Source organism: Streptomyces sp. NPDC048481, from assembly GCF_043200075.1.
In the GTDB taxonomy this organism is placed as follows: domain Bacteria; phylum Actinomycetota; class Actinomycetes; order Streptomycetales; family Streptomycetaceae; genus Streptomyces.
Genome location: NZ_JBICXC010000007.1, coordinates 285,558 through 341,666, shown reverse-complemented (window position 1 = coordinate 341,666; position 56,109 = coordinate 285,558). Strand labels below are relative to the sequence as shown.

Sequence of the window (56,109 nt, the reverse complement as noted above, 5' to 3'; positions counted from 1 at the left end):
CCGAACCATGTGCGCCCGCGCTAGGGCAGCTGCTCGAACTGCCGGGCGAGTCCGTCGAGCAGGGCGGTCAGGCCGGTCTCGAAGGCCCGCTCGTCGATCTTCTCCTGCCGGTCGGCGAGCAGGTGGGCCTGACCGAGGTGGGGATAGTCGGCGGGGTCGTACGCGCTCACGTCGTCGACGAAGCCGCCCGCGAACGAGCCCAGCGCGGAGCCCATGACGAAGTACCGCATCAGCGCGCCGATGGAGGTGGCCTGCGCGGGGGGCCAGCCGGCGCGGACCATCGCGCCGTAGACCGCGTCGGCCAGCCGCAGGCCGGCGGGGCGCCGGCCGGGGCCACGGGCGAGCACGGGGACGATGTTCGGATGGTCGCGCAGGGCGGCGCGGTAGGAGGCGGCCCAGTCGTGCAGCGCGGTGCGCCAGTCGCGGTCGTCCTCGAACATCGACAGGTCGACCTGGGCGCTCACCGAGTCGGCGACGGCCTCCAGGATCTCGTCCTTCGTGCGGAAGTGGTTGTAGAGCGAGGGGCCGCTCACGCCCAGTTCGGCGGCGAGCCGGCGCGTGGAGACGGCCGCGAGCCCCTCGGCGTCCACGAGCGCCCGTGCGGCCTGGACGATCCGGTCGGTGCTGAGAAGGGGCTTGCGCGGTCGGGCCATGGCGCACATAGTAGGGCTGCATCATGGAAACTAGCAGTGCTAATTTAAAGTCGGACGTCGTCGGTGGGGTGATCTCGTGGTGAATCTGGGGCTCAGCGAGGAGCAGGTGGCCGTCCAGCGGCTCGCCAGGGACTTCGTCGACCGCGAGATCGCCCCCCATGTCGTGGCCTGGGACCGGGCCGAGGAGGTCGACCGGTCGATCGTGGCGAAACTCGGCGAGGTCGGCTTCCTCGGCCTGACCGTCGACGAGGAGTACGGCGGCTCCGGCGGCGACCATCTCGCCTACTGCCTGGTCACGGAGGAGCTGGGCCGCGGTGACTCCTCCGTGCGCGGCATCGTCTCCGTCTCCCTGGGCCTGGTCGCCAAGTCCGTCGCGGCCTGGGGGAGCGAGGAACAGAAGCGCCGCTGGCTGCCCGGACTGACCTCCGGCGAGTACGTCGGCTGCTTCGGCCTGACCGAACCCGGCACCGGCTCGGACGCCGGCAGCCTCGTCACCCGCGCGGTCCGCGACGGCGACGATTTCGTCATCAGCGGCGCCAAGACGTTCATCACCAACGGCACCTGGGCCGACGTCGCCCTGCTCTTCGCCCGCTCCACGGACGCGCCGGGCCACAAGGGCGTCTCCGCGTTCCTGGTCCCCACCGACACCCCCGGCCTGACCCGCCGCGCCATCCACGGCAAGCTCGGACTGCGCGGCCAGGCGACCGCCGAACTGGTCCTGGAGGACGTGCGGGTCCCCGCCTCCGCGATGCTGGCGCCCGAGGGCAAGGGGTTCTCGGTCGCGATGTCCGCGCTGGCCAAGGGGCGGATGTCGGTCGCGGCGGGCTGCGTCGGCATCGCGCAGGCCGCCCTGGACGCGGCGGTGCGCTACGCGGCCGAGCGCGAGCAGTTCGGCAAGACGATCGCCCACCACCAGCTGGTCCAGGAGCTGATCAGCGACATCGCGGTCGACGTGGACGCGGCCCGGCTGCTGACCTGGCGCGTCGCCGACCTGATCGACCGCGGCCTGCCCTTCGCCACCGAGTCCTCCCAGGCCAAGCTGTTCGCCTCGGAGGCCGCCGTGCGCGCCGCCAACAACGCCCTCCAGGTCTTCGGCGGCTACGGCTACATCGACGAGTACCCGGCGGGCAAACTCCTGCGCGACGCCCGGGTGATGACCCTCTACGAGGGCACGAGCCAGATCCAGAAGCTGCTCATCGGACGGGCGCTGACAGGGGTCTCGGCGTTCTGAGTACCTCCTGAGTAGCCGGACGGATGCGGCGGCGGCCCTGCCCGGCGAGTCTTCTCCCATGAGCGACACACCGGTCAAGCAGCAGAGCACGGCGGCGTTCTACGGACAGGCCGTCGCCTCCTTCGGCATCGCCATCGCGGCCACCGCGATCGGCATCTACAACCTCCACACCGACGCCTGGGTGCGCGGCTTCCTGGCGATCGCCGTCCTCTACCTCGTCACGTCCGCCTTCACGCTGGCGAAGGTGATCCGCGATCGCCAGGAGGCCGGTCAGATCGTCAGCCGGGTGGACCAGGCCCGCCTGGAGAAGCTCCTGGCCGACCACGACCCCTTCGAGAAGATCTGAGCAGGCACGCTAAGCGACCGCTCACCTTCGGCGGTATGGTGTAGCTCCTGTACCGAGAGGGGCGAACGAGCGATGAGTACCGCGGAGGAGACGGCCGGCGGCGAGATCGAGCCGTGGGACGAGGTCACCCCTGACGCGGCCCGGCGGCTGCTGGTCGCCGCCGTGGAGGCCTTCGCCGAGCGCGGCTACCACGCCACGACGACCCGGGACATCGCAGGCCGTGCGGGCATGAGCCCGGCGGCCCTCTACATCCACTACAAGACCAAGGAAGAGCTGCTCCACCGCATCAGCCGGATCGGCCACGACCGCGCCCTGGACATCCTGCGCACCGCGGCAGCCGGCGAGGGGGACGCCACCCGGCGCCTCGCCGACGCGGTCGGCTCCTTCGTCCGCTGGCACGCCGGGCGGCGCACCACGGCACGGGTCGTCCAGTACGAACTGGACGCGCTCGGCCCCGAGGCCCGCGCCGAGATCCTCGGCCTGCGCCGCCAGGTCGACGCCGAGGTGCGCGGCATCATCGAGGACGGCGTCGCCGCGGGCGAGTTCGACGTGCCGGACGTGCACGGCACGACCCTCGCCGTGCTGTCCCTGTGCATCGACGTGGCCCGCTGGTTCAACGTGGACGGCCCCCGTACGCCCGACGAGGTCGGCGCGCTGTACGCCGACCTCGTGCTGCGGATGGTGGGCGCGGCGAAGTAGCCGCGCAGGCAGCCGCCCCGGTGTCAGAGGTAGTACCGCGACACCGACTCGGCCACGCACACCGGCTTGTCCCCGCCCTCGCGCTCCACCGAGAAGGCGACGGCGACCTGCACGCCGCCCGCGACGTCCTCGACGCCGGTGATCGTCGCCGTCGCGCGCAGGCGCGAGCCGACCGGGACGGGGGCCGGGAAACGGACCTTGTTCGTCCCGTAGTTGACGCCCATCTTCACGTTCTCGACCGTGATCAGCTGCGGTCCGAAGAGCGGCAGCAGGGACAGGGTCAGATAGCCGTGCGCGATGGTCGTGCCGAAGGGGCCGGCGGCGGCCTTCTCCGGGTCGACGTGGATCCACTGGTGATCGCCGGTGGCCTCCGCGAACAGGTCGATCCGCTTCTGGTCGACCTCGACCCAGTCGGTGTACCCCAGCTGCTCTCCCACCGCCGCCTTCAGGTCGTCGGCGGACGTGAAGATCCTCGGCTCTGCCATGTCTGCGGCCCTCTCGCGTCACCAGTCGCCCATGTCACCGTGCCATAGGCCTAAGCGACTGCTTAGCATGGTCCGTCGCCGGGTCGATGTCAACGGACCCGGCGACGGGGCGGTGAGTAGGGTTCGACGGGTGCCGCAGATTCCCGAGAAGATCCACGAGCTCACGGTCGGCCAGCTCGCCGCGCGCAGCGGCGCCGCCGTCTCCGCCCTGCACTTCTACGAGTCCAAGGGCCTCATCAGCAGTCGCCGCACGGCGGGCAACCAGCGCCGGTACCACCGTGACGCGCTGCGCCGGGTGGCCTTCGTCCGCGCGGCGCAGCGGGTCGGCATCCCGCTGGCCACGATCCGCGACGCGCTGGCCGAGCTTCCCGAGGAGCGGACCCCGACCCGGGAGGACTGGGCCCGCCTCTCCCGGGCGTGGCGCGCCGAACTGGACGAGCGGATCCGGCAGCTCAACCGGCTGAGGGACCACCTCACCGACTGCATCGGCTGCGGCTGCCTGTCCCTGGCGACCTGCGTCCTGTCCAACCCCGACGACGCGTTCGGCCGCCGGGCCTCCGGCTCACGGCTGATGGTGGAACGAAAACGACCGGACGAGCGTGCGGGCGGGGACCACTGAGCAATCCGGCCCGCTCGCCCGCCCGTCGGCGGGCCGCCGACGGCTCACGGAGGGCGGTCGCGTACCGGGCCTCCCTGCGCCGGGGCTTCGCGCACGCACGTCGTGTCCCGCGCCGTGTCCCGACCGGGCCTCACTCGTACTCGGTGCCGCCCTTACGGGTCAGATACGCCCCGCTGACCGCCTTGGCGATCGCCCTGCCCCCGGTGACGGGGCTGTACCGCTCGACGGCCGGCCGGATCACCACGCCCTCGCGCAGATGCAGCCCGCGCCCCGACACCGTCTCGCGGCCGGTCGCGATCTCCAGGATCCGCGCGCTGTCGTAAGGCCCCTCGAACAGGCGGGGGACGAGCGGCAGTTCGCCTTCCAGCAGCCGCGCCGCGTCCAGCCAGCGGACCGTGCCGTCGATGTCGGCGCAGACGTCGAACACCGCGTATCCGAGGGTGTCGCGCCGGCCGTCCGCGCCGTACGTCAGGTCCTGCACGCCCGCTCCGTAGACCTCCCCGAAGACGCCCACCCGGCGGGCGCCGAGCCGGGCCGCGAGGCGGGCCGCCGCTTCCGGGACGCCGTGGCCGCGCACGGCCCGCCAGTACAGGTTGCGCGGATCCTCCCTCAGCGCGAGGGACTTCGCGCCGAAGCCCTTGGACGAGACGTACACGCGCTCCGGGTCCGCCACATACGTCAGCAGGCAGGCGGAGCCGTGCAGCTTCTCGGTCACGACGACGGGCTCGCCCGCCGCGAAGACGCCGGGGTAGCGCTGGATGTTCTCGACGTCGACCCAGGGCAGCAGATCCGGCGCGGCCTCGACCTCGCCGTCCATGGTCGGCGGGATCGGCGGCACCCATTTGACGATGCCCAGCCGCTCCGCGAAGTCGGTCCCCGCGGCCGCCGCCCGCGCGAGGTCGACGCCGGCGAGCGCCTCGGGCCGGCACACGATCCCCTGCGACAGCTCGCCCCGCAGCCGTACCGCCTTGACCCGGTCCGACCCGCTGCCCGCCAGCCGCCCGGTCAGCCCCAGCTCCTCGATCAGCGCGGCGGGCAGCACCGACTGCTCGGGGATGTACAGGGCGGCCTCGCCGGTCCTGTACGCGCCCTTGGCGACCACGGCGCGGTACAGCCCGACCTGGGCCAGTTCGAGGGCGTCGGCGTTGGGGTGTTCGTGGACGGTCAGCACTTCGGCGGTGACGCGCAGCGTCGACATCAGGGCTCCTCAGGGACTCGACGGACTTCGGTCGTGTGTCATCGGCCCTACTGTCCCCACGACAAACGGGTGGAGCGACCGGATTGACGGCTGCTAGCGTCGAAGGGGACCCAGACGCCCAAGTCCCCAAAGCCCAGGCCCACTTCACCTCCCGCCTGGCCGCCCGGCCTCACGTCACCTCCCCGCCCGGCAGCCCGGGTCCCTGCTCCCACCGGCCGGGACTGCCCGGCTGCTCGGGTAACCGGCGCTCGGGCAGCCCGGCGTCGACGTCGGCACCGGCACCGGGGCAGGTTCGAACCCGGCACGGATACCGCCGTCGCGCGGTCGACGGCGCGTGTCGCTCCCGCGGCCGGCCGCGTACTGACGACGTCGCACCGGCCGGCACCGTACCCACGGCGTCGAGTCGGCTCGCGCCGCGGTGTTCGGTGGGCGATCGCCCGGAAGTGCACGGGCGCCTGCGGGCTCAGTCGTGCCTGGTCGTCGCCCGGGCGATCAACTCGGCGTTGGACGAGGCCCGTCGTCCGTCCGGCAGGTGCAGCGTGTCCTCCAGGCCGATGCGGGTGGCCAGTCCCAGCCGTTGCGCCAGTCGCAGCACCGGCCAGGCGCCGCCGTTCTCGCCGTGCAGCAGCACGGGGCGGCCGAACGCGGGCCCCAGTTCGGCCAGGAGAGCCCGTGCGGCCGGCACGGCCGTGTCCTCTGCGCTGTCCGTCACCTCCGCGAGCACCCGCAGCACGCGCGGGCCGAGCGGGGAGGCCGCGAAGCGTGCCGCCCCGTCCGTCCCGGACCAGATTCCCGCCTCCACGCCGACGCCCCGCTCGATCAGGGCCGCCGCCAGCGCCTCCGCGCCCGGCTCGTGCCAGTTCACCGAGGCGTGGTCGGGCAGCGCCGTCCAGCCGCGCACCAGGGCGAGCCGCCGCGCGGGGTCCGGCTCGGCCCACGCGCCGGTGGTGACGCCGACCGGCACCGCCACCCGCGCCCGTATCGCGTCGAGGGCCGCCGCGACCACGCGGGGGGACAGCGAGTCCCGGCCGCACGGCGTTCTGGGGTGGACATGGATGTCGGTGGCCCCCGCGGCGACGGCCTCCGCCGCGGACTCGGCCAGCGCTTCGGGCGTCAGCGGCACGACCGCGCCGTCCGCCGCGCCCCGGGTTCCGTTCAGACAGACCTGCACCATGCCCCGATGGTGACACCCGCCACCGACAACGGGCCTAGAGCGGGTCTCGGCCCCCCCGCCGGCGGAAGGGGGAGGTGCGGCATCCCCGGCGCACCGCCCCGCCGTGCTCCCCGCCCGCGCCGTGCCTCGGGCCGCGCCGTGCTCTCAGGCCGACATCAGCAGTCGTCCACGCCTGGCGTACGCCAGGGCCTCGGGGGTGAGCACCGGGCGCGGCACGAGGATCCCGCAGTCCGCGCACACCGGGCCCGCCGAGGGCTCGTGGTCCAGTTCGTACTTCCAGGGCAGGTCCGCGCCGCCGCACACCGGGCAGTCGGCCCCCGGCTCGCGCTCCAGGGCGGCGATCAGCCTGCGCAGCACCTCGGCCAGCGGCTCACGGGGGTGGACCCGCGGGTCGTCGCACCATGCGACGCCGAAGCCGCCCCAGGTCATCCGGTGCCAGTCGTCCACGGTGCCGGGCCTGCGCAGCCCGTCGTGCTTCTCCTTCCTACGGCGCTCGGCGAACTCGGCCTCGTAGGCGAGCCAGACGGCCCGGGCCTCCTCCAGCTCGTCCAGCGCGGCCACGAGCCGCGCCGGGTCGGGGGAGCGGTCCTCGGGGCCGAACCCGGCCCGGGAGCACAGGTGGTCCCAGGTCGCCCTGTGTCCGTAGGGAGCGAACCGCTCGAGGCACTTGCGCAGCGAGTACCGCCGCAGCGCCAGATCGCAACGCGGGTCCCGCACCTGTCTCGCCAGACTCCGGAAACCGGCCATCGCCTTGCACCTCCGTCACAATTGCACCTGAACTTCGGTCACTTCGGCGTCGTCGTACGGACGTCGTCGAATAGACGTATCGACATGCGATTCGGCTCCCTCCCCTCTCCGATTGCCTCCACACGCCGAAAACTTGACGCATGTTCATCTTCAAAACTGGGGGCTACCGGCGGTAACCTTCCGGCCACCCCCATCGCTAGGAGCAGCCGATGCCACGGCGAACCCCACGCAACACACTCGACAGACTGAGAACTCCCGGCAGATTCCCCGGGTTCCTGAAGACGGCGTCCGTATGCGCGCTGATCGCAGGTCTTCTCTCGCCCCTCACCCAGGTCGCGGCCGCCGCCGACGCCACGGCCTCGAACGACTACTGCGGCGGCCAGTGTTCCGACATCCTGCCGCCGGGCGAGAACGGCAACGCGACGCTCGCCCAGATCCTGCTCAACCAGGCCTTCGGCACCCAGCCCGAGCACGCCGAGGACCAGCTCGGTCCCTACGCCAACCTCGCCAAGGGCTACCCCGCACTCACCAACGCGACGATCAACACCTTCTTCAACGACGCGTCCTTCGGCGTTCCCTCCGCTCAAGTCGCCTCCACGGTGAAGCCGGCGGGCCGCTCCGACGTGACGATCGTCCGCGACAAGAAGACGGGCGTCCCGCACATCACCGGCACCACCCGGTACGGCACCGAGTTCGGCGCCGGGTACGCCGCCGCCCAGGACCGGCTCTGGCTCATGGACGTCTTCCGCCATGTCGGCCGCGGCCGGCTCACCGCGTTCGCGGGCGGCGCGCCCTCCAACCAGGGCCTGGAACAGCAGTTCTGGCGCAACGCTCCGTACACCGAGGCAGACCTCCAGGCCCAGATCGACAACGCCGTCGCCGCCAACGGCGCCCGCGGTCAGCAGGCCCTCGCCGACGCGGACGCCTACCTGGCCGGCATCAACGCCTACATCGACGCCTCCGACAGCGGCCGCTACTTCCCCGGTGAATACGTCCTCACCGGCCACAAGGACTCAATCACCAACGCCGGGACCATCGACCACTTCAAGATCACCGACATGGTGGCGCTGGCCTCGGTCATCGGCGCGCTCTTCGGCTCCGGCGGCGGCGGCGAGGTCGGCAACGCCGTGTCGCTGCTCGCCGCGCAGGAGAAGTACGGCGTCGAGCAGGGCACCCAGGTCTGGGAGGCGTTCCGCGAACGCAACGACCCCGAGGCCGTCCTCACCGTCCATGACGGGGAGAGCTTCCCGTACGCCGGCAAGCCCGCGAACCCGCAGGGCGAGGCGCTGCCCGACGCCGGCTCGGTGACCACGCAGCCGCTGGTCTACGACGCCACGGGCACCGGCGGCGACCAGAACGCCTCCGCCGCCGCCCGGGCGGCCACCGCGTCCGCACTCGGCTCGGCCCGGCGCGGCATGTCCAACGCCCTGGTGGTGAGCGGCAGGTCGACCGCGAGCGGACACCCGATCGCCGTCTTCGGCCCGCAGACCGGCTACTTCGCCCCCCAGCTGCTCATGCTCCAGGAGATCCAGGGCCCGGGCATCAGCGCCCGCGGCGCCTCCTTCGCGGGCCTGAGCATGTACGTCGAACTCGGCCGCGGCCAGGACTACGCGTGGAGCGCCACGACCTCCGGCCAGGACATCATCGACTCCTACGCGGTCGAACTGTGCCAGGACGACTACCACTACCTGTACCACGGCGCCTGCACGGCCATGGACGTCGTCGAGCAGAAGAACTCCTGGAAGCCGACCACCGCCGACGGGACGGCGGCCGGCGCGTACACGATGCGCGTCTACCGCACCAAGTACGGGCCCGTGCAGTACCGGGCCACCGTGGGCGGCAAGAAGGTCGCTTACACCACCCTGCGCTCGTCGTACATGCACGAGGCCGACTCGATCATCGGCTTCCAGATGCTGAACGACCCGGACTACGTCAAGAGCCCGCAGACCTTCCAGAGCGCGGTCCAGCACATCAACTACACCTTCAACTGGTTCTACGCCGACTCCACGCACACCGCCTACTACAACAGCGGCGACAACCCGGTGCGGGCGAGCGGCGTGGACGCCGAGTTCCCGGTGTGGGCGCAGGCCGCGTACGAGTGGAAGGACTGGGTCCCGGCCACCAACTCGGCCGCGTACACGCCCCCTTCGGCGCACCCCAGCTCCGTCGACCAGGACTACTACATCTCCTGGAACAACAAGCAGGCCAAGGACTACGCCACCGCCTCCTGGGGCGACGGGTCCGTGCACCGCGGCAACCTGCTGGAGGACCGGGTGAAGAAGCTGGTCGCGGCCGGCGGCGTCACCCGCGCCTCCCTGACGGCCGCGATGGCCGAGGCGGCGCTCGTCGACCTGCGGGCCGAGGACGTGCTGCCCGACCTCCTGAAGGTGGTCACCAGCTCCCCGGTCACCGACTCCACGGCCGCGGCCGCGGTGACCGCACTCCAGACCTGGCTCACGGCGGGCGCCAAGCGCACCGAGACGACGGCCGGCTCCAAGACGTACGCCGACGCCGACGCGATCCGCATCCTGGACGCGTGGTGGCCGCTGCTGGTGAAGGCCGAGTTCGAACCCGGTCTCGGCGCCGACCTGTACAGCGCGTTCACCGCCAACCTGCCCGTGGACGAGGCCCCGTCCGCCGCCCACGGCCCGACCGGGGCGCACGCGGGCAGCTCCTTCCAGTACGGCTGGTGGAGCTATGTCGACAAGGACGTCCGGGCCGTGCTCGGCGAGCCGGTGCAGGGCGGGCTGGCGCGCAAGTACTGCGGCGGCGGCACCCTCAGCGGCTGCCGTGACGTCCTGATCGCCACCCTGAAGACGGCGGCCGGCAAGACCGCGGCCCAGGTCTACCCGGGCGACACCCTGTGCGCGGCGGGCAACCAGTGGTGCGCCGACTCGATCGTCCAGCGCACGCTGGGCGGCATCAAGCACGGCAACATCAGCTGGCAGAACCGCCCCACCTTCCAGCAGGTGGTGGAGTTCACCTCGCACCGGTAGTCCGGCGGGGTCAACCTCGACCGGAAGTCCCGCGACGGCGGCGGGCCGGGTCCTCAGGGACGCGGCCCGCCGTCGGCGTTCCGCGGCGCCCTGCGACCATGGGGCCGGCCCTGCCGGACTCGGCGGCGATCCGCGGGTAACCCTTCCGCCGCAACATACCGACTGGTTAGTCTGGCGGGACAGAGCCGATTCGTGCCGCAGTCGCGTCGAAGGAGACCGATGGTGGAAGCCGTGCAGGATGCCGCAGTGGTCGTGACCGGAGCGGGAGGCGGCATCGGGGCCGCGCTGGCCCGACGCTTCGCCGCCGAGGGCGCGCGGGTCGTCGTCAACGACCTGGACGCCGGGCGGGCCGAGGCGGTGGCCGCCGAGATCGGCGGCATCGCGGTGCCCGGCGACGCCTCCACGATCGTCGACGCGGCCCGCGAGGCGCTCGGCGGCGTCGTCGACGTGTACTGCGCCAACGCCGGGGTCGCCTCGGGCGGCGCCGAGTCGGCCGACGAGGCCGTGTGGGCGCTGGCCTGGGACGTCAACGTCATGGCCCATGTCCGCGCGGCCCACGCGCTGCTGCCGCACTGGCTGGAGCGCGGCCGCGGCCGGTTCGTCTCGACCGTCTCCGCCGCCGGGCTGCTCACCATGATCGGCGCGGCCCCCTACAGCGTCACCAAGCACGGCGCGTACGCCTTCGCCGAATGGCTGTCGCTGACCTACCGCCACCGCGGGATCCAGGTCCACGCGATCTGTCCCCAGGGCGTGCGCACCGACATGCTGGCCGCCACCGGCAGCGCGGGCGACCTGGTGCTCAAGCCCACCGCGATCGACCCCCGGGACGTCGCGGACGCCCTGTTCGACGGCATCGCCGAGGACCGCTTCCTGATCCTGCCGCACCCCGAGGTCGCCGGGTACTACCGCACGCGCGCCGCGGAGCCCGACCGCTGGCTGACCAACATGAACCACCTCCAGCAGAAGTGGGAGACCGCAGAATGACCCAGCCCGCCTCCCGGTACGCGGCCAAGCCCTGGCTGGCCCTCCTCGACGACGCCCAGCGCGCCCCGATCGAGCCCGCCGACTCACCGGTGCACGCCTTCCGCAGGTCCGCGGCCGAGGCCCCCGGCCGCGCCTTCCTCGCCTACTTCGACGGCCGGCTCAGCTACCGCGAGGCCGACGAGCTGAGCGACTCCGTCGCCGGTCACCTCGCCGCCCGCGGTCTGGCGCCCGGCGACCGGGTCGCCGTCGTGCTCCAGAACTCCCCGCTCTTCGTCCTCGCCCTGCTCGGCGCGTGGAAGGCCGGCGCGACGGTCGTCCCGGTGAACCCCATGTACAAGAGCGGGGAGGTCGCCCACGTCCTGCGGGACGGCGAGGTCGCGGCGCTGATCTGCTCCGACCGCGCGTGGGAGACGTATCTGCGCGACACCGCCGCCGACTCGCCCGTGCGCGTCGTCCTCACCGGCTGCGAGCTGGACTTCCAGACGCGGGGCGACGCGCGCGTGCTCGCCTTCGAACGCCTCCCGCAGGCCCCCGACGCCGACGACCTGACCACCGTCGCCCGCGCCGGCCACAAGGCGCCCGAGGGCCGCGAGGCCGCCCCCGACGACATCGCGCTGATCAGCTACACCTCCGGCACGAGCGGCGCCCCCAAGGGCGCCACCAACACGCACGGCAACATCATGCACAACGCCGAGCGCCAGCGCACGGGGCTGCACCTGCCCGACGCGCCCGTCTACTACGCGCTCGCGCCCCTGTTCCACATCACCGGCATGGTCTGCCAGCTCGTGGCCTGTCTCAACAGCGCGGGCACCCTCGTCCTCACCTACCGCTTCGAGGCGGGCGTGGTGCTTGAGGCGTTCGCCGAGCACCGGCCGCACTACACGGTGGGCCCGTCCACCGCCTTCATGGCGCTGGCCGCCCACCCCTCCTGCACCCGGGACCACTTCGCGTCCTTCGCGCACATCTCCTCAGGCGGCGCACCGCTCCCGCCGGCCCTGGTCGAGAAGTTCCGGGCCGGCTTCGGGCCCTACATCCGCAACGGCTACGGACTCACCGAGTGCACGGCGCCCTGCGCCTCCGTACCGCCCGGCCGGGAGGCGCCGGTCGACCCGGCCTCCGGGACCCTCGCCGTGGGAGTGCCCGGCCCCGACACCGTCGTACGCATCCTCGACGACCAGGGCGCGGAGGCGCCCTTCGGCGAACAGGGCGAGATCGTCGTCCGGGGCCCGCAGGTCGTGCCCGGGTACTGGCGGCGGCCCGACGCCACCGCCGAGACCTTCCCCGACGGCGAACTGCGCACCGGCGACATCGGCTTCATGGACGAACAGGGCTGGCTGTACGTCGTCGACCGCAAGAAGGACATGATCAACGCGTCCGGTTTCAAGGTGTGGCCGCGCGAGGTCGAGGACGTGCTGTACACGCATCCGGCGGTGCGAGAGGCCGCCGTCGTCGGCGTGCCGGACGGCTACCGTGGCGAGACCGTCAAGGCCTACATCAGCCTGCGTCCCGGCGCCGACGCGGATGCCGGTACGCTCGCGGCCTACTGCAAGGACAGGCTGGCGGCGTACAAGTATCCGCGTCAGGTGGAGATCCTGCCCGACCTGCCCAAGACGGCGAGTGGCAAGATCCTCCGTCGGGAACTGCGTTCCCGCGCACACGACGGCCGGTGACGCATCGAGATCGAGGAAGAAGGCAGGTGGCGGCAGTGCCCAGGACCACGGAGGGCGACGGGACGCCCGTGCCGCAGCGGCTGCTCGCCGCCGCCACCCGGCTCTTCGCCGAGCAGGGCTACGACCGCACCTCGGTGCAGGAGATCGTCGAGGCGGCGGGCGTCACCAAGGGGGCGCTGTACCACTACTTCGGCTCCAAGGACGACCTGCTGCACGAGGTCTACGCGCGCGTGCTGCGCGTCCAGCAGGAGCGCCTCGACGCGTTCGCGGACGCCGACGAGCCGATCGAGAAGCGACTGCGCGGCGCGGCCGCGGACGTCGTCGTCACGACGATCGAGAACCTCGACGACGCGATGATCTTCTTCCGCTCGATGCACCACCTCGGCCCCGAGAAGAACAAGCAGGTGCGCGCCGAGCGGCGGCGCTACCACGAACGCTTCCGCGCCCTGGTCGAGGAGGGCCAGCGCACCGGCGTGTTCTCCACGGCGACCCCGGCCGACCTGGTCGTGGACTACCACTTCGGCTCCGTCCACCACCTGTCGACCTGGTACCGCCCGGACGGCCCGATGGGCGCGCAGGAGGTCGCCGACCACCTCGCCGACCTGCTGCTGCGGGCACTGCGGCCGTAGCTTCAGGGGCCGTGCGAGGAGTGCACGCGGGAGGGGCGGTCGCCACGGCGACCGCCCCTCACCGGTTCCCGCCCCCGGTTCCCGTCCCCGGTTCCGGTGACCGGTTCCCTACAGGTACTTCTTCAGCTCCCGGCGCGCCAGCGAACGCTGGTGGACCTCGTCCGGGCCGTCCGCGATCATCAGCGTGCGCGCGCTCGCGTACAGCTCCGCCAGCGGGAAGTCCTGGCTGACGCCGCCCGCGCCGTGCAGCTGGATCGCCCGGTCGATGATGTCGACGACGGCGCGAGGCGTCGCGATCTTGATGGCCTGGATCTCCGTGTGGGCGCCCCGGTTGCCGACGGTGTCCATCATCCAGGCGGTCTTCAGCACCAGCAGCCGCAGCTGCTCGACCGTCACCCGGGCGTCCGCGATCCAGTTGTGGACCACGCCCTGCTGGGCCAGCGCCTTGCCGAAGGCGTCGCGGGCGACGGCCCGGCGGCACATCAGCTCGATCGCCCGCTCGGCCATGCCGATCAGCCGCATGCAGTGGTGGATGCGGCCGGGGCCGAGCCGGGCCTGGGCGATGGCGAAACCGCCGCCCTCCTCGCCGATCAGGTTGGTCACCGGCACGCGCGCGTGGTCGAAGACCACCTCGGCGTGGCCGCCGTGGGAGTGGTCCTCGTAACCGAACACCTTCATGGCCCGCCGCACCGTGACGCCCGGGGTGTCGCGCGGCACGAGCACCATGGACTGCTGGCGGCGGACGTCGGCGCCGCCGGGGTCCGTCTTGCCCATCACGATGAAGATCTTGCAGTCCGGGTTCATCGCCCCGGAGATGTACCACTTGCGCCCGGTGACGACGTACTCGTCGCCGTCCCGCTCGATGAGCGTGGTGATGTTGGTGGCGTCGGACGAGGCCACCTCCGGCTCGGTCATCGCGAACGCCGACCGGATCTCCCCGGCGAGCAGCGGCTCCAGCCACTGCTTCTTCTGCGCCTCGTCCGCGAACTGCGCGAGCACCTCCATGTTCCCGGTGTCGGGCGCGGCGCAGTTCAGGGCCGTCGGCGCCAGGTGCGGGGAACGGCCGGTGATCTCGGCCAGCGGCGCGTACTGGAGGTTGGTCAGCCCGGCCCCGTGCTCCGCGTCGGGCAGGAACAGGTTCCACAGGCCCTGCCGGCGCGCCTCGGCCTTGAGTTCCCCGACCACCGCCGGGGTGTCCCAGGGCGAGGCCAGCGCCGCCCGCTGCTCCTCCGCGACGGTCTCGGCCGGGTAGACGTACTCGTCCATGAAGGCGAGCAGCCGGGCGCGGAGTTCCTCGGTACGGGCGTCGAACGTGAAGTCCATGCCGGTCAGCCTTCCTGGAGAGTGGTCAGTCCGTGTTCGATGAAGACGGGGACGAGCTCGCCGATGCGGTCGAAGCCGCGTCCGACCGTCTGGCCCAGCGTGTACCGGTAGTGGATGCCCTCCAGGATCACGGCGAGCTTGAACCAGGCGAACGCCGTGTACCAGGAGACCGCCGAGACGTCCCGCCCGGAGCGGGCCGCGTACCGTTCGATCAGCTCGGCGGGCGACGGGTGGCCGGGCGCGGAGGCCGTCGTGGAGATCGGGGAGTCCGGCAGCGTGAGCGGCACGCTGTACATCACCAGCAGGCCGAGGTCGGTCAGCGGATCGCCGAGCGTGGACATCTCCCAGTCGAGGATGGCGCGGATGGTGTCGTCCGGGCCGATCAGCACGTTGTCGAGCCGGTAGTCGCCGTGCACGACGGCGGGCGCGGGGGAGTGCGGCAGCTCCCGGCCGAGGGCCGCGTGCAGCTCGTCGACCCCGGCCAGGTCGCGGCTGCGGGAGGCGTCCAGCTGCTTGCCCCAGCGGCGCAGCTGCCGGTCGAGGAAGCCCTCGGGGCGGCCGAAGTCGGCCAGGCCCACGGCGGCCGGGTCCACCGCGTGCAGCTCCACCAGGGTGTCCACCAGCGACAGGATCGCGTCCCGGGTGCGCCGCTCGCCCAGCGGGACGAGCTCGTCGGCCGTCCGGTACGGGGTGCCCTCGACGAACTCCATGACGTAGAAGGGCGCCCCGAGCACCTGCTCGTCCTCGCACAGCAGCACCGGCCGCGGCACCGGCACGCTCGTCGGGTGCAGCGCGCTGATCACCCGGTGCTCGCGCCGCATGTCGTGCGCGGTGGCCAGGACGTGCCCGAGCGGAGGCCGCCGGACGACCCAGTCGCCCTCGCCGTCGGAGACCGCGTAGGTGAGGTTCGACCGCCCGCCCTCGATCAGCCGGCCGGTCAGGGGGCCGTGGACCAGACCGGGACGTTCGCGCTCCAGCAGGGCGCGCAGCCGGTCGAGGTCGAGTCCGGGCGGATGGTCGGGGCTCATGCGTCGCTCCTGTGGGCGGGACGGGTGAACAGGACCCCTTCATGATGCCGACCGGTCGGTATGCCGTCCAGTGGTCACGCCCAACGTGATCGGGGCCACGATAGACGCCGACGTTCCCGGACGAGGCTCGTGCAGCCGTGCAGCCGTGCAGTCGTGCAGCCGTGCAGCCGTGCAGCCGTGCGGCCGTCGAGCCCTGGAGCCGCGGTCCCCGCCCGGCCGCCCGCCCGCTCCTGCTCGTCGCCCCGGTCACCGTCGGTCATTCCGCTTGCGTCGCGTTCGGGGGCCCCGGAGGGTCGGAACCATGAAGGCCATCAGCTACTCCCGCTACGGCGGCCCCGAGACCCTCGAGTACGGGGACGTCCGCGAGCCCAAGATCGGCCCCGACTCGGTGCTGGTGAAGGTCCGGGCGGCGGCCGTGAACCCCGTCGACTGGAAGTGCCGCGAGGGATACCTGGACCCGATGATCGACGCGGTCTTCCCGGTGGTCCCCGGGTGGGACGTCTCGGGGGTCGTCGTCCGGCTGGGCGTGTCCGTCGCGGAGTACGCCGTCGGCGACGAGGTCATCGGCTACGTCCGCGAGGACTTCCTCTCACGCGGCACCTTCGCCGAGTACGTGGCCGCGCCGGTGCGCACCCTCGCCCGCAAGCCGCGCAACCTCACCTGGGAGGAGGCTGCGGGCCTGCCGCTGACCGGCCTCACCGCCTACCAGGTGCTGACCAAGGCCCTCCAGGTGAAACGCGGTGAGACCGTCCTGGTCCACGCGGCCGCCGGCGGGGTCGGCTCGATCGCCGTGCAGCTCGCCCGCCACCTGGGCGCACGGGTGATCGGCACGGCGAGCGAGGCCAACCACGACTTCGTGCGCTCCCTGGGCGGCGAGCCGGTCGTCTACGGCGAGGGACTGGCCGAGCGGGTGCGCGGGCTGGCCCCCGAGGGAGTCGACGCGGCGTTCGACACGATCGGCGGCGACACCCTGAAGGTCTCCGCGAACCTGCTGGCCCCGGAGGGACGCCTGGCGTCGATCGCCGACGGCGACGTCGTGGGCTACGGCGGCCGCTACTGCTGGGTCCGGCCCGACGCGGAGGACCTCACCCGACTGGCGGAACTGGCCGAACAGGGCGTCGTCGGCGTGCACGTCTCCGAGACGTTCCCGCTGGAGCAGGCCGCGCGGGCGCACCGGCTGAGCGAGGAGGGCCGCACCCGCGGCAAGATCGTCGTCACGGTGCCGTGGGCCGACGACGCCGCCGAGGGCGCTGCGGACGGCACGGCCGCCGCGGGCGGTACGGGGACGGGCGCCGGGTAGCGCAGGGGCCGGTCGGTGTGCGCCCTGGCCCTGCCCGTCAGACGACCAGGGCCAGGGCGCACACCGCCGTGGCGATGGTGCACAGCACCACGGACGTGGCGTGCCGCGGCGCCAGCGCCCGCGGACTCGCCGTGGCCGCGAGGGACCGGATCCGCCGGTGGGCGAGCAGCAGGAAGGCCAGCCACAGACCGCAGCACAGCGCGCAGGCGACGATCCCGCCCGCGGACGTCCCGCCCGAGCCGTTCAGCGCGGCCTTCACGGCCAGCACGGCGGTGACGGTGCTCGCCAGCGTCGTGCGCCGCCAGGCCAGCCGGGTCCGCTCGGGTTGCAGTCCGGGATCGCGCGGGGACGGCGGACGGCCGCTCACCCGTCCCACCCCGCCAGCACCACGACGACCATCGCCACGGCGACCACCGCGACCACCACGCCCAGCAGTGCCGGAAAACGGGACGCCGGCAGGTCCTCGCCCCGGCGCATCGCCCGCTCGCAGCGCATCCAGTGGTTCACCGCGCGCAACGAGCACAGCACGCCCGCCCCGAGCAGGGCCAGCGCCAGCCCGACCCGCCAGCCCCAGCGCAGGTCCGGCAGGAACTGGTCCACGGCGAAGCCCCCGCCGATCAGCGCCAGCGCGGTGCGCAGCCAGGCCAGGAACGTACGCTCGTTGGCCAGCGAGAACCGGTAGTCGGGCGTGCTGCCCTCCTCCCGGACCTGCTCGGGCGCGAACCACAGCCGGACGTTCTGCACGAACTCGATCACGCGACGGACCCTACCCGCCCTCCGCCGCCGCGCCCGGAGCCCCCGCACACCGTCGCGCCGCTCAGCCCGCCGCCCGGAACTCCTTCAGACGGCGGTACGCGGCCAGCCCGTCCGGGACCCACTCCCATGCGGGCAGCCGACGCTCCACCTCCTCCTCCGACAAGAACGCGTGCCAGGCGACCTCCTCCACCTGGGGACGCACCGGCAGCTCGCAGCGGACCTCGTAGACGGCCGACCACCAGCTCCCCGCGGACCCGCCGTCGTAGAGGAACTTGAAGAGGAACCGGGGCCGGGGCAGACCGCTCACCCCCAGCTCCTCCTCGGCCTCGCGCAGGGCGGCGTCGTCATAGGTCTCGCCCGCGCCGACCACACCGCCGACGAACATGTCGTACAGGGACGGGAAGACCAGTTTGGTGGCGGTCCGCCGGTGCACGAACAGCCGGCCGTCGGCGTCCCGGGCCTGGATGAAGACGCAGCGGTGGCGCAGCCCTTCGGCGTACACCCGCCCGCGGGGAAACCGTCCCACCACCAGGTCGTTCTCGTCGACGACGTCGAGGATCTCGTCAGCAGCGCTCATCCGCCCATCCAAGCAGGCCGTCTCGCCGCGGTACGTGCCCTCCGGCCCGGCGGCCGCGACCCGCCGGTCACCGCGACCGGAACGGCCGCTCACGGGGCCGGGGCGTGGCCGTCACTGCGGCTGGAAGTCCGGCACCCGCTCGCGGGGCGCCGTGCCGCGGGGCATCGCCGGGTGCAGCCCCAGCAGGACGATGCCCGCGACGATCGCCGCGAGTCCCGCCGCCTCCCAGGCCAGCGCGCCGGTGTCGGTGTGCAGCCGGTCGCCGAGGAAGCCCACGCCGCAGAGGATCCCCGCCAGCGGCTGCGCCGCCGTCAGCGCGGGCAGCGACATCCGCAGCGGCGCCGTCTCGAACGCGCTCTGCACCAGCACGAGTCCGGTCACGCCGAGCGCGAGCACCGCGTACGGCTGCCAGCCGGTGAGCAGCTCAGCGAGGCCGCCCGCGCCGAAACGCTGTCCGCTGACCCTGGTCAGGGCGTCCTGGACGCCGTACAGCAGACCCGCCGCCAGGGCGAGCAGGACCGGGCCCGAACTCAGCCGCGAGCGCTTGGCATAGGCCGTCAGCAGCAGCGCGAGACCCACCATCACCCCGATGATCAGCCAGTGCCGCAGCGGGTTGGCGACCGCGCTGCCGCCGCTCGGCTGGCCCGCCACGATGAAGGCGGTCACCCCGCCCGCGAGCAGGAGCAGCCCGGCCCAGCCCTGACGGCCGAGCGACTGCTTCGTCTGATGGCGGGAGAGCGCGAGGGCGAAGAGCAGGTTCGTCGCGAGCAGGGGTTCCACCAGGGAGATCTCGCCCTGGCCGAGCGCGACCGCGCCCAGCGCCATGCCCGCCACCATCAGGCCGATGCCGCCGAGCCAGCGCGGCACCCTCATCAGGTCGAGCAGCAGCCGCGGCGAGAGGAAGTCGCCGAGCGGCGCCCTCTGGGCCGCGTTCTGCTGGAGCACGAACCCGAAGCCCAGGCAGCAGGCGGCGCTCACGGCGAGAACCAGAACCAGTACCGACACGCTGCGTACCTCGATCATCCGGTCGGGCCACGGACGGGGTGCGTGTGGCCGACTGTAGCGTCCCGCCGCCCGCGGTGCCCCTGCGAGCGCCGGAATCCTTCGCTTCGGGCCCACCCGGGACGACGCTTCCGGGAGTACCCCTGACCGGGCGGGTCGACCCGCCCCGGGCGCCGGGCCCGAGAGCCGGGGCGCGACCGTACGGCCGCGGCGGCCGTACCGCCATGGTGTGGGCTCCGGCCTCGGGGCGCCATGGCGTACACCACACCGTCCCGCCCGTCCCGGACCGCGACCGGTCCCACCAGCGGCGGGGCGCCCCGACCCGTCCGCAACCGGGCGGCGGCCGGCACGGGTCACGGTTCCCGGCCCTTGACGCTGGCCGCCGGCTGAGGATTGGCTGTGTGTGATCGGCCGATCGCGGGCCGATGCCGGATCCGCCGCCGAGGAGGATGAGGAAGTCCCGCGGTGCTCTTACCCCCGCCGCCCGTCGGCCCCGACGGGCTGTCCCCGGACACGGCCCCCGACCCTGCCCTGGACGACGAGCGGCTGTGCGCCGCCCGTGCCGCGCTGGCCCAGGGCCGACGACAGCCCGTGCGCTCCCTGCTGGCGCGCACCGGCGACGACTGGGACCGGCGCGCGCACCGGATCGCCGTCCTCGCCCTCGATCCGTGCGCTGCCGCCCGGGCCGACGAATGGCTGCTCGCCGAACCCGGCAGCGCCGACGCCGCCGCCCTGCTCGCCCTCGCGCAGGTCCGCCGGGCCCTGCGCGGTCAGGAGGACCCGGACGCCGCCCGCGCCGCGTGCCTCGCCGCCGCCGAGGCGGCCCCGGCGGACCCCACCCCCTGGCTCGGCCTGCTGCGACTGGAGCGGACCGGCGGCGCGCGGGCGGTGCGGATCTTCGAGGAGATCCGCGCCCGGCACCGCGACCACCACCACGCGCACCACCTGATGGTGGCCCTGCTCGCCGCCCGCCGCGCCGACGGCGGCCCCGACCCGCTGCACGAGGTGTACGACTTCGCCGCCTGGGCCGCCGAGCAGGCGCCGGCGGACTCCCCGCTGGCCATCCTGCCGGTCGTCGCGCACGCCGAGCGCTACCGCGTGCTGGCCGCGCACGGCTTCGCGCCCGCCGATCCCGTCGCCTCCGGACACTGGCGCGAAGGCCGGGCCCCGGACGTGATGAAGGCGGCCTTCGACTGGTGGCTGGAGTGGGAGCACGACGACCACCCCCGGCATCTGGTCGACCTGAACTTCCTCGCCCACGCCAAGGTGTGCGAGGGCCGGGGGGCCGAGGCCGCCGCCCTCTTCCAGCGCATCGGCCGGCACGTCACCCGCCGGCCCTGGTCCTACCCGGACCGCGACCCGGCCGAGGCCTTCCGGGCGGCCCGGGCCGGCGCGCTGCGCACCGGCCGGTCGGCGCGGTGGCCGGGCGGCGGGTCCGACGCCGGGGGCGGGCGGGAAGACATGACGGAAGTCTGACGGCGACCCTGGATCCCTGGCCCCGGCGGCCACACAGGTGCTCGAATGGAGGGGTGAACCCCGAACCGTCCGAGCGACCCGGACGACCCGACCCGCCCGGACGCCCCGAACGACCGCGCCCGTCCGAACGGCCGCGCCCGTCCGAACCGCCGGGCGCATCCGGTGCGTCCGATCCGTCGGGTGCGTCCGGTGAGCGCGGCGCGCCCGTGGGACGGCGGGTGTTCCTCGGCACGCTCGCCCTGGGCGCCCTCGGCGTGATCGCCGCGCCCCCGCTGCAACACGGTCTGGAGGCCTTCCTGGCCGGCGCGGCCGACAAGGACCCCACCGGACTGACCGGGCTGCTCCCCAACGGCGGCGGCTTCCGCTACTACTCGGTGACCTCCTCCGTGCCGCACAAGAACGCCGCGGACTACCGCCTCACCGTGGACGGGCTGGTCGACCGGCCCGGCGTCCATACCCTGGACGACCTGCGCGCGATGCCCCAGACCCGGATGGTCAGGGACGTCCAGTGCGTCACGGGCTGGCGGGTGCCCGGCACGCCCTTCGAGGGCGTACGGCTGTCCGCGCTGCTCGACGCGGCCGGCGTCCGGCCGGGAGCCGGCGCCGTCCGCTTCACCTGCTTCGACGGCGCCTACAGCGAGAGCCTCACCCTGGAGCAGGCGCGCCGCCCCGACGTCCTGGTCGCGCTGCGCATGCAGGACAAGGACCTCGGCCACGAGCACGGCGGACCCGTCCGCCTCTACGTGGCGCCCATGTACTTCTACAAGTCCGCCAAGTGGCTCTCCGGCATCACCGTCACGAAGAAGGTGCGCCCCGGCTACTGGGAGGACCGCGGTTACGACGTCGACGCCTGGGTCGGCCGTTCGAACGGACGCGACGATGATCCTACGAGCTGAGGCGCCGCCCGCCGCGCGGGTGCGCCGCTTCACCCCCGCCGTGCGCTGGGTGCACCGCACCACCGCCCTGCTCATGGGCGTGTGCGTGGTGACCGCGTCCTTCCTTTACATCCCCGAGTTCGCCCAGCTCGTGGGGCGCCGGGAACTGGTGGTCCGCGTCCACGAGTGGGCCGGGCTGGCCCTGCCGGTGCCCGTCCTGGCGGGCCTGGCGTCCCGCGCGCTGCGCGCCGACCTCGGCCACCTCAACCGCTTCGGCCCGCACGACCGGCGCTGGCTGCGGGCCGCCCTGCGCCGGGACAAGCGCCGCGAGTCGCGTCCGGCGGCCAAGTTCAACGCCGGGCAGAAGGTCTACGCGTCCTGGATCGCGGGCGCGAGCCTGGTCATGCTCGGCACGGGCCTGCTCATGTGGTTCACCCACCTCACCCCGATCATGTGGCGCACCAGCGCGACCTTCGTCCACGACTGGCTGGCCCTGACCGTCGGCGTCGTGCTGGCCGGCCACATCGGCATGGCCGTGGGCGACCCGGAGGCGCGGCGCGGCATGCGCACCGGCTCGGTGAGCCGCGAGTGGGCGGAGCGGGAACACCGCCTGTGGCGCCCGTGACCCGGCGGCGCGCACGGGCGGCTGGGTGCGGACGTCAGCTTTCGAAGTCCAGCAACACCTTGCAGGACCGCTCCCGGTCGGCCGCCAGCGCGAACGCCGACTCCGCCTCCGTCACCGGCGCCACCGCGCTGATCAGTCGGTCGAACGCGGGGCGTGCGGCGAGCAGTCCCAGGGCGTCGTCGAACTCGGCGTCGAAGCGGAACGCCCCGCGCAGCTCGATCTCCCGGCCTACCAACAGGTTCCCCGCGAACGGGCTCCGCCCGGGCGGCAGCATGCCGAGCTGGACGACGGTCCCGCCGCGCCGCACCCCCCGCAGGCAGGCGTCGAGCCCCGCGGCCGTGCCGGACGCCTCGACGGCCACGTCCGCCTCCTCCGCCGGGGGCCGGCCCGCCTGATCCTCCGCAGTCTCCGGATCCCCGGCGAGGACGGTCGTGTCGGCGCCGGCGGCGCGCGCGAACCCGAGCGCCGCCGGCAGCAGGTCCGTCGCCGTCACGCGGGCCGCGCCCGCCGCCTTCGCCGCAGCGACCACCAGGCAGCCGATCGGTCCGGCCCCCGTGACGAGGACACGGCGGCCGGCCACCGGGCCGGCCCGCCGCACCGCGTGCAGGGCCACCGACAGCGGCTCGGCGAGCGCGGCCCGCCGCAACGGGAGCCCGGCGGGAAGCGGCCGCACCTGAGCGGCCGGGACGACGATCCGGGCCGCGAACCCGCCCTGCACGTGCGGTGTGCGGGCCGCGCTGCCGAGGTAGCGGGCGTCCCGGCAGACGTTGCGCAGGCCCCGGGCGCACTCCGGGCACGCCCCGCACGGGGTGGCCGGGTGCACGGCGGCCTCGGCGCCGCGGGAGACGCCCGACGGATCGGGGGAGCCGTGCGCGAGCACCGTCCCCACCACCTCGTGCCCGAGCACCATCGGCTCGCGCAGCCGGAAGTCGCCCACCCCGCCGTGCCGCCAGTAGTGCAGGTCGGAGCCGCAGATCCCGCCGTAGCGGACGGCGACCAGCACCTCGCCCGGTCCGGGCGCGGGCTCGGCGAGCACTTCGACGCGCAGGTCGCCCCGACCATGGATCACACAGCCCAGCATCCGCCTCACGTCCTCTCAGAGCACACTGGTCATACCGCCGTCGACGTAGAGCACCTGCCCGTTGACGAAGTCCGCCGCGGGGGAGGCCAGGAACAGCACCCCGCCCACGAGGTCCTCGGTGCGGCCCCACCGCCCGGCCGGAGTGCGCCGCCGCACCCAGGCGCTGAACTCCTCGTCCTCGACCAGGGGCCGGGTCAGCTCGGTCTCGATGTAGCCGGGGCCCAGCCCGTTGACCTGGACGCCGTGCGGGCCCCAGTCCGCGCACATGCCCTTGGTGAGCATCTTCAGCGCGCCCTTGGCCGCCGCGTACGGCGCGATGCCGGGCCGCGCCACCTCGCTCTGAAGCGAGCAGATGTTGACGATCTTCCCGTGGCCGCGTTCCGTCATCCGCCGGGCGGCCTCCCGGCCCACCAGGAACGCGCTGGTGAGGTTGGTGTCCAGCAGCCGGTGCCAGTCGGCGTCCGCGAACTCCAGCAGCGGGGCGCGCAGTTGCATGCCCGCGTTGTTGACGAGGATGTCGAGGGGGCCGACCCGCTCCTCGACGTCGGCGATCCCGGCGGCGACGGACGGGCCGTCGGTGACGTCGAAACGGGCCGTGCGGACCCGGTCGCCGGGCACTTCGGCGGCGGCCCGCTCCAGGCGTCCGGCGTCGCGGCCGTTGAGGACCACCGTGCAGCCGGCCTCCGCCAGGCCCCGCGCGAGGGCGAGGCCGATGCCCCGGCTGGAGCCGGTGACCAGCGCGGTCCGGCCGCCGATGTCGAACAGGGGATGACTCATGCGCGTGCTCCTCCTCTTCCCGGCACGGCCCCTCGTTCCGGCACGTCCCCTCCTTCCGGTCCTTCCGGTCCTTCCGGCACGTCCCGGTCGGGCCTAGACGACGAGCGAGAGCAGCAGCACCAGGCCGCCCGCGACCACCGAGATGATGGTCTCCATCACCGACCAGGTCTTGACGTTCTGGCCGACGCTCAGCCCGAAGTACTCCTTCACCAGCCAGAATCCGGCGTCGTTGACATGGCTGAAGAACAGCGAGCCCGCGCCGACGGCGAGGACGAGCAGGGCGGTGTGCGCGGTCGACATGTCGGCGGCGAGCGGCGCGACCAGGCCGGCCGCGGAGATCGTCGCCACCGTCGCCGATCCGGTCGCCAGCCGGATCGCCACCGCGATCAGCCAGGCCAGCAGCAGGGCCGGTATCGACCAGTCCTCGGACACGTCCAGGACCATCTGGCCCACACCGCAGTCGATGAGGGTCTGCTTGAAGCCGCCGCCCGCGCCGACGATCAGCAGGATGCCGGCGATGGGCGCGAGCCCGTTGTCCACGAGGCGCGAGATCCGCTCCCTGCTGAACCCCGCGGGCCGGCCCAGCGTGAAGATGCCGACGAGCACGGCGGCGAGCAGCGCGATCAGGGGCGAGCCCACGACGTCGAACACGCGCTGCACGGTGTGCTCGGGGTCGTCCACGACGATGTCGACGAGCGCCTTGGACAGCATCAGCACGACCGGCAGGAGGATGGTGGCCAGCGTGGCGCCGAAGCCCGGGCGCCTCTCCAGGTTCTCGGAGGGCCGCTCCGGGATCATGCGGTCGGGTGCGGGGACGTCGACCCAGCGGGCCGCGACCTTCGAGAACAGCGGGCCCGCCACGACGACCGTCGGCACGGCGACGAGCACGCCGAGCGCCAGGGTCACGCCCAGGTTGGCGCCCACCGCGTCGATGGCGACCAGCGGGCCGGGGTGCGGCGGGACGAGTCCGTGCATCACCGACAGACCGGCCAGCGCCGGGATGCCGATCCGCATCAGCGAGTAGTTGCCCCGCTTGGCGACCATCAGCACCACCGGGATCAGCAGCACCACGCCCACCTCGAAGAACAGCGGCAGACCGATCACGGAGGCGATCAGCACCATCGCCCACGGCATCGAGCGGCCGCCGGCCCTGGCGAGGATGGTGTCCACGATCTGGTCGGCGCCCCCGGAATCGGCGAGCAGCTTGCCGAGGATCGCGCCCAGCGCGATCAGCACGCCCACCCCGGCGACCGTGGAGCCCAGCCCGGCGGTGAAGGAGGCGATGGCCTTGTCGAGGGGCGCCCCGGCGAACGCGCCGAGCGCGAGCGAGCCGATGGTCAGCGCCAGGAAGGCGTGCAGCTTGAACTTGGTGATGAGCAGGACGATCACGGCGATGCCCGCCAGGACGGCGATGCCCAGCTGTGCGTGGCCGGCCGAGGTGATCGGCTCGACCTTGTCCGCCGCCAGCATCTCGACGCTGAGTCTGGTCACGGGGTTTCCCTTTGCGGTTTTCGGGACGGGGGGAGGGTGCGGGGGGTCACGCGGCCGGGTCGGGAAGGGCGGCGAGCGCCTCCACGGCCCGGCCGGCGATGCTCTCGGGGCCGCCGCGGACGTCGACGCGGACGCCCGCCTCGTCGGCCTGGAGGGGCTGGAGGGTGGCGAACTGGGAGTCCAGCAGCGCGGTCGGCATGAAGTGGCCCTGGCGGTGCGCCATGCGGTCCTCGATCAGGGACCGGTCGCCCGCCAGGTGCACGAAGACGACCCCGGGGGCCGCGGCCCTGAGCCGGTCGCGGTACGACCGCTTCAGCGCCGAGCAGCTGACGACCCCGCCGAGTCCGGCCCGCTCGTCCGCCCAGGCCCCGATGGCGTCGAGCCACGGCCTGCGGTCGTCGTCGTCGAGCGGAACGCCGGCCGACATCTTGTCGATGTTGGCCTGCGGGTGGAAGTCGTCGCCCTCGGCGTACGGAACCCCCAGCCGGGCGGCGAGCAGGGGACCGATGGTGGTCTTGCCCGTTCCGGCGACGCCCATCACCACGACGACAGGGGGGGTGCGCATCTTCGCCTCGCTGTCTTCCTCGACACCTGACGCCAACGGACGCCGACGACACTGAAGCCGATTAGGTACGACGAATTCAAGAGGCTGTGACAAATAAGTCCGACTTTTTGGCCTCGTGATCTACCGCGTACTCTGTGTGCATGACCACTCCGGGCCGGGGTCTGCACGGCCGAGTACTGGACGCCCTGGGGCCCGCGATCACCGCGGGGGAGTACCCGCCCGGCAGCGTCCTGCGCACCGACGAACTCGCCCAGCGCTTCGACGTCTCCCGCTCCGTGATGCGCGAGGCGGTCCGCGTGCTGGAGTCCATGCACCTCGTCGAGTCCCGCCGCCGCGTGGGCGTCACGGTGCGCCCCAAGGCCGAGTGGAACGTCTACGACCCGCAGGTCATCCGCTGGCGGCTGGCCGGCGCCGACCGCCCGCACCAACTGCGCTCGCTCACCGTCCTGCGCTCGGCGGTCGAGCCGGTCGCGGCGGGCCTGGCGGCGACGCACGCCACCGCGGAGCAGTGCGCCGAACTGACGCGGTGCGCGCTGGGCATGGTGGCCACCTCACGCGGCCACCGCCTCCAGGAGTACCTGGTCCACGACGTCGCCTTCCACCGGGTGATCCTCACCGCGTCCGGCAACGAGATGTTCGCCCGGCTCGGCGACGTCGTCGCGGAGGTGCTGGCCGGCCGCACCCACCACGAGGTCATGTTCGAGGACCCCGACCCGGCCGCCGTCACCCTGCACGTCCAGGTCGCCGAGGCGGTCCGCGAGGGCGACCCGGTGCGCGCGGAACGCCTCACCCGCGAGATCACGGTCGGCGCCCTCCAGGAACTCGACATCCTGGCGCCCTGAGCACCCCCGAGCGGCCCGAACCCCCGACTGGCCTCAGCGCGCTCCCGCGCCCGGCTCGGGAAACTCCCCGTCCACGTACACCCAGGCCCCGCCCACCCGCTCGAACCGGCTGCGCTCGTGCAGCGCGCCGCCCCGGTAGGAGGCCCGGAACTCCACGACGCCGGACGTGTGGAACGCCGTGCCGTCGGACGTCGCGAGGATCTCCAGTCCCGTCCACCGCGTCCCGGGATCCGGCTCCAGCCGCTCCGGCCGGGTCCGCGGATGCCAGGTCCGCAGCAGATAGGGCACGTCCCCGCGCACGAACGCGCTGTAGCGCGAGCGCATCAGCGCCTCGGCGGTGGGAGCGCTCACGGCGTCGCCGCCCGCGTGATAGCGCCCGCAGCACGCCTCGTAGGACGCGGGCAGCCCGCACGGACAGCCGGCGGGCACGGAGACGGCGGCTCGCTGCCGCGGACGGTCGGAACGTCGGACCATGCCCCCATTGTGCCCGCCCCTCGCACCCCCGAGGTGGCCGCCCCCGCACCCCCGGAGAGCCCGGGGAGGGCCGTGGGGAATCGTCTCGTACGGGGCCGTCATCGCGTTCCCGTGGAGCGCTACGCGCCCCGGTCCGCCGACCGGACCGGCAGCGGCGGCAGGGCCGTCGCGTACAGCCAGGCGTCGAACAGGTCGTCCAGCGGCTCCGGGGCGAACCGGGCCACATGCGCGGTCAGCGCCGCCGTCGTCACCGCGCCGCCCCGGTGCAGGGACAGCCACGCGCGCAGCATCCGGAAGAACGCCTCGTCGCCCAGCGCGCAGCGCACCGCGTGCACCGTGAGGCCGCCGCGCTCGTAGAGCCGGTCGTCGAACATCGACCTGCGGCCCGGATCGGCCAGCCGCAGATCCTGCGGCTGCGCCGCCAGCGACCGGTGCGCGGCCGCCGCCAGCCGCTGCGCGTCACGGCCGCCCGACCGCTCCGACCACAGCCACTCCGCGTACTTGGCGAACCCCTCGTTCAGCCAGATGTGCCGCCAGTCGGCGATGGACACGCTGTTGCCGAACCACTGGTGCGCCAGCTCGTGCGCCACCAGCCGCTCCGAACCCCGCGCCCCGTCCACGTGGTTGGCCCCGAACAGCGACAACCCCTGCGCCTCGACGGGGACGTCGAGCTCCTCCTCGGTCACCACCACCGCGTACTCGTCGAACGGGTACGGTCCGAAGAGCTCCTGGAACAGGTGCATCATCGCGGGCTGGCGGGCGAAGTCCCGCGAGAAGCGCGAAAGCAAAGACGCCGGGACATGGCCGTGCTGCGGTACCCCGCCGAGCCCCGGATCGCCGAGCAGCACCGTCTGGTACCCGCCGATCGACAGTCCCACCAGATAGCTCGACGTCGGCGCGGACTGCTCGTACACCCACGTCGTCGTCGAGGCCTTCGCCGTCCGCGTGAGCAGCCGCCCGCCCGCCACCACCGCGTACGCGGACGGCGTCGTGACCGATATCAGGTACGACGCCTTGTCCGCGGGGCGGTCGTTGCACGGGTACCACGACGGCGCGCCCACGGGCTGGCTCGCCACCAGCGCCCCGTCGTCCAGTTCCTCCCAGCCGAGGCCGCCCCACGGGCTGTCCACCGGCCGGGGGTTGCCCGACCAGTGCACCTCGACGGTGAAGGCGGCCCCCGCCCGGATCGCCTTGGCCGGGCGCACGCGCAGCCGCCCGCCCCGGTGCGTGTAGTGGGGCTGCCTGCCGTCCACCCGCACCCGGCCGATCTTGAAGTCGGCCAGGTTCAGCTGGAACTCGGCCAGCGCGGCGCGCCCCGCGATCGCGTTGATCCGCGCCGCCCCCGACAGCCGGTTGGGGCCCGGCCGGTAGTCCAGCGTGAGTTCGTAGCGGTGCACCCGGTACCGGGGATCGCCGTTGGCCGGGAAGTACGGATCCGGCCCGACCGTCTGCTGAACTGCCACGTCCCCGTCCGCTCCCTGCCCTGTGCCCGAACCGCCCGCCGCCGGGCCGCCGCTCCCCGGACCCGGACGGCCCCCGCTCAGGGACGCCATGCCTCGATCGGGTTGCCGAGCCAGCGGGTGTCGTCCGGAACGGACTCCGCGGCCATGACGAGCGACGCGGGACCCAGGGTCGTCCGGGCCCCGATCGTGCTGCCGGGCAGCACGATCCCGCCGGGGCCCAGCGTGGCGCCCTCCCGCAGGACCACAGTATCCGTCCGCAAGATCCGGTCGTGGAAGAGGTGGGTCTGCAGCACGCACCCACGGTTGACCGTGACGCCGTCCTCCAGCGTCACCAGGTCCGCCTCGGGCAGCCAGTAGCTCTCCACCCACGCGCCGCGCCCGATCCGCGCCCCCAGACCGCGCAGCCAGGCCGTCATCACGGGCGTCCCCGGCACCGCCCCCGCCAGCCACGGAACGGCCACCACCTCGACGAACGTGTCCGCCAGCTCGTTGCGCCACACGAAGCCGCTCCACAGCGGATGCTCCCCGGCGCGGTGCCGCCCGACCAGCAGCCACTTGGCGGCGACCGACACGACCCCCGCAGCCGCCCCCGCGCCCAGCAGCACCACGCCCGCCAGCGGGACCGCCCACGGCCCCAGCGCGCACAGCACGGCCACCGTGGCGACGCCGAGCGCGGCCGAGCACAGCACCGGCACGATCCTGCACAGCTCCACCAGCGCCCGCGCCCACAGCAGCCGCGCGGGCGGCTCGTAGGTGCGGCTGTCGTCGCCGTCCGCCGAGTGCCGGGGCAGCTTCACCGGCGGCAGCCCCAGGTACGACGTGCCCTTCTTCGCCTTCTTCGGCGTCGCCGACAGCACGCCCACCAGCCCGCCGTCCGGCACCGACCGGCCCGGCGCGGTCATCCCCGAGTTCCCGAGGAACGCCCGCCGCCCGATCTCCGCGCGCCCCACCCGCACCCAGCCGCCGCCCAGCTCGTACGGCGCGGTCAGCGTGTCGTCGGCGAGGAACGCGCCCTCGCCGACCGTCGTCAGGCTCGGCAGGGCCAGCACCGTCGACACCTCGGCGCCCCGCCCGACCCGCATGCCCAGCAGCCGCAGCCACACCGGCGTGACCAGCCCGGCGTAGAGCGGGAACAGCGTCTCGCGCGCCCGGTCCATCAGCCGGGTCACCGTCCAGGCCTGCCAGCCGACCCGTCCGTGCGCCGGATGCGTGCCCTCCCGCAGCCCGACGCCCAGCGACCGGACGGCCACCAGCACCAGCAGCGCGTACACCGCCCCGTAGGCCAGCGTGGCGGGAACCAGCGCGACCGCCGCGCCCCGCACGGCCCCGCCCAGCCCGTCGCCAGGGCTCACGAACAGCGACGCCACCAGCAGCGCCGCCGCACCCGACAGCACCGGGAGCAGGGACACACCGAGCCCGGACACGCCGTACATGGCCCGCCAGCACCGGCTCTGCGGCGGCCGCTCCCGGGGGCGGTCGCGCTTGGCCCGGCCCAGCCCGACCGCGGGCGCGCCCGCCCACCGCTGACCGGTCGGGATCCGCCCGGTGACCGCCGACCCCGGCGCCACCTCGGCCCGCTTGCCGACCCGCGCGCCCGGGAACAGCGTGCTGCGCGTGCCGACGACGGCGTGCGCCCCCACCCTCACCGGACCTACCTCCAGCCGGTCGCCGTCCAGCCAGTAGCCCGACAGATCCACCTCGGACTCCACGGCCGCGCCCCGCCCCAGCCTCAGCAGACCGGTGACCGGCGGCAGCGTGTGCAGCTCCACGTCCGGACCGATCCTGGCCCCCAGCGCCCGCGCGTACCGCTGCAACCACACCCCGGTCAGCGACGTCGCCCCGCTGACGTCGGCCAGCCGCTCCGCCGCCCACAGCCGCACATGGACCGAGCCGCCGCGCGGATGACGGCCCGCCCGCACCCCCCGCAGCAGCAGCCGCGCACCGCCCGCACCGAGCGCGAGACGCCCCGGCGGACTGAAGAACAGCAGCACCCCCGCCGCCACCAGCCACCACGGAGCCGTCGGCAGCCAGCCGTACGCCGGCAGCAGATCGCCCAGCGCGGTCAGCGCGACCGTCCAGCGCAGCCCGAGCAACGTGAACAGGGGCACGAGCAGCACCAGCTGCACGCACTGCGTCCGGCGCGGCACCGGAGCGATCGTGCGACCGCCGGCGTCGTCGCACGCACCGGCCTCCAACCGCCGGGCCAGCTTGCGCAGCGTCGGCCGCTGGTAGACGTCCAGCACCGCGGCGCCGGGATAACGGTCGCGCAGCCGCGTGACGAGCCGGGCCGCCGCCAGACTGCTCCCGCCGATCGCGAAGAAGTCGTCCGAGGCCGAGGCGACCGGCACGCCCAGCACCTGCGCCCACTGCTCGGCGAGCCAGGCCTCGGTGCCGTACAACTGCTCCGTGCGCCCGCCGGTCTCCAGCCCCTTCAAGGGCCACGGCAGCGCGTCGCGGTCCACCTTCCCGGAGGTGCGCGTGGGCAGGTCGTCCACCGGCGCGAGCAGCGGCACCAGGGCCGCGGGCAGCTCGGCGCGCAGCCGCGCCACGGCAGCCGCCCGGTCCCAGCCGTCCTGGGTGACGACGTACCCGACCAGCAGCCCGCCACCGCTGCGCGCGGTCCGCACGGCCGCGGCCGCGGCCGCCACACCCGGCAGCGCCTGGAGCGCCGCGTCCACCTCGCCCAGCTCGATGCGCCGGCCGCCGAGCTTGACCTGCTCGTCGGCCCGGCCGAGGAAGACGAGCCCCTCGGCGTCCGCGCGCACCAGATCGCCGCTGCGGTACGCCCGCTCCCAGCCCAGCGACTCCAGCGGCGCGTACTTCTCCGCGTCCTTCGCGGCGTCCAGGTAGCGCGCGAGCCCGGCCCCGCCGATGACGAGCTGTCCGCTGCCGCCCCACGGCACGACCTCGCCGGCCTCGTCCACGACCGCCAGCTCCCAGCCCCGGAGCGGCAGCCCGATCCGGACCGGCTCCTCGCCCGACATCAGCGCGGCGCAGGCGACCACGGTCGTCTCGGTCGGCCCGTAGGTGTTCCAGACCTCCCGTCCCTCCGTCACCAGGCGCTGCACCAGCTCGGGCGGGCAGGCCTCGCCGCCGAAGATCAGCAGGCGGACGTCGTCGAGATGCTCGGGCTCCCACAGCGCGGCCAGCGTCGGCACCGTCGAGACGACCGTGATCTCCTGCTCGACCAGCCAGGGCCCGAGGTCGGCGCCGCCGCGGACCCGGGAGCGGGGAACGGGCACCAGACAGGCGCCGTACCGCCAGGCGAGCCACATCTCCTCGCAGGAGGCGTCGAAGGCCACCGAAAGTCCCGCCATGACCCGGTCGCCCGGCCCGATCGGCTCCCCGGCGAGGAACAGGGCGGCCTCCGCGTCCACGAACGCGGCCGCGCTGCGGTGGGTGACCGCGACGCCCTTGGGCCTGCCGGTGGAGCCGGACGTGAAGATCACCCAGGCGTCGTCCCCGGGCCCGGGCCGTGCGGCGGGGGCCGCCGTCGCGGACGTGTCGTGGACGGCGATCACGTGCCCGGCGCCGACGACGGCCCGCACGCCGGCCTCGCCGAACACCAGCTCGGCCCGCTCGTCGGGATCCTCGGCGTCCACCGGCACATAGCTCGCGCCGACGGCGAGGACGGCCAGGATCGCCACGTAGAGGTCGTTGGCGCCGGACGGGACGCGCACGCCCACCCGGTCGCCGAGCCCCACGCCGGCCGCGGCCAGCCGCCGCCGCAGGCCCTCCACCTCGGCGGCGAGGGCGCGGTAGGTGAGCGAGGCGACGCCGTCGTCCAGCGCCGGCTCGTCCGGGAACGACCGCACCGTCGCGTCGAGGACGTCGACCAGGGTGCGGGGGGAGGCGGCGGGGCCGCCGGACAGCCGGGCCGTGTCGCCGAGCGGCGCGCGGCTGTCTCCGTCGAGCAGGCCGAGAGCGACGCTCTCGTGGGTGGCTGCCATCGGTCCTCGCGTCTCGATCCCGGAAGCCTCCGGGGCGCCGGCGGGCCCGCAGGTCTGCCTGGGGTTGTCCGGTCCGGCTCGCAACAAGCCGGATATTTTAGTACGACGCTAGGCACGCCTGGGTCCGCCGGCCAGCGGACGGGGCCGTCCGGGGCCTCCTCGGGCTACTCGGGCTTCGCGGACTCCTCGCGTCCTTCGGGCTCCGGGAGGGCGGCCCCTACGACCGCGTGCTCCCGGGCCGGGATGCCGTTCCAAGCACACGAGTGGGGGCCGCGACCAATGGTCGCGGCCCCCACTCTTCATGTGTCCGAGGGGGGACTTGAACCCCCACGCCCGATAAAGGGCACTAGCACCTCAAGCTAGCGCGTCTGCCATTCCGCCACCCGGACAAGGTGTCTGTCGTGCGGGGTTTCCCTCGCGGCGACGTCGTAAACATTACCAGGCTTTCCGCAGTGCCCGATCACGGGAGGCGGGCCCCCGGCGGGCGGCCATGTGCGCACCGTGTGTGACGGGCCGGGACCGGTCTTGGGCCGGGGCCCGGGAGAGGGGGAGGATGAGGGGACCCACCAGCAGTGACAGCGGGAGGAACCAGCGTGAGCGCCACGGACGACACGGCCAGGACCGTCACCGGCGAGGACGAGGTCGTGGACCTCTGCCGCGAGCTGATCCGGATCGACACCAGCAACTACGGCGACCACTCGGGCCCCGGCGAGCGCAAGGCGGCCGAGTGGGTCGCCGAGAAGCTCGCCGAGGTGGGCCTCGAACCGGAGATCTTCGAGTCCCATCCGGGCCGCGCCTCCACGGTGGCCCGCATCGCGGGCGAGGACCCGTCGAGGCCCGCCCTGCTCATCCACGGCCATCTCGACGTCGTCCCGGCCAACGCGGCCGACTGGACCCACCACCCCTTCTCCGGCGAGGTCGCCGACGGCTGCGTGTGGGGCCGCGGCGCGGTCGACATGAAGGACATGGACGCGATGACGCTGGCCGTCGTCCGCGACCGGCTGCGCTCCGGGCGCAGGCCGCCGCGCGACATCGTGCTGGCGTTCCTGGCCGACGAGGAGGCCGGCGGCACCTACGGGGCCCGCCACCTCGTCGACCGCCACCCCCACCTCTTCGACGGCGTCACCGAGGCGATCAGCGAGGTGGGCGGCTTCTCGTTCACGGTGAGCGAGGAGCGGCGGCTCTATCTCGTCCAGACGGCCGAGAAGGGCATGCACTGGATGAAGCTGACCGTGGCCGGCACCGCGGGCCACGGCTCGATGATCCACCGGGACAACGCCATCACCGAGCTGTCCGAGGCCGTGGCACGGCTGGGCCGGCACACCTTCCCCGTGAGGGTCACCAAGACGACCCGGGCCTTCCTCGACGAGCTGGGCGACGCCCTGGGCACCCCGCTGGACCCCGAGGACATGCAGGCGACGCTGGCCCGGCTCGGCGGCATCGCCAAGCTGATCGGCGCGACCCTGAGCAACACCGCCAACCCGACCCAGCTGGGCGCCGGCTACAAGGTCAACGTCATCCCCGGCGAGGCCACCGCACACGTGGACGGACGGTTCCTGCCGGGGTACGAGGACGAGTTCCTGGCCGACCTCGACCGCATCCTCGGCCCGCACGTGCGCCGCGAGGACGTGCACTCCGACAAGGCGCTGGAGACGTCCTTCGACGGAGCGCTGGTCGAGGCGATGCAGTCCTCGCTCCTCGCCGAGGACCCCACGGCGAAGGCGGTCCCGTACATGCTCTCGGGCGGCACCGACGCCAAGTCCTTCGACGATCTCGGTATCCGCGGGTTCGGCTTCGCGCCGCTCAAGCTGCCGCCTGAGCTGGACTTCGCCGGCATGTTCCACGGCGTCGACGAGCGGGTGCCGGTGGACGGGCTCAAGTTCGGGGTGCGCGTGCTGGACCGCTTCATCGACGCATCCTGAAATGTCCCGGTGAAACGAGCTTTCGCCGGGCTCCGGCCGCGCCGGAAAAATCGTCCGCCTGTACGGACGCGACTGGGAAGAGTGAATGCGCCGATAAACTCGTAGCCTCATTAATTCCGCCTCGTTACTGGTGACATGCGATCCGCTGCTTGGGGTCGCTTTGCCAACAAGGAGGAATAATGATCAAGAAGGTCGTCGCTGCTGCGGCTGCCACTGGTGGGCTGGTTCTCGCGGGTGCGGGCCTCGCCGTCGCCGACGCCGGTGCCCAGGGTGCCGCGGTGGGCTCCCCGGGTGTGGTGTCCGGCAACGTCATCCAGGTTCCCGTGCACGTCCCGGTGAACGTCTGCGGCAACACGATCTCGGTGATCGGGCTGCTGAACCCCGCCTTCGGCAACACCTGCGTCAACGACTGACGTCGACCCGCTGAGGGGTCGTCCACACCGTCGGCCCCGGAGCGCACCCCATGCGCTCCGGGGCCGACCGGTCTTTTCCCGAAGGAAAGACCGAAGACTTCGAAAATCCCGAACAAATCGAACAGCTGCAATGATGCGAGCGATTCGGGACGCGGACGAAATGGAAAGCAGGGATTCAGCAATGCGACAGGTCACCCGCAAAAGCCTCATGACCGTGGCGGCGGCAACGGGGGTGATCGCCGCCGCCGGCGGCTACGCCCACGCCGACGCCGGCGCCAACGGCTACGCCACCGACTCGCCCGGCGTCCTGTCGGGCAACTCGGTGCAGGCGCCGATCAACGTTCCCGTCAACGTGTGCGGCAACACCGTCGACGTCGTCGGGGCGCTCAACCCGACCTTCGGCAACTCCTGCGCCAACAAGGGCGGCGGCGCCGCCTCGCGCGGATACGGCGAGCACCGGGGCGGCGCGGGCCACTCCGGGAGCCACGGCGGGAACCAGGGCGCGGGCCACAACGGCGGTCACGCCGCAGGACACGACAGCGGCCACCACGGCAGCCACCACGGCGGCCACAACGGCGGTCACGGCGGTTCCGGCGCGCACGGCGGCTCCGGGGGCGCGCAGGCGGGCGGCCACACCGGCGGATCGCCGGGCGTCGGCTCCGGCAACCACGTGCAGGCGCCGGTCGACGTGCCGGTGAACGTGTGCGGCAACAGCATCGACGTCGTCGGGATCCTCAACCCGAGCTTCGGCAACGACTGCGCGAACGACAGCGGTCCCGGCATGCACACGCCCCCGTCCCGCGGCCACGAGACCCCGGGCAGGCCCGGCGGCCACGACCACGGCAAGCCGGGCGTGTCCAGCCCGTCCCACCCCGGCGGCGTGCCGTCCACCCCCCACCACGTGACGCCGGCCGGCGCCTCCTCCGTGCACCGGCCCGCCGCCCAGGCCCCGCAGCTCGCGCACACGGGCAGCGAGATGCCGATGGGCCTCGTCCTGCCGGTCGGCGCGGGCGCGCTGCTCGCGGGCGCGGTGCTCTACCGCAAGGCGCGCCCCTCCGCGTAAGCGGTCCGGGCGCCCACAACGGAGCGGGCCCCGCCTCGGCGGGGCCCGCTCCGTTTTCCGTCTCTCACCTCACCACGTGGCACGCACCTGGCGGATGATCCGCCGGCGCAACCGCACCCTGCGGCTGCCGTCACGCAGCAGGCTCAGGCGGTCCAACTCCCAGTGTCCGTACTCGGCATGGTCGGTCAGCAGTCGCGTCGCCTCCTTGCGGGAGACCCCGCGCGGCACGTAGACGTCGACGAATTCGTATTCCGGCATCGCATCTATTGTGCGGGCTGGGGCCCGGTACGGATAGCGTCTGCACTATGTCTGATGCTGCGCAGCCCACCGCTGCCGAGGTACGCGCCGCCGCCGAGGCGGTCAAGACCGCGCTCGACCGCCACCTGGCCGCGGTCGAACGCAGGACGGGAGAGGACGACCCGGCTGTCAACGAGGCCTTCAACGAGCTGGCCGCGGCCGCCGAGGTGTACGACGAACTGCTCTACGACCGCTACGACGAGGTCACGCCCTTCGAGATCCCCGGCGCGGAGGACTCCCTGCCGCCCTACGCGGGGCCCGAGGAGCCGAACGCGCTGAGCGTGCTCATCCGCCGCGACTACGCCGTCGCCGAACCGCAGCGGCTGCTGGCGCAGGCCCAGCGGGTGGAGGCGGCGGACGAGGAGGCCGCCGGAGCCGAGGCCGCGAGCACCGTGCACGGAGCGCTGGGCATCCTGTTCGGCGAGTTCGAGGCGGACGAGATCGCCTCGCGGCACAAGGAGTTCGGCCTGGAGGAGGGCGACTCCACGCTGTGGGTGCTGGCCGCCGACGAACCGCCCGAGCCGGGGGAGTGGCTCGAGGCCCCGTTCGACGACGCCGACCCCGAGCGCGTGGTCTGCCGCTTCGACGTCAGCTCGGTCTTCGACGAACTGGACGACGACCCCGACGACGTCGAGGACGAGGAGCTGGAGACGCTGGACGCGGACCGCTAGCGCCCGCACCGCGACCGGCCGCCCGTGCTTCCCGGCGTCACGGGACGGAGGCCGCATCGGCGGCGGTCGTGGAGGGGGAGACCCCTTCACGACCGCCGCCTTTCGCGTTACTGCGCCGCCGGGAGCTGGGTGCGCAGCAGCACCGGCAGGCGGGTCGTGCGCGGTTTCGCCGGAACCTCCGCGACCGCCTGCGGCAGGGCCTGCTCCACTCCGTGCACCACCGACAGATGACGCTCCGCCCGGCCGAAGGCCGTGTACACCCAGGGGCGGGACAGGGCCCGCGCCCCGTCTCCGGGCAGCACCACGACCGCCGCGGGCCACCGGCTGCCGACGGCCTGGTGCGCGGTGAGCGCCCACCCGTGGCGCACGGTCTGCTCCACCCGCTCCCTCGGGACGACGACGAAGACGTCCGCGCACGTCAGGTGCAGCCCCTCCGCGTCGGCCGTCACCACCCGGCCGGTCACCGTACGGCCCGGCGCGGGGGAGTAGGCGATCCGGTCGCCGGGGTCGAAGCCGCCGAAGCGGCCGGGGCCCGGATTGAGCCGTTCTTTCAGAGCCGTGTTGAGAGCGCGGGTACCGGCCGCGCCCCCGTGTCCCGGGGTGATCACCACGGCTTCGTCGGAGGTGATCTGGAAGGCCCGCGGCACCGAGTCGGCGAGGAGCTGCACCGTGCGGTGGACGGCCTCGCCCGCGTCGCGCACCGGCACGATCACGATCTCCTTGCCCGGCGCGTCGACCTGGTTCAGCTCGCCGATCCCGACCCCGGACACCAGCTCGCCGAGCGGCCCGGGGTCGGGCACGCGCGAGGCGACCTGGGGGCAGGCGCGCGCGGCGAGCAGGTCGGCGAAGACCCGGCCGGGTCCCGCCGACCACAGCACCGCAGGGTCGCCGCTGAGCACCAGGCGTGCCCCGTCCGGCAGGGACTCGGCCAGCATCGCGGCGCTCTCCACGTCGAGTTGCGGCGCGTCGAGCACGATCAGCAGATCGAGCGCGAAGGCCCCGTCGCCGTCCCGGCCCGGACCCTCGGCGCCGGAGAGGAGACCCGGGACGGTCACCACCGCGCCGTCCGGGGCCGGCTCGCCGAGCAGGGCCGCGAACCGCCGACGGCCGTCGGCGGTGTGGCACGCGGCGACGGCGCGCAGGCCCAGTCCGAGGGCGGCGGTGAGGAGCGCGGCGGGCTCCGCGCGGGCGGCCTCGCCCCCGGTGTGCAGCACCAGCCCGTGGCCGGCCACGGCGCGGATCAGTTCGGCGGTGCTGCCGGACGCGGCGGCGGCCGCGGGCTCCCAGGACGCGGCCGCCTCCTCGGCCGGGGAGTTGACCACGCGGGCCAGGGCGTCCGCGAGGCTCTCCTCGGCGAGCGCGTAGCGCTCCAGGCCGACCAGCACCCGGACCGGCCGGCCCTCCTCGCCCTCCGGCCCTTCGTCTCCCTGCTCCCCCTGCTCACCCGGCACGGCGGCCGCGGCCGGACGGTCGGCCGCAGGCGCGTCCGGGGCGTCCAGGGCGTCCTGGAAGACCAGGGCCTCTCCTTCGGCCAAGGTGCTCTGTACGGCCGCGTCGGCGTCCGGCACGGCCTGCCGCACGAGCGCGGCGGCGAGCGTGGGCAGCTCCAGGGCCGTGTGCCCGGCCAGCGCGGCCTGCTCCAGCAGCCAGACCGTCACGGCACGGCCGCGCCGCTCGTCGTCGGGGGCGCATCGCGGGCCCAGCAGCGACCGCGCGAACCCGTCGGCCTGCTCGGGGCGGACGCCGGGGACACGCAGCAACTGCCACGGGTCCTCGCGCAGGACGTCCTCGGCGCCCTCGCCGAGCGCGGCGGCCGCCTGTGCCGCGAGCGCCTCGGGCGCGCCGCCGCCGGCCAGCACGCGCCGCACGCCCTCGACGGTGTCGGCCGCGGGCGCCGACGGGAGGGACTCGGCGGGCGCGGGCTGCGGCCGCCGGACCGGCTCGGGGGCGGCGCGGCGCGGGGCGGGTTCCGCGCCGAAGACCGTGGCCGGGGGCGTGGCCCCGCCCTCCACGGCCCGCACCGCGGCCAGCAGGTCGGCCGCCTTCCCGCTGAGCTTGGCCCCGGCGGCGATGGGGGCCGCCTTCTCGGCCTTGCGCCGCTCGATCCGCTCCCGCTCCAGCTTCTGCGCGGCGAGTTCGGCCTGCGCCTCGGAGAGCTGTGCGGCGGCCTCCGCGGCTGCGGCCTCGGCGGTCGTGGAAGCACCGCCGTCACCCTCGCCGTCGGCCGCGCCCGCATCGGTGTCGTCCGCGACGGCCTCCGCGTCGCCGGCGGAGCCCTCCGGGCCCGTGCCGGCGCTCTCGCCGTCCACCGGGGACGCGGCGGCACCGTCGGCCCCGGAGGCGTGGGCGCCGCCCGCACGGTCCGGGCCGCCGGGGTTCGTGTCCTCGGCGTCGGCCGGCGTTCCGGGCTCCTCGGCGGCGTCCGGCCCCGCCGGTGCGGCGTTCTCCGTGCTCTGCGGGGAATCCGGCTCCGTGCTCACAGCGTGCTCCAGTCGTGATCGGGATAGCGGTGCACGGGCGCCGACACGTCGTCGAGGGCCCGGCAGATCTCGTCAGGAAGACTAAGCGCCTCCACTGACAAAGCCGCCGTGAGCTGCTGCGCGTTGCGCGCGCCGACGATCGGGGCGGCCACGCCCGGCCGGTCGCGCACCCAGGCCAGGGCCACCTGGAGGGGCGTCACCGCAAGCCCGTCCGCCGCCGTCGCCACGGCGTCGACGATCCGGCTCGCGGTGTCGTCCAGATAGGGCTCGACGAACCGCGCGAAGTGCTCGGAGGCGCCGCGCGAGTCGGGCGGCAGGGCGTCCCCGCGGTACTTGCCGGTGAGGACGCCCCGGCCGAGGGGAGAGGAGGGCAGCAGGCCGACGCCCAGGTCGAGCGCGGCGGGCAGCACCTCGCGCTCGATGCCGCGTTGCAGCAGCGAGTACTCCATCTGCGTCGCCGCCAGCCGCGTCCGCGTCCCCGGCGCGGCGAGCTGCCAGGTGGCCGCCTTGGCGAGCTGCCAGCCGCAGAAGTTGGAGACGCCCGCGTACCGGGCGCGACCGCTGGAGACGGCGATGTCCAGCGCCTGGAGGGTCTCCTCCAGCGGAGTGTCCGGGTCGAAGGCGTGCACCTGCCATATGTCGACGTGGTCCGTGCCCAGCCGGGAGAGGGAGGCGTCGAGAGCGGCGAGCAGATGACCCCGTGAGCCGTCGAAGCGCCGGTCCGGGTCGGGCACGCTGCCCGCCTTCGTGGAGACGACCAGGTCCCGGCGCGGCACCAGCCCGTCCATGAGCCGCCCGAGCAGGTACTCGGCGTCCCCGTCGCCGTACACGTCGGCCGTGTCGACCAGGGTCCCGCCCGCCTCCCAGAACGTCTTCATGACGTCCGCGGCGTCGTGCTCGTCGGTGCCGCGTCCCCAGGTGAGGGTGCCGAGCCCGATGCGGGACACACGCAGGCCGGTGCGGCCGAGATGCCTCTGCTCCATGGACGCCGAGATTACTGGCCAGAACTGGGCGGTGGGTTGCCTGTGGACAACCGGATCCGGGGACGGCGGACCGGGTTCCGCGCAGGCCGCGGCGCAGGCGCCCGCCCGCGCGACCCTCGCCACACCGTCTCCCGGCCCCGCGCCCCCCGCGCTAAGGTCTGCGCAACAGCGTCGTTACTGATCAGTAAGGGGATCGGCCATGCAGCTCGGGATCAACCTCGGCTACTGGGGTGCCGGAATGGACGGCGACAACCTCGCCGTCGCCCAGGAGGCCGACCGCCTCGGGTACGCCGTCTGCTGGGCCGCCGAGGCCTACGGGTCGGACGCGGCCACCGTGCTCACCTGGGTCGCCGCGCAGACCGAGCGGATCGACGTCGGCTCGGCCATCTTCCAGATCCCCGCGCGCCAGCCCGCGATGACCGCGATGACCGCCGCCACGCTCGACTCCCTCTCCGGCGGCCGCTTCCGGCTCGGCCTCGGCGTCTCCGGGCCGCAGGTCTCCGAGGGCTGGTACGGCGTCAAGTTCGACAAGCCGCTCTCCCGCACCCGCGAGTACGTCGAGATCGTCCGCAAGGCGATGACGCGTGAACGGCTGTCGTACGAGGGCGCGCACTGGACGCTGCCGCTGCCCGGCGGCCCCGGCAAGCCGATCAAGCTGACCGTGCACCCCGAGCGCGAGCACATCCCGCTGTACATCGCGGCGATCGGCCCGAAGAACCTGGAGCAGACCGGCGAGATCGCCGACGGCGCGCTGCTCATCTTCCCGTCCGCCGACCACCTCGAGGACACCGCGATCAGGCACCTGCGGGCCGGACGCGAGAAGGCGGGCAAGACCCTGGAGGGCTTCGACGTCTGCCCGACGCTGCCCCTGGCGCTCGGCGAGGACAAGGACGTCGAGCGCCTCGCCGACACCTTCCGCCCCTACACCGCGCTCTACGTCGGCGGCATGGGCAGCCGCAAGCAGAACTTCTACAACCAGCTGGCGCAGCGGATGGGGTACGAGGCGGCGGCCGCCGACATCCAGGACAAGTACCTGTCCGGCGACAAGCAGGGAGCGGCGGCCGCGGTCCCCCACGAGCTGATCGACCGCACGACGCTGCTGGGCTCGGTGGAGCGGATCGCCGACCGGATGAAGGCCTACGCGGCCGCCGGCGTCACCACCCTCACCCTGGCCCCGGCCGGTTTCGCCCTGGAGGAGCGGCTGGCCTCGCTGCGGGCGGGCGTGCGGGCCGCGGAGCTGGCCGGCCTCGTCTGACCGGACGGAGCGGGCCGGAACGGGCCCGCGCGGACGGCTCCGCGGACGACCGCGCGGGAAGGCACGCGCGAGAAGGCCCGGGGAGCCGCGCGGCGGAGAGTTTCAGCGGCCGTGGTGGGGGCTCGGGGGTCTTCCCCGCCACGGCCGTCACGGAGCACAACGCGCCGCGCGGCGCCTGGTTACGCTCCCCGGCCGACTCCCGGCGTCCCTCTTTAGGCGGAGTCGGCCGACACTGCTGTTGCAGCGCCCGGCGGGCCGCACTTGACTCGTTCCTTGCGGAACCTTGCGGAACCTTGCGGAATGCTGCGCAGTGCGGAGAGGGGCCCACGATGCTTTCGGCCAAGAGTCTGTTCCAGGAGATCATCGACGACGACGAGTCCTTCGCGCTGTTCTGCTCGATCGCGGCCGGCGGCGAGTCGCAGGGGGGCTGGGAGAACGGCCGGATCGCCGCGCTCGTCCCGCCCGCCGAACGCGCCCTCGCCCCCAAGATCGCCCGCCACGGCGCCGACGAGGACAAGCACGGGCGGATCTTCCGCGCCCTGATGCGCAAACGCGGCCTCGACCCGGTGCCCGTCCCGCCCGACACCGACTACACGATGCTCCTGGAGCGGGGCGGCATCGGCCTCTCCCACGACCGCCTCAGGGCGGAGCGGCCCCTGACGGTGCCCGACGTCGTCACCTACCTCTCCCACAGCCGGGTCACCGAACAGCGCGCCGCCGAGCAGATGGCCCTGCTGCGCAGGCACTTCGCCGACCACCCCGACATCGGCCGCGCGGTCAGGATGATCGCCGCCGACGAGGGCAACCACCTCGCCTACTGCCACGAGGAACTGCTGCGCCTCGCGCGCGCGGGGCACGGGCGCGCCATCCAGCGGACCCTGCGCGCGTGCGCGCTCGCCGAGATCCGCGTCTACCGCGACGTGAGCCTGGCCGTCATGGCCCACATGGGCCGCATCCTCGGCTGGTCCAGGGCGCGCGCGGTCCTCCTCGCGGCGGGCATCCGCGCCGTCTACGCGTGGGAGCGGTTCGCCGGCTGGCGGCGGATGGTCTCCCTGAAGACGCCCGAACGCCGCGACGCCCTCGGCGGCCCCGCCACCGCGGCCCCCGAGTTCGCCTGACCCGCGTCAGCCGCCCGGGCGCTACAGCCAGCCGCGGCGCTTGAACAACCGGAACAGCAGCAGTTCCAGCACGCCCATCACCACGATCACCGCCGGATACGACCACACCCAGTGCAACTCCGGCATGTGCTCGAAGTTCATGCCGTAGATCCCCGCGATCATCGTGGGGACCGCCGCCATGGCCGCCCACGCCGAGATCTTCCGCATGTCGTCGTTCTGCCGGACGCTCATCTGCGCCAGATGCGCCGAGAGGATGTCCGTCACCAGCCGGTCCAGCCCCTCCACGGACTCGTTCACGCGCGTGAGGTGGTCGCTGACGTCCCGAAAGAACGGCCGCGCCTTGTCGTTCACGAACGGCACGCCGGGGCCGGACATGCTGCCCCCCGCCAGCCGGTTCAGCGGCGGCCCCAGCGGGCCCGTAGCCCGGCGGAACTCCAGGATCTGCCGCTTGAAGGTGTAGATCCGCGAGGCGGTGTTGCGCGAACCCCCGCCGTCCGGCGAGAACACCTCCGCCTCCAGCTCCTCCAGGTCGGTCTGCAACTCCGTCGCCACGTCCAGGTAGTGGTCCACGGTCGCGTCGGCGATGGCGTACACGACCGCCGTGGGCCCCTTGGCGAGCAGCTTGCGTTCGCGTTCGAGCCGGTGCCGCACGGCGGCGAGCGGCGCGCCCTCGCCGTGCCGGACGGTCACCACGAACGAGTCCCCGAGGAAGACCATCACCTCGCCGGAGGAGACCGTGTCGCTCTTCGGCTCGTAGACGACGGGCTTGAACACCAGGAACAGCGAGTCGTCGTACACCTCCAGCTTGGGCCGCTGGTGCGCCTTGAGCGCGTCCTCGACGGCGAGCGGGTGCAGCCCGAACTCCCGCGTGACGAGGTCGAACTCGTTCTCGGTGGGCTCGTGCAGCCCCACCCAGACGAAACCGCCCCCGGCCCGCGCCTCGTCCACGGCGTCCGAGAAGTCCCCCGGACCCTCCGTGCGACGTCCGTCGCGGTAGATGGCGCAGTCGACGATCACCGGACGCGTCCTCCCTTCGATCGCTCGCCGGCGCACACGCGCGTGCGCCTACCCTGGGCCGCATGCCCACGCTGATCCTCGTCCGGCACGGCCGGTCCACCGCCAACACCTCCGCAGTGCTCGCCGGCTGGACGCCCGGCGTCGCCCTCGACGAACGCGGAGCCGCACAGGCCGCCGCGCTGCCGGGGCGGCTCGCGGCGCTGCCGATCGCGGAGGTCGTCACCAGCCCCCTTCAGCGCTGCCAGGAGACGCTGGGCCCCCTGCTCGCCGCCCGGCCCGCCCTGCGCGCGCACACCGACGAGCGGATCGGGGAGTGCCACTACGGCGACTGGTCGGGCCGCAAGCTCGCCGAGCTGACGGACGAGCCGCTGATGGAGATCGTGCAGTCGCACCCCTCCGCGGCCGCCTTCCCGGGCGGCGAGTCCCTGCGGAGCATGCAGACCCGCGCCGCCGAGGCGGTGCGCGAGTGGAACGCGCGCGTGGAGCGCGACCACGGCGCCGACGCCGTCTATCTGATGTGCTCGCACGGCGACATCATCAAGTCGCTCGTGGCGGACGCACTGGGGCTTCATCTCGACCTCTTCCAACGGATCTCTGTGGAACCTTGTTCCATCACGGCGATCCGTTACACCCGGCTGCGCCCCTTTCTCGTGCGTCTCGGCGACACCGGCGACCTCGCCTCCCTGGCGCCGCGCGAGGAGCCGCCCACGGGGGACGCCCCGGTCGGGGGCGGTGCGGGCGCACCGTGATCGTCGGCCGCAGTAGGGTGAAGCGGTCCGCGAACGCGCGCATACCCGCGGGGACGTCCCCCCACGCGTCCCCGGTGCCACGATGACCCACGACTTCCATGGAGACAGGACGTGTCCCGTCAGGTGTTCCTCTACGACCCCCCGGACCGTTTCGTGGCCGGTACGGTCGGGCTGCCCGGGCGCCGCACCTTCTTCCTCCAGGCCACCGCCGCCGGCCGGGTGACCAGCGTGGCCCTGGAGAAGACGCAGGTCGCCGCGCTCGCCGAGCGCATGGACGAACTGCTGGACGAGGTCGTACGCCGCAGCGGCGGCAGCGCCATGGTGCCCGCCGTGTCGCCCGCCGAGAACAGCGACACCGCTCCCCTCGACACCCCGATCGAGGAGGAGTTCCGGGTCGGCACCATGGCCCTCGCCTGGGACGGCGAGGAACAGCGCATGATCGTCGAGGCGCAGGCCCTCGTGGAGCTCGAGGCCGACTCCGAGGAGGACCTCGCCGAGGCCGAGGAGCGGCTCCTCCAGGACGAGGAGAACGGTCCCCCGATGCTGCGGGTCCGGCTCACCGGCGCGCAGGCGAGGGCCTTCGCCAAGCGCGCCCTCGACGTCGTCAACGCCGGCCGGCCGCCGTGCCCGCTGTGCAGCCTCCCGCTCGACCCGGAAGGACACGTATGTCCGCGCCAGAACGGATACCGCCGGGGAGCGTGACGACCACCGACCCGGCCCTCGCCGACCTCCTCGCCCACGGCGGACTCACGGTCCGCGGACGCATCCGCGACGCCTCGAACGCTGCCCTTTACTGCACCGTCGCCCACGAGGGCCGCGAGACCGCCTGCGTCTACAAGCCGGTCGCGGGGGAGCGGCCCCTGTGGGACTTCCCCGACGGCACCCTCGCCGGGCGCGAGGTCGCCGCGTACGAGGTCTCGGAGGCGACCGGGTGGGGCCTCGTCCCGCCCACCGTGCTGCGGGACGGCCCGCACGGCCAGGGCATGTGCCAGCTGTGGGTCGAGACGGCCCCCGAGTCCGAGCTGCTCGCCCTGGTGGACGGCGAGGAGCCCGAGCCCGGCTGGAAGGCGATCGGCTTCGCCGAGGTCGGCGAGGGCCGCACCGCGCTGCTGGTGCACGCCGACGACGAACGGCTGCGCCGGCTCGCCGTGCTGGACGCCGTCATCAACAACGCCGACCGCAAGGGCGGCCATCTGCTGCCCACCGCCGACGGCCGCCTGTACGGCATCGACCACGGCGTCACCTTCAACGCCGAGAACAAGCTGCGCACGCTCCTGTGGGGCTGGGCCGGCGAGCCCCTGACCGCGGAGGCCGTCGACGTCCTTGAGGGCCTCAGAAGCGCCCTGGGGCCCGGCGGACGGCTGTCCCGCGCGCTGAGCGGGCTCATCACCCCCGCCGAGATCGACGCCACCCGCGTGCGGACCGAGGCCCTGCTCGCCGCCGGGACCCACCCCGAGCCGAGCGGCGACTGGCCCGCGATCCCCTGGCCCCCGGTCTAGTCCGGGGCGCGTGAGGCGGCCGCGGCCGGGGTCACAGCGGCCGGCGACCCGCAAGAGCGCCTTCCCGGCCATCCGGCCGCTCCGGTTCGTACGCGCAACTGCCGTCCGGTTACGCTCATGACATGCATGCCTGGCCCGCTTCCGAGGTCCCCGCCCTGCCTGGTCAGGGCCGCGACCTGAGGATCCACGACACCGCGACCGGCGGTACGGTCTCCCTCGACCCCGGTCCCGTCGCCCGAATCTACGTCTGCGGCATCACGCCGTACGACGCGACCCACATCGGTCACGCGGCGACCTACAACGCGTTCGACCTCGTCCAGCGCGTGTGGCTCGACACCAAGCGGCAGGTCCACTACGTCCAGAACGTCACCGACGTCGACGACCCCCTCCTGGAGCGGGCCGAACGCGACGGCGTCGACTGGGTCGCCCTCGCCGAGAAGGAGACGGCCCTCTTCCGCGAGGACATGACCGCCCTGCGGATGCTCCCGCCGCGGCACTACATAGGCGCGGTCGAGGCCATACCCGGCATCGTCCCGCTCGTCGAGCGACTGCGCGACGCGGGCGCCGCCTACGAACTCGACGGCGACGTCTACTTCTCCGTCGAGGCCGATCCCGACTTCGGCAAGGTCGCGAACCTGGACGTCGCGACCATGCGCGCGCTGTCCGCCGAACGCGGCGGCGACCCGGAGCGCCCCGGCAAGAAGAACCCGCTCGACCCCATGCTGTGGATGGCCGCCCGCGAGGGCGAGCCCAGCTGGGACGGCGGCTCGCTCGGCCGCGGCCGGCCCGGCTGGCACATCGAGTGCGTGGCCATCGCCCTGGACCACCTGGGCATGGGCTTCGACGTCCAGGGCGGCGGCTCCGACCTCGCCTTCCCGCACCACGAGATGGGCGCCTCCCACGCCCAGGCCCTCACCGGCGAGTTCCCCATGGCCAAGGCGTACGTGCACGCCGGCATGGTCGCGCTGCACGGCGAGAAGATGTCCAAGTCCAGGGGCAACCTCGTCTTCGTCTCCAGGCTCCGGCAGGACGGCGTCGACCCCGCCGCCATCCGGCTCGCCCTCCTCGCGCACCACTACCGCGCCGACTGGGAGTGGACCGACCAGGTGCTGGCGGACGCCGAGGCCCGGCTCGGCCGCTGGCGCGCCGCCGTCTCGCGGCCCGACGGACCGCCCGCCGAGGCGCTCGTCGAGGAACTGCGCGACGCCCTCGCCGCGGACCTCGACGCCCCCGCCGCGCTCGCCGCCGTCGACCGCTGGGCCGCGCTCCAGCAGGAGACGGGCGGCACCGACATCGGCGCCCCCGGCATCGTCTCGCGGGCGGTGGACGCCCTGCTCGGCGTGGCGCTCTGACGCTTCGGCAGCTGCACGAGAAGGGGCGCCTCCCGGGAGGCGCCCCTTCTCGTGCAGCTGCCGTTCACGGCCTCGGCGCTCGGCGCTCGGCGCCGGTTCACTACAACCGTGACCGGCCGCCGGCCGCTCAGTCGTCCGACGACTCGCCGTCGTCCGGGGTCTCACCGCTCGGCTTCGGCGGCTTGGGGGGCCGGGTGCGCTCCCCGGGGTCGGGCGGCCCGCCGCCGTCCCGCCGCCGCAGGTAGCGCTCGAACTCGCGGGCGATCGCCTCGCCCGACGCCTCCGGCAGTTCCGCGGTGTCCCGCGCCTCCTCCAGCGTCTGCACGTACTCGGCGACCTCGGTGTCCTCGGCGGCCAGCTGGTCCACGCCCACCTGCCAGGCCCGCGCGTCCTCGGGCAGTTCGCCCAGCGGGATGCGCACGTCGATCAGGTCCTCCAGACGGTTGAGGAGGGCCAGCGTCGCCTTCGGGTTCGGCGGCTGCGACACGTAGTGCGGCACGGCCGCCCAGAGGCTCACCGCGGGCACCCCCGCGTGCGCGCACGCCTCCTGGAGGACGCCGACGATGCCCGTGGGGCCCTCGTACTTGGTCTCCTCCAGGTCCATCCGCTGCGCCAGATCGGCGTCCGACGTCGTCCCGCTGATCGGCACCGGACGCGTGTGCGGGGTGTCGCCGAGCAGCGCGCCCAGGACGACCACCAGCTCCACCCCCAGCTCGTGGGCGAAGCCCAGCAGCTCGTTGCAGAACGAGCGCCAGCGCATGGACGGTTCGATGCCGCGCACGAGCACCAGGTCGCGGGGCTTGTCACCGCCGACCCGCACGACCGACAACCTTGTCGTGGGCCATGTGATCTTGCGCACGCCGGCGTCCATCCACACCGTGGGCCGGTTCACCTGGAAGTCGTAGTAGTCCTCGGCGTCCAGCGCCGCGAACACCTCGCCCTTCCATTCCCGCTCCAGATGCGCGACCGCGGTGGAGGCGGCGTCGCCGGCATCGTTCCAGCCCTCGAACGCGGCCACCATGACCGGGTCGATCAGCTCGGGAACCCCCTCGAGCTCGATCACCCAGCGCCTCCTTCCGACGTGCCCTCGCTTGACCACCCAACCTTACGGCGTTCTGCGGGGGCGCCCGCAGCCCCCTTGCACGGGGGAGTGACCGGATCACTGCCCCGATCACCGCCCCCGGACACCCCTCGGCGTCCGCGTCCGCGGCCGGCCGGGAGAACCGCGTCCGGCGCGCCGGGCCCACCGCCGCGCCCACGCCCCGCGTTCGCGGCCTCCGCCCTACAACGACGAACGCAGCCACTGCTCGACGCTCGCGATGTGCACCGTCGCCCACGACCGCGCGGCGTCCGCGTCGCGGTCGCGCAGCGCCGCCAGGATCGCCCGGTGCTCGCGCAGCGTCCCCGTGACGGCGTCCTCCTGGGTCAGACCGCGCCAGATCCGGGCCCGGGTGGTGGGCCCGGACAACCCGTCGAGCAGCGAGCACAGCACCGAGTTGCCGGCGCTGCGCACGATGCCCCGGTGGAACTCCAGGTCGCTCGCGACCAGTTCCTCCACCGAGGGGGTGTCCCCCAGAGCGTCCAACTGGGACTCCAGCGCGTCGAGTTGCTGCTCGCTCACGCGCAGGGCGGCCATCGCCGTGGCGGCCGGCTCCAGGATGCGGCGCACCGCCAGGAACTCCAGGACGGTGTCGTCGCGGTGGAAGTCCACGACGAAGCTCAGCGCCTCCAGGAGCAGTTGGGGGTCGAGGCTGGTCACGTACGTGCCGTCGCCCTGCCGTACGTCCAGGATCCGGATCAGCGACAGGGCGCGCACCGCCTCGCGCAGCGAGTTGCGCGACAGGCCCAGCTCGGCGGCCAGTTCGCTCTCCTTGGGCAGCCGGTCCCCGGGGCGCAGCGCACCCGAGACGATCATGCCTTTGATCCGCTCGATCGCCTCGTCGGTGACTGCCATGTCCGTCCTCCTGTCGTTCCCCTTGAGACATCCGATGTCTCAGCGGCCATTATGCGGCCGGACCACCGGACCACCGGACCACCGGACCGCCGATCACCGGACCGCCCACGAAGCCGCGATCACGTTCGACGCCGGACGTCCGGCCGCCCCCTGGAGGGCGGGGCGTGGGGCGGGGGCCCGCATGCGGAAGGGGCGGCTCCATAGGGGTGGAGCCGCCCCTTCCCCGGTTCCGGCCCCGGTACGGCGGGGCCGTCCCCCGGCGCCGGCCCCGGTCAGGGGAGTGGGGCCGGCGGAGGGTCTTCGTGCCCGGTCCGCCCAGGGGGCGGGGCCGGGCCGGTGCGCGGGACGGGTCCCGCGGCGGGACCCGTCCCTACTTCTTGTCGAGCAGGTCCTGCACCTTGGCGCGCACGTCGTCCGTGGCGAGACCGCGGATGGTCAGCGTCGTACGGCGGCGCAGCACGTCGTCCGCCGTCTCGGCCCACTCGTTGTCGCGGGCGTAGACGACCTGCGCCCAGATCTCCGGCGCGTCCGGGTGGACGCGCGCGGCCAGCTCGGGGTTGTCGTTGGCCAGCCGGGCGATGTCGAAGGCCAGCGAGCCGTAGTGGGTCGCGAGGTGCTTCGCGGTGTCGGCCGCCATGCGCGGGCCGGGCGCCGGGCTGTCGACCAGCAGCCGGTGGGCGACCGCGCGCGGGTTGGCGACGCCGGGCAGCGGCAGCTTCCTCGGCAGCGCCGAGACGGGCTCGAAGTCGTCGCCCAGCGGGTGGCCCGGCAGCGCCTCCAGCTTCTGCATGACCGTACGGCCGATGTGCCGGAACGTCGTCCACTTGCCGCCCGCGACGGACAGCATGCCGCCCCGGCCCTCGGTCACCACGGTCTCGCGCTTGGCCTTCGCCGTGTCGCCGGGACCGCCCGGCAGGACGCGCAGCCCCGCGAAGGCGTAGGTGATCAGGTCGCGGTCGAGCTGCTGGTCGCGGATGGAGAAGGCGGCCTCGTCGAGTATCTGGGCGGTGTCCTTCTCGGTGACGGCGACGTCCGCCGGGTCGCCCTCGTACTCCTCGTCGGTCGTGCCGAGCAGGAGCATGTCCTCCCAGGGGAGGGCGAAGGTGATGCGGTACTTGTCGATGGGCGTGGCGAGCGCGGCCCGCCACGGCGCGGTGCGCTTCAGCACCAGGTGCGCGCCCTTGGACAGGCGGATGGACGGCGCCGCGTTCGGGTCCTCCATCCTGCGCAGGTGGTCCACCCACGGGCCGGTGGCGTTCAGCACCAGCCGGGCGTCGACGCCGAACTCGTCCCCGGAGAGCCGGTCGCGCAGCTCCGCGCCGGTGACCCGGCCCCGGGTGAAGCGCAGGCCGGACACCTCGGCGTGGTTGAGGACCACCGCGCCCGCCTCGACGGCCGCGCGGACCGTCATCAGCGCCATGCGCGCGTCGTTCATCTGGTCGTCGCCGTAGACGGCCACGGCCTTGAGGTTGTCGGTGCGCAGCTCGGGCACGTCCTGCGCGGCCTTGGCCGGGGACAGGAGGTGGCCGACGCCGTCGCCGAACGCCGACAGCGCGGAGTAGGCGAAGACGCCCGCCCCGAGCTTCGCCGCGCCGTGCGGCCCGCCCTTGTACACGGGGAGGTAGAACGTGAGCGGGTTCGCCAGGTGGGGGGCCACCTGGCGGGAGACCGCACGGCGCTCGAAGTGGTTCTCCGCCACCAGCTTCACCGCGCCGGTCTGCAGGTAGCGCAGACCGCCGTGGAGCAGCTTGGAGGAGGCGGAGGAGGTGGCGCCGGCGAAGTCGCCGGCGTCGACCAGAGCCACCCTGAGGCCGGACTGCGCGGCGTGCCAGGCGGTGGAGATGCCCAGGATGCCGCCGCCGATCACGAGAAGGTCGTACGACGCCTTGGAGAGCTGGTCCCGGGTCTCGGCGCGGCTCGGGTTGGAGCCGGACGCCGGGTGCGTCCCCAGGGCAGGCACGGACTGCAGGGTGGGCTGACTGGTCATTTCGGGTCTTACTCCTCGTCCTCGAGCCAGCCCATGGTCCGCTCGACGGCCTTGAGCCAGCTCTTGTACTCACGGTCGCGGGTGTCCGCGTCCATGCGGGGGGTCCACTCGGCGGCCCTGCGCCAGTTGGCGCGCAGGTCGTCGGTGCTGGTCCAGAAGCCGACGGCGAGGCCGGCGGCGTAGGCGGCGCCGAGGCAGGTGGTCTCGGCGACCATGGGGCGCACCACGGGGGCGTCCAGGAAGTCCGAGAGGGTCTGCATCAGCAGGTTGTTGGAGGTCATGCCGCCGTCGACCTTGAGGGCCGCGAGCTCGACGCCGGAGTCCTTCGTCATGGCGTCGGTGATCTCACGGGTCTGCCAGGCCGTGGCCTCCAGGACGGCGCGCGCGAGGTGCGCCTTGGTGACGTACCGGGTGAGGCCGGCGATCACACCGCGGGCGTCGGAGCGCCAGTACGGGGCGAACAGACCGGAGAAGGCCGGCACGAAGTAGGCGCCGCCGTTGTCCTCGACGGAGAGCGCGAGCGTCTCGATCTCGGCGGCGGTGGAGATCAGGCCCATCTGGTCGCGCATCCACTGCACCAGCGAACCGGTGACGGCGATCGAGCCCTCCAGGGCGTACACCGGCTTGGCGTCGCCGATGCGGTAGCCGACCGTGGTCAGCAGGCCCGAGTAGGAGTTGATGATCTTCTCGCCGGTGTTCATCAGCATGAACGTGCCGGTGCCGTACGTCGACTTGGCCTCGCCCTCGGCGAAGCACGTCTGGCCGAACAGGGCGGCCTGCTGGTCGCCGAGCGCGGAGGCGACCGGGATGCCGCCGAGCAGGTCGCCCAGGCGGCCGCCGGTGACCTCGCCGTAGACCTCGGCGGACGAGCGGATCTCCGGGAGCATCGACAGCGGCACGCCGATGGACTCGGCGATCTTCTCGTCCCACTCCAGGGTGTGCAGGTTCATCAGCATGGTGCGCGAGGCGTTGGTGACGTCGGTGTAGTGCTTGCCGCCGTCGACGCCGCCGGTCAGGTTCCAGATGACCCAGGTGTCCATGGTGCCGAAGAGGATGTCGCCCGCCTCGGCGCGCTCGCGCAGGCCCTCGACGTTGTCGAGCAGCCAGCGCGCCTTGGGGCCGGCGAAGTAGGAGGCCAGCGGGAGGCCGGTCTCGCGGCGGAAGCGGTCCTGGCCGACGTTGCGGCCGAGCTCGCGGCACAGGGCGTCGGTGCGGGTGTCCTGCCACACGATGGCGTTGTGGACGGGCTCACCGGTGTTCTTGTCCCACAGCAGCGTGGTCTCGCGCTGGTTGGTGATGCCGATGGCCTTGATGTCGTCGCGGGTGATGCCGGCCTTCTCGACGGCTCCGGCGACGACCTCCTGGACGTTGGTCCAGATCTCGTTGGCGTCGTGCTCGACCCAGCCCGGCTTCGGGAAGATCTGCTCGTGCTCCTTCTGGTCGACGGAGACGATCCGGCCGTCGCGGTCGAAGACGATGCAGCGGGAGGAGGTGGTGCCCTGGTCGATGGCGGCGATGAAGGGGCCGGCGGTGTGCGCGTCGGTCACTGTGTGCTCCTGGGGGTCCGTGGAATGAGGGCTGTCTGTACGGCGCTGCCGACTACGCGGTGCAGCTGGTGCTCTCAAGCAAAAGCGACGTTGTAGATGCCTGCAGCGATCGCGCCGCCGATCAGCGGGCCGACCACCGGGATCCAGGCGTAGCTCCAGTCGGATCCGCCCTTGTTGGGCAGGGGAAGGAGGGCGTGCACGATACGCGGACCGAGGTCACGGGCCGGGTTGATCGCGTACCCCGTCGGGCCGCCGAGCGACAGGCCGATGGAGACGACCACGAGCGCGGTGATCAGTGCGCCCAGGTTGCCCAGGCCGTTGCCCTTGTCGTTCAGGCCCTGCGTGAGGACGGCCAGCACCAGCACGATGGTGCCGATGATCTCGGTGGCCAGGTTCTGCCAGGCGACGCGGATCTCCGGACCGGTGGAGAAGACGCCCAGGACCGGGCCGGCGCCCACTTCCTGCGCCTCGACGGCCTTGGCCTCGGTGGACTGTGCGCCGGGGCCGCCGACGATCTCGCGGTCGGTCAGGTGCGCGTGGAACTGCCCGTAGTAGGCGAGCCAGACCAGGGTGGCGCCGATGGCGGCGCCGAGCAGCTGCCCGGCCCAGTAGACCGGAACGTTGCTCCAGTCGTCGTCCTTGATCGCGAGTGCGAGCGTGACCGCCGGGTTGAGGTGGGCCCCGGAGAGGGGGGCCGAGGTGTAGACAGCCGTCAGAACGGCGAAACCCCACCCGAAGGTGATGGCGAGCCAGCCGGCGTTGCGGGCCTTGGAGGCCTTCAGCGTGACGGCGGCGCAGACGCCACCGCCCAGCAGGATGAGTATGGCGGTACCGATGGTCTCGCCGATGAAGATGTCGGAGCTGGACACCCGCGACTCCTTTGTCCTTCGTCCAGGGAAGCCGAACCCCGGGTCCCACCGGGGGTTCGAGCGCCCTCGGGGGTGAGAGCGATGCCGGCCTTTGGCGTTGTCACACTCTAGCGCGTATTGCCGTTAGGTGTTCGACAATGCCGACCGATGGACGGGAGTCTTGCCCGGCTGTCGCGTGTGCGTCAAGGGTGCTGTTATTGAAAACGCGATCGTTATTGATCGGGGCAGGGCGTCGATCTTCGCGCCGGTGTGCACGGACGTGCCGCAGATGCCGGTTCAGGACCGTTTCGCGATGCTTTTCGCGCGGGGGAGGGGCACGGCGGCACGGCGGAGGCCGGAACGGCATTCGGGGCCCCGGCGGGGTGCCGCGCGCCGCTCATCGCCCGGCCGATCCCGCGAAGGAATGCCGCCGACGGCTCAGAAGCGTCCGGCGCCCAGATCGCGCGACACCGCGCGGGCGCAGTCCCGCACCGCCGCGATCAGCTCGGGACGCAATTCGCCGTCCCGCGCCAGCCGCTCCACGGCGCCGGTGATCCCGACCGCGCCCACGGGCATGCGCCGCCGGTCGTGGATGGGCGCGGCGATCGACGCCACGCCCTCCCAGGTCTCCTCCACGTCGGCCGCGTAGCCACGCGCGCGCGTGAGGTCGAGGATGTGCTCGAAGGCGTCCGGCTCGCACACCGTGCGGTCCGTGAACGGCTTGCGCTCGACCTCCATGGCCTCGCTGTGGGCCACCGGGTCGTAGGCCGACAGCACCTTGCCCAGGGCCGTGGAGTGCAGCGGCTGCATGGCCCCGATCTCCAGCACCTGCCGGCTGTCGTCGGGCCGGAACACGTGGTGCACGATCAGCACGCCCCGCTGGTGCAGCACTCCCAGGTGGACGCTCTCGCCGCTGGAACGCGCCAGGTCGTCCGTCCACACCAGGGCACGCGCGCGCAGCTCGTGCACGTCCAGATAGGTGGTGCCCAGACGCAGCAGCTCCGCGCCCAGCTGGTAGCGGCCGGAGACGTCGTCCTGCTCGACGAAGCCCTCCTGCTGGAGCGTGCGCAGGATCCCGTGCGCGGTGCCCTTGGCCAGGCCCGTCGACGAGGCGATGTCCGACAGGCCCAGGCGCCGCTCGCCGCCGGCCAGCAGCCGCAGCATCGCGGCCGCACGTTCGACCGACTGGATGTTCCGTGCCATCGCCGTCCTGCCTCCGTCCCCTTCGACCGTCAACCACGGCATGCGCTGCCGCCGTTCGGCAATGTCGAACACTACCGGTCCATGTCGACCTCCCGCTAATGGTCGGTCGATTCGTGTTACGCGAGCCGTCCCCCGGAAGCGGCGCGCCCGTCGCCCGCGCGCGGCCCACGCGCCGCCGCACGGCCCGCCCGGCCGTCCGCGCGCCGCGCGGGGGCCCGGTCCGCCGCGCGGGAGCCGTCCGCCCCGTGGACGCCCCTGACCATAAGGCCTCCGTCCCGGCTACGCTGACGGCGTCAGCACTGCTCGGGAAGCCTCACCACCCGCATCCTGAGAAGACGCAAAGCCGACAGCCGTCGCATCTGAGGGAGCCCTTTCATGGCGTCTGTGCCGCCGACCCCTTCCGCCGACAGCCGGACCCGTGTGTCCGCGCTCCGAGAGGCCCTGGCCACCCGTGTGGTGGTGGCCGACGGAGCGATGGGCACCATGCTCCAGGCCCAGGAGCCCACCCTGGAGGACTTCGAGAACCTCGAGGGCTGCAACGAGATCCTCAACCTCACCCGGCCGGACATCGTCCGCTCGGTGCACGAGGAGTACTTCGGCGCGGGCGTCGACTGCGTCGAGACCAACACGTTCGGCGCAAACCACTCCGCCATGGCCGAGTACGACATCGCCGACCGCGTGTACGAGCTGTCCGAGGCGGGCGCCCGCATCGCCC

Annotated in this window: 52 protein-coding genes and 1 tRNA gene (1 of these 53 cut by a window edge); 24 read left to right on the top strand and 29 right to left on the bottom strand. The window is 73.4% G+C overall.

Annotation, left to right across the window (positions count from 1 at the left end; all coding sequences use genetic code 11):
• Positions 1-20: 20 nt before the first annotated feature.
• A complete protein-coding gene (locus ACGFSH_RS22980; RefSeq protein WP_393351447.1) occupies positions 21-653 on the bottom strand; it encodes a TetR/AcrR family transcriptional regulator in 633 nt (210 codons plus the stop codon).
• A gap of 79 nt (positions 654-732) precedes the next feature.
• On the opposite strand from ACGFSH_RS22980, the gene ACGFSH_RS22975 reads away from it, so the two are divergent.
• The 3 genes from ACGFSH_RS22975 to ACGFSH_RS22965 all read left to right on the top strand — a co-directional run bounded on the left by ACGFSH_RS22975 (position 733) and on the right by ACGFSH_RS22965 (position 2,929).
• Positions 733-1,884, top strand: coding sequence for an acyl-CoA dehydrogenase family protein (locus tag ACGFSH_RS22975; protein WP_393351646.1), 1,152 nt, complete (start codon positions 733-735; stop codon positions 1,882-1,884).
• A 58-nt stretch (positions 1,885-1,942) separates the two neighbouring features.
• Positions 1,943-2,230 carry a YiaA/YiaB family inner membrane protein gene (locus tag ACGFSH_RS22970; RefSeq protein WP_020128241.1) on the top strand — a complete coding sequence of 96 codons (288 nt, stop codon included), beginning with the start codon at positions 1,943-1,945 and terminating at the stop codon, positions 2,228-2,230.
• Between the two features lie 72 nt (positions 2,231-2,302).
• Positions 2,303-2,929, top strand: a complete 627-nt coding sequence (locus tag ACGFSH_RS22965) for a TetR/AcrR family transcriptional regulator (RefSeq protein WP_393351445.1) — start codon at positions 2,303-2,305, stop codon at positions 2,927-2,929.
• 23 nt (positions 2,930-2,952) lie between these two features.
• On the opposite strand, the gene ACGFSH_RS22960 is transcribed toward ACGFSH_RS22965, so the two are convergent.
• On the bottom strand, positions 2,953-3,414 hold the full coding sequence (locus ACGFSH_RS22960) for a MaoC family dehydratase (protein WP_393351443.1): 462 nt from the start codon (positions 3,412-3,414) through the stop codon (positions 2,953-2,955).
• 130 nt (positions 3,415-3,544) lie between these two features.
• On the opposite strand from ACGFSH_RS22960, the gene soxR reads away from it, so the two are divergent.
• Positions 3,545-4,033 carry a redox-sensitive transcriptional activator SoxR gene (soxR, locus tag ACGFSH_RS22955; RefSeq protein ID WP_393351441.1) on the top strand — a complete coding sequence of 163 codons (489 nt, stop codon included), beginning with the start codon at positions 3,545-3,547 and terminating at the stop codon, positions 4,031-4,033.
• A 130-nt stretch (positions 4,034-4,163) separates the two neighbouring features.
• On the opposite strand, the gene ACGFSH_RS22950 is transcribed toward soxR, so the two are convergent.
• From ACGFSH_RS22950 to ACGFSH_RS22940, 3 genes are all read right to left on the bottom strand, one after another.
• Positions 4,164-5,231, bottom strand: a complete 1,068-nt coding sequence (locus tag ACGFSH_RS22950) for an RNA ligase (ATP) (protein ID WP_393351439.1) — start codon at positions 5,229-5,231, stop codon at positions 4,164-4,166.
• A gap of 463 nt (positions 5,232-5,694) precedes the next feature.
• A complete protein-coding gene (locus ACGFSH_RS22945) occupies positions 5,695-6,405 on the bottom strand; it encodes a 3-keto-5-aminohexanoate cleavage protein (RefSeq protein ID WP_393351437.1) in 711 nt (236 codons plus the stop codon).
• 144 nt (positions 6,406-6,549) lie between these two features.
• A complete protein-coding gene (locus ACGFSH_RS22940) occupies positions 6,550-7,152 on the bottom strand; it encodes a hypothetical protein (protein WP_393351435.1) in 603 nt (200 codons plus the stop codon).
• Positions 7,153-7,361: 209 nt separating this feature from the next.
• Here ACGFSH_RS22940 and ACGFSH_RS22935 point away from each other — a divergent pair, with 209 nt between their 5' ends.
• The 4 genes from ACGFSH_RS22935 (at position 7,362) to ACGFSH_RS22920 (ending at position 13,431) form a co-directional block, all read left to right on the top strand.
• Positions 7,362-10,148: a penicillin acylase family protein gene (locus ACGFSH_RS22935; RefSeq protein WP_393351433.1), complete on the top strand. Its 2,787-nt coding sequence runs from the start codon at positions 7,362-7,364 to the stop codon at positions 10,146-10,148.
• A gap of 219 nt (positions 10,149-10,367) precedes the next feature.
• The gene (locus ACGFSH_RS22930; protein WP_393351430.1) at positions 10,368-11,132 is read left to right on the top strand and encodes an SDR family oxidoreductase; all 765 of its coding nucleotides are present in this window, start codon (positions 10,368-10,370) and stop codon (positions 11,130-11,132) included.
• Complete coding sequence (locus ACGFSH_RS22925; RefSeq protein ID WP_393351428.1) at positions 11,129-12,802, top strand: class I adenylate-forming enzyme family protein; 1,674 nt, start codon at positions 11,129-11,131, stop codon at positions 12,800-12,802. The genes ACGFSH_RS22930 and ACGFSH_RS22925 overlap by 4 nt, the downstream gene beginning before the upstream one ends.
• 35 nt (positions 12,803-12,837) lie before the next feature.
• Positions 12,838-13,431 carry a TetR/AcrR family transcriptional regulator gene (locus ACGFSH_RS22920; RefSeq protein ID WP_329408279.1) on the top strand — a complete coding sequence of 198 codons (594 nt, stop codon included), beginning with the start codon at positions 12,838-12,840 and terminating at the stop codon, positions 13,429-13,431.
• Positions 13,432-13,539: 108 nt separating this feature from the next.
• Here the strand turns inward: ACGFSH_RS22920 and ACGFSH_RS22915 are convergent, their stop codons facing one another.
• Complete coding sequence (locus ACGFSH_RS22915; protein ID WP_393351425.1) at positions 13,540-14,754, bottom strand: acyl-CoA dehydrogenase family protein; 1,215 nt, start codon at positions 14,752-14,754, stop codon at positions 13,540-13,542.
• A 5-nt stretch (positions 14,755-14,759) separates the two neighbouring features.
• Complete coding sequence (locus ACGFSH_RS22910; protein WP_393351422.1) at positions 14,760-15,782, bottom strand: phosphotransferase family protein; 1,023 nt, start codon at positions 15,780-15,782, stop codon at positions 14,760-14,762.
• Between the two features lie 301 nt (positions 15,783-16,083).
• Here ACGFSH_RS22910 and ACGFSH_RS22905 point away from each other — a divergent pair, with 301 nt between their 5' ends.
• Positions 16,084-17,082, top strand: coding sequence for an NADP-dependent oxidoreductase (locus ACGFSH_RS22905; RefSeq protein WP_393351420.1), 999 nt, complete (start codon positions 16,084-16,086; stop codon positions 17,080-17,082).
• Between the two features lie 37 nt (positions 17,083-17,119).
• On the opposite strand, the gene ACGFSH_RS22900 is transcribed toward ACGFSH_RS22905, so the two are convergent.
• From ACGFSH_RS22900 to ACGFSH_RS22885, 4 genes are all read right to left on the bottom strand, one after another.
• Complete coding sequence (locus ACGFSH_RS22900) at positions 17,120-17,449, bottom strand: DUF202 domain-containing protein (protein WP_393351417.1); 330 nt, start codon at positions 17,447-17,449, stop codon at positions 17,120-17,122.
• The gene (locus ACGFSH_RS22895; RefSeq protein WP_393351415.1) at positions 17,446-17,838 is read right to left on the bottom strand and encodes a YidH family protein; all 393 of its coding nucleotides are present in this window, start codon (positions 17,836-17,838) and stop codon (positions 17,446-17,448) included. Before ACGFSH_RS22895 ends, ACGFSH_RS22900 begins: the two co-directional genes overlap by 4 nt.
• A 61-nt stretch (positions 17,839-17,899) precedes the next feature.
• The gene (locus ACGFSH_RS22890; RefSeq protein WP_393351413.1) at positions 17,900-18,415 is read right to left on the bottom strand and encodes an NUDIX hydrolase; all 516 of its coding nucleotides are present in this window, start codon (positions 18,413-18,415) and stop codon (positions 17,900-17,902) included.
• A 111-nt stretch (positions 18,416-18,526) separates the two neighbouring features.
• Positions 18,527-19,420, bottom strand: coding sequence for a DMT family transporter (locus ACGFSH_RS22885; RefSeq protein ID WP_393351411.1), 894 nt, complete (start codon positions 19,418-19,420; stop codon positions 18,527-18,529).
• 462 nt (positions 19,421-19,882) lie between these two features.
• On the opposite strand from ACGFSH_RS22885, the gene ACGFSH_RS22880 reads away from it, so the two are divergent.
• The 3 genes from ACGFSH_RS22880 to ACGFSH_RS22870 all read left to right on the top strand — a co-directional run bounded on the left by ACGFSH_RS22880 (position 19,883) and on the right by ACGFSH_RS22870 (position 22,393).
• Positions 19,883-20,893: a hypothetical protein gene (locus tag ACGFSH_RS22880; protein WP_393351409.1), complete on the top strand. Its 1,011-nt coding sequence runs from the start codon at positions 19,883-19,885 to the stop codon at positions 20,891-20,893.
• Positions 20,894-21,099: 206 nt separating this feature from the next.
• Complete coding sequence (locus ACGFSH_RS22875; protein ID WP_393351407.1) at positions 21,100-21,789, top strand: molybdopterin-dependent oxidoreductase; 690 nt, start codon at positions 21,100-21,102, stop codon at positions 21,787-21,789.
• Positions 21,773-22,393 carry a cytochrome b/b6 domain-containing protein gene (locus ACGFSH_RS22870; protein ID WP_393351405.1) on the top strand — a complete coding sequence of 207 codons (621 nt, stop codon included), beginning with the start codon at positions 21,773-21,775 and terminating at the stop codon, positions 22,391-22,393. Before ACGFSH_RS22875 ends, ACGFSH_RS22870 begins: the two co-directional genes overlap by 17 nt.
• Before the next feature lie 34 nt (positions 22,394-22,427).
• Here ACGFSH_RS22870 and ACGFSH_RS22865 read toward each other — a convergent pair whose 3' ends face one another.
• From ACGFSH_RS22865 to ACGFSH_RS22850, 4 genes are all read right to left on the bottom strand, one after another.
• The gene (locus ACGFSH_RS22865) at positions 22,428-23,474 is read right to left on the bottom strand and encodes an L-idonate 5-dehydrogenase (RefSeq protein ID WP_393351402.1); all 1,047 of its coding nucleotides are present in this window, start codon (positions 23,472-23,474) and stop codon (positions 22,428-22,430) included.
• Between the two features lie 15 nt (positions 23,475-23,489).
• Entirely contained in the window at positions 23,490-24,251 is a 762-nt protein-coding gene (locus ACGFSH_RS22860) for an SDR family oxidoreductase (RefSeq protein ID WP_393351400.1), read from the bottom strand.
• 93 nt (positions 24,252-24,344) lie between these two features.
• Positions 24,345-25,742 carry a gluconate:H+ symporter gene (locus ACGFSH_RS22855; RefSeq protein ID WP_393351398.1) on the bottom strand — a complete coding sequence of 466 codons (1,398 nt, stop codon included), beginning with the start codon at positions 25,740-25,742 and terminating at the stop codon, positions 24,345-24,347.
• A 46-nt stretch (positions 25,743-25,788) separates the two neighbouring features.
• A complete protein-coding gene (locus ACGFSH_RS22850) occupies positions 25,789-26,307 on the bottom strand; it encodes a gluconokinase (protein ID WP_393351396.1) in 519 nt (172 codons plus the stop codon).
• Positions 26,308-26,447: 140 nt separating this feature from the next.
• On the opposite strand from ACGFSH_RS22850, the gene ACGFSH_RS22845 reads away from it, so the two are divergent.
• Positions 26,448-27,149: a FadR/GntR family transcriptional regulator gene (locus ACGFSH_RS22845; RefSeq protein ID WP_329408254.1), complete on the top strand. Its 702-nt coding sequence runs from the start codon at positions 26,448-26,450 to the stop codon at positions 27,147-27,149.
• A gap of 33 nt (positions 27,150-27,182) precedes the next feature.
• Here the strand turns inward: ACGFSH_RS22845 and ACGFSH_RS22840 are convergent, their stop codons facing one another.
• The 4 genes from ACGFSH_RS22840 to ACGFSH_RS22825 all read right to left on the bottom strand — a co-directional run bounded on the left by ACGFSH_RS22840 (position 27,183) and on the right by ACGFSH_RS22825 (position 33,425).
• The gene (locus ACGFSH_RS22840) at positions 27,183-27,623 is read right to left on the bottom strand and encodes a YchJ family protein (RefSeq protein WP_393351394.1); all 441 of its coding nucleotides are present in this window, start codon (positions 27,621-27,623) and stop codon (positions 27,183-27,185) included.
• 119 nt (positions 27,624-27,742) lie between these two features.
• A complete protein-coding gene (locus ACGFSH_RS22835) occupies positions 27,743-29,086 on the bottom strand; it encodes a M1 family metallopeptidase (RefSeq protein WP_393351392.1) in 1,344 nt (447 codons plus the stop codon).
• Positions 29,087-29,163: 77 nt separating this feature from the next.
• Positions 29,164-33,036 carry a Pls/PosA family non-ribosomal peptide synthetase gene (locus tag ACGFSH_RS22830; RefSeq protein ID WP_393351390.1) on the bottom strand — a complete coding sequence of 1,291 codons (3,873 nt, stop codon included), beginning with the start codon at positions 33,034-33,036 and terminating at the stop codon, positions 29,164-29,166.
• A 304-nt stretch (positions 33,037-33,340) separates the two neighbouring features.
• Positions 33,341-33,425 (bottom strand) — tRNA-Leu (locus ACGFSH_RS22825).
• A 204-nt stretch (positions 33,426-33,629) separates the two neighbouring features.
• On the opposite strand from ACGFSH_RS22825, the gene ACGFSH_RS22820 reads away from it, so the two are divergent.
• The 3 genes from ACGFSH_RS22820 to ACGFSH_RS22810 all read left to right on the top strand — a co-directional run bounded on the left by ACGFSH_RS22820 (position 33,630) and on the right by ACGFSH_RS22810 (position 36,434).
• Positions 33,630-34,958 carry a M20/M25/M40 family metallo-hydrolase gene (locus tag ACGFSH_RS22820; RefSeq protein ID WP_393351389.1) on the top strand — a complete coding sequence of 443 codons (1,329 nt, stop codon included), beginning with the start codon at positions 33,630-33,632 and terminating at the stop codon, positions 34,956-34,958.
• Between the two features lie 179 nt (positions 34,959-35,137).
• A complete protein-coding gene (gene chpH, locus ACGFSH_RS22815; protein WP_069773519.1) occupies positions 35,138-35,371 on the top strand; it encodes a chaplin ChpH in 234 nt (77 codons plus the stop codon).
• Positions 35,372-35,552: 181 nt separating this feature from the next.
• Positions 35,553-36,434: a chaplin gene (locus ACGFSH_RS22810; protein ID WP_393351387.1), complete on the top strand. Its 882-nt coding sequence runs from the start codon at positions 35,553-35,555 to the stop codon at positions 36,432-36,434.
• A 69-nt stretch (positions 36,435-36,503) separates the two neighbouring features.
• Here the strand turns inward: ACGFSH_RS22810 and ACGFSH_RS22805 are convergent, their stop codons facing one another.
• Positions 36,504-36,692, bottom strand: coding sequence for a DUF5703 family protein (locus ACGFSH_RS22805; RefSeq protein WP_014671721.1), 189 nt, complete (start codon positions 36,690-36,692; stop codon positions 36,504-36,506).
• A gap of 47 nt (positions 36,693-36,739) precedes the next feature.
• Here ACGFSH_RS22805 and ACGFSH_RS22800 point away from each other — a divergent pair, with 47 nt between their 5' ends.
• Positions 36,740-37,402 (top strand): hypothetical protein, encoded by a 663-nt coding sequence (locus ACGFSH_RS22800; protein WP_393351386.1) that lies wholly within the window; start codon positions 36,740-36,742, stop codon positions 37,400-37,402.
• A gap of 107 nt (positions 37,403-37,509) precedes the next feature.
• On the opposite strand, the gene ACGFSH_RS22795 is transcribed toward ACGFSH_RS22800, so the two are convergent.
• Positions 37,510-39,882, bottom strand: a complete 2,373-nt coding sequence (locus tag ACGFSH_RS22795) for a helix-hairpin-helix domain-containing protein (RefSeq protein WP_393351384.1) — start codon at positions 39,880-39,882, stop codon at positions 37,510-37,512.
• Positions 39,879-40,865, bottom strand: a complete 987-nt coding sequence (locus tag ACGFSH_RS22790; RefSeq protein WP_393351382.1) for an aldo/keto reductase — start codon at positions 40,863-40,865, stop codon at positions 39,879-39,881. Before ACGFSH_RS22790 ends, ACGFSH_RS22795 begins: the two co-directional genes overlap by 4 nt.
• A 199-nt stretch (positions 40,866-41,064) precedes the next feature.
• On the opposite strand from ACGFSH_RS22790, the gene ACGFSH_RS22785 reads away from it, so the two are divergent.
• Both ACGFSH_RS22785 and ACGFSH_RS22780 read left to right on the top strand, forming a co-directional pair.
• Positions 41,065-42,120, top strand: coding sequence for an LLM class F420-dependent oxidoreductase (locus ACGFSH_RS22785; protein WP_393351380.1), 1,056 nt, complete (start codon positions 41,065-41,067; stop codon positions 42,118-42,120).
• Between the two features lie 329 nt (positions 42,121-42,449).
• A complete protein-coding gene (locus ACGFSH_RS22780) occupies positions 42,450-43,238 on the top strand; it encodes a ferritin-like domain-containing protein (protein WP_393351378.1) in 789 nt (262 codons plus the stop codon).
• A gap of 21 nt (positions 43,239-43,259) precedes the next feature.
• Here ACGFSH_RS22780 and corA read toward each other — a convergent pair whose 3' ends face one another.
• Positions 43,260-44,255, bottom strand: a complete 996-nt coding sequence (gene corA, locus ACGFSH_RS22775) for a magnesium/cobalt transporter CorA (RefSeq protein ID WP_393351376.1) — start codon at positions 44,253-44,255, stop codon at positions 43,260-43,262.
• A 62-nt stretch (positions 44,256-44,317) separates the two neighbouring features.
• On the opposite strand from corA, the gene ACGFSH_RS22770 reads away from it, so the two are divergent.
• The 4 genes from ACGFSH_RS22770 (at position 44,318) to mshC (ending at position 47,855) form a co-directional block, all read left to right on the top strand.
• Positions 44,318-45,004, top strand: coding sequence for a histidine phosphatase family protein (locus tag ACGFSH_RS22770; protein WP_329408224.1), 687 nt, complete (start codon positions 44,318-44,320; stop codon positions 45,002-45,004).
• A gap of 111 nt (positions 45,005-45,115) precedes the next feature.
• Positions 45,116-45,706: a DUF3090 domain-containing protein gene (locus tag ACGFSH_RS22765; protein ID WP_329408222.1), complete on the top strand. Its 591-nt coding sequence runs from the start codon at positions 45,116-45,118 to the stop codon at positions 45,704-45,706.
• On the top strand, positions 45,670-46,503 hold the full coding sequence (locus ACGFSH_RS22760; RefSeq protein ID WP_393351374.1) for an SCO1664 family protein: 834 nt from the start codon (positions 45,670-45,672) through the stop codon (positions 46,501-46,503). Before ACGFSH_RS22765 ends, ACGFSH_RS22760 begins: the two co-directional genes overlap by 37 nt.
• A gap of 122 nt (positions 46,504-46,625) precedes the next feature.
• Positions 46,626-47,855: a cysteine--1-D-myo-inosityl 2-amino-2-deoxy-alpha-D-glucopyranoside ligase gene (gene mshC, locus ACGFSH_RS22755; protein ID WP_329408218.1), complete on the top strand. Its 1,230-nt coding sequence runs from the start codon at positions 46,626-46,628 to the stop codon at positions 47,853-47,855.
• Positions 47,856-47,982: 127 nt separating this feature from the next.
• On the opposite strand, the gene ACGFSH_RS22750 is transcribed toward mshC, so the two are convergent.
• From ACGFSH_RS22750 to ACGFSH_RS22725, 6 genes are all read right to left on the bottom strand, one after another.
• A complete protein-coding gene (locus tag ACGFSH_RS22750; RefSeq protein ID WP_329408216.1) occupies positions 47,983-48,918 on the bottom strand; it encodes a PAC2 family protein in 936 nt (311 codons plus the stop codon).
• A 219-nt stretch (positions 48,919-49,137) separates the two neighbouring features.
• Complete coding sequence (locus ACGFSH_RS22745) at positions 49,138-49,809, bottom strand: FadR/GntR family transcriptional regulator (protein WP_393351372.1); 672 nt, start codon at positions 49,807-49,809, stop codon at positions 49,138-49,140.
• A gap of 370 nt (positions 49,810-50,179) precedes the next feature.
• Positions 50,180-51,796, bottom strand: a complete 1,617-nt coding sequence (locus ACGFSH_RS22740; RefSeq protein ID WP_393351370.1) for an FAD-dependent oxidoreductase — start codon at positions 51,794-51,796, stop codon at positions 50,180-50,182.
• 8 nt (positions 51,797-51,804) lie between these two features.
• Positions 51,805-53,343 carry a glycerol kinase GlpK gene (gene glpK, locus ACGFSH_RS22735; RefSeq protein ID WP_393351368.1) on the bottom strand — a complete coding sequence of 513 codons (1,539 nt, stop codon included), beginning with the start codon at positions 53,341-53,343 and terminating at the stop codon, positions 51,805-51,807.
• Between the two features lie 74 nt (positions 53,344-53,417).
• Positions 53,418-54,212 (bottom strand): MIP/aquaporin family protein, encoded by a 795-nt coding sequence (locus ACGFSH_RS22730; RefSeq protein WP_393351366.1) that lies wholly within the window; start codon positions 54,210-54,212, stop codon positions 53,418-53,420.
• 417 nt (positions 54,213-54,629) lie between these two features.
• Complete coding sequence (locus ACGFSH_RS22725) at positions 54,630-55,394, bottom strand: IclR family transcriptional regulator (RefSeq protein ID WP_393351364.1); 765 nt, start codon at positions 55,392-55,394, stop codon at positions 54,630-54,632.
• A gap of 375 nt (positions 55,395-55,769) precedes the next feature.
• Here ACGFSH_RS22725 and metH point away from each other — a divergent pair, with 375 nt between their 5' ends.
• On the top strand, positions 55,770-56,109 hold the 5' end (the start) of the coding sequence (gene metH, locus ACGFSH_RS22720) for a methionine synthase (RefSeq protein WP_393351363.1). Its footprint extends 3,179 nt past the window's final position; the window shows 340 of its 3,519 coding nt (coding positions 1-340); the start codon lies at positions 55,770-55,772; its stop codon lies off the right edge, out of view.

Coding starts and splice junctions, on each gene's coding strand:
- ACGFSH_RS22980 (WP_393351447.1), bottom strand. CDS start 653: ATGGCCCGACCGCGCAAGCCCCTTCTCAGCACCGACCGGATCGTCCAG.
- ACGFSH_RS22970 (WP_020128241.1), top strand. CDS start 1,943: ATGAGCGACACACCGGTCAAGCAGCAGAGCACGGCGGCGTTCTACGGA.
- ACGFSH_RS22965 (WP_393351445.1), top strand. CDS start 2,303: ATGAGTACCGCGGAGGAGACGGCCGGCGGCGAGATCGAGCCGTGGGAC.
- ACGFSH_RS22960 (WP_393351443.1), bottom strand. CDS start 3,414: ATGGCAGAGCCGAGGATCTTCACGTCCGCCGACGACCTGAAGGCGGCG.
- ACGFSH_RS22950 (WP_393351439.1), bottom strand. CDS start 5,231: ATGTCGACGCTGCGCGTCACCGCCGAAGTGCTGACCGTCCACGAACAC.
- ACGFSH_RS22945 (WP_393351437.1), bottom strand. CDS start 6,405: ATGGTGCAGGTCTGTCTGAACGGAACCCGGGGCGCGGCGGACGGCGCG.
- ACGFSH_RS22940 (WP_393351435.1), bottom strand. CDS start 7,152: ATGGCCGGTTTCCGGAGTCTGGCGAGACAGGTGCGGGACCCGCGTTGC.
- ACGFSH_RS22935 (WP_393351433.1), top strand. CDS start 7,362: ATGCCACGGCGAACCCCACGCAACACACTCGACAGACTGAGAACTCCC.
- ACGFSH_RS22930 (WP_393351430.1), top strand. CDS start 10,368: ATGGTGGAAGCCGTGCAGGATGCCGCAGTGGTCGTGACCGGAGCGGGA.
- ACGFSH_RS22925 (WP_393351428.1), top strand. CDS start 11,129: ATGACCCAGCCCGCCTCCCGGTACGCGGCCAAGCCCTGGCTGGCCCTC.
- ACGFSH_RS22915 (WP_393351425.1), bottom strand. CDS start 14,754: ATGGACTTCACGTTCGACGCCCGTACCGAGGAACTCCGCGCCCGGCTG.
- ACGFSH_RS22910 (WP_393351422.1), bottom strand. CDS start 15,782: ATGAGCCCCGACCATCCGCCCGGACTCGACCTCGACCGGCTGCGCGCC.
- ACGFSH_RS22905 (WP_393351420.1), top strand. CDS start 16,084: ATGAAGGCCATCAGCTACTCCCGCTACGGCGGCCCCGAGACCCTCGAG.
- ACGFSH_RS22890 (WP_393351413.1), bottom strand. CDS start 18,415: ATGAGCGCTGCTGACGAGATCCTCGACGTCGTCGACGAGAACGACCTG.
- ACGFSH_RS22870 (WP_393351405.1), top strand. CDS start 21,773: ATGATCCTACGAGCTGAGGCGCCGCCCGCCGCGCGGGTGCGCCGCTTC.
- ACGFSH_RS22865 (WP_393351402.1), bottom strand. CDS start 23,474: ATGCTGGGCTGTGTGATCCATGGTCGGGGCGACCTGCGCGTCGAAGTG.
- ACGFSH_RS22860 (WP_393351400.1), bottom strand. CDS start 24,251: ATGAGTCATCCCCTGTTCGACATCGGCGGCCGGACCGCGCTGGTCACC.
- ACGFSH_RS22850 (WP_393351396.1), bottom strand. CDS start 26,307: ATGCGCACCCCCCCTGTCGTCGTGGTGATGGGCGTCGCCGGAACGGGC.
- ACGFSH_RS22845 (WP_329408254.1), top strand. CDS start 26,448: ATGACCACTCCGGGCCGGGGTCTGCACGGCCGAGTACTGGACGCCCTG.
- ACGFSH_RS22840 (WP_393351394.1), bottom strand. CDS start 27,623: ATGGTCCGACGTTCCGACCGTCCGCGGCAGCGAGCCGCCGTCTCCGTG.
- ACGFSH_RS22830 (WP_393351390.1), bottom strand. CDS start 33,036: ATGGCAGCCACCCACGAGAGCGTCGCTCTCGGCCTGCTCGACGGAGAC.
- chpH (WP_069773519.1), top strand. CDS start 35,138: ATGATCAAGAAGGTCGTCGCTGCTGCGGCTGCCACTGGTGGGCTGGTT.
- ACGFSH_RS22810 (WP_393351387.1), top strand. CDS start 35,553: ATGCGACAGGTCACCCGCAAAAGCCTCATGACCGTGGCGGCGGCAACG.
- ACGFSH_RS22805 (WP_014671721.1), bottom strand. CDS start 36,692: ATGCCGGAATACGAATTCGTCGACGTCTACGTGCCGCGCGGGGTCTCC.
- ACGFSH_RS22800 (WP_393351386.1), top strand. CDS start 36,740: ATGTCTGATGCTGCGCAGCCCACCGCTGCCGAGGTACGCGCCGCCGCC.
- ACGFSH_RS22790 (WP_393351382.1), bottom strand. CDS start 40,865: ATGGAGCAGAGGCATCTCGGCCGCACCGGCCTGCGTGTGTCCCGCATC.
- ACGFSH_RS22785 (WP_393351380.1), top strand. CDS start 41,065: ATGCAGCTCGGGATCAACCTCGGCTACTGGGGTGCCGGAATGGACGGC.
- ACGFSH_RS22780 (WP_393351378.1), top strand. CDS start 42,450: ATGCTTTCGGCCAAGAGTCTGTTCCAGGAGATCATCGACGACGACGAG.
- ACGFSH_RS22770 (WP_329408224.1), top strand. CDS start 44,318: ATGCCCACGCTGATCCTCGTCCGGCACGGCCGGTCCACCGCCAACACC.
- ACGFSH_RS22760 (WP_393351374.1), top strand. CDS start 45,670: ATGTCCGCGCCAGAACGGATACCGCCGGGGAGCGTGACGACCACCGAC.
- mshC (WP_329408218.1), top strand. CDS start 46,626: ATGCATGCCTGGCCCGCTTCCGAGGTCCCCGCCCTGCCTGGTCAGGGC.
- ACGFSH_RS22745 (WP_393351372.1), bottom strand. CDS start 49,809: ATGGCAGTCACCGACGAGGCGATCGAGCGGATCAAAGGCATGATCGTC.
- ACGFSH_RS22740 (WP_393351370.1), bottom strand. CDS start 51,796: ATGACCAGTCAGCCCACCCTGCAGTCCGTGCCTGCCCTGGGGACGCAC.
- ACGFSH_RS22725 (WP_393351364.1), bottom strand. CDS start 55,394: ATGGCACGGAACATCCAGTCGGTCGAACGTGCGGCCGCGATGCTGCGG.